The sequence below is a fragment of the Phyllobacterium sp. genome, assembly GCF_037994405.1.
Taxonomy (GTDB): domain Bacteria; phylum Pseudomonadota; class Alphaproteobacteria; order Rhizobiales; family Rhizobiaceae; genus Phyllobacterium.
Genome location: NZ_JBBNAN010000081.1, coordinates 1 through 44,851, shown reverse-complemented (window position 1 = coordinate 44,851; position 44,851 = coordinate 1). Strand labels below are relative to the sequence as shown.

Here is a 44,851-nt window from a genome sequence, read left to right as displayed (position 1 = left end):
ATCTCAAGCCGTTCAAATGCTTCAATGCCCTGGAGGGCTTGAACCCACGGCTCGAATATTTCGATGCGGCAGATCGGGCCATCATGCCTGCCCTGGCGTGGGCACGTAAGGCGCGATGTCCATGGGGTAAAAATTCGCCCGATGAACGTCAGAGCCGCATCATTGATGTCGGGCGTTGCAACAGCAACTTCGTTCTCACGCATTTCATTTTCGCGAACCATGCCTGTCCTCCGCACCGTTCAATATATTCCTACAAATATAACACTGGCTATCCGGCGTCTGGCGATATATTCAGAAAAATATTTTGAACGCCTGAACTGGAGAGTAAATATGGGAATTCATCCTCGCCAATGGACTAAAATGACTACTGCTGCGCTTGCTGCAGCGTGGCTTGGCACGTCGTTGGTCGTGACACCGGTACAGGCAGCAGAAAAGGTCACGGTCTTTGCGGCGGCCAGCCTCAAGAACGCGCTCGACGACACCACTGCCGCATGGCAGAAAGAGACCGGCAAGGAAGCGACGACCTCCTATGCAGCGAGCTCTGCTTTGGCGAAGCAGATCGAGTCGGGAGCGCCCGCCGATATCTTCATTTCTGCCGATCTCGACTGGATGGATTACGTTGCCAAGAAAAATTTGATCAAGGAGGACACGCGAAAGAATCTCCTCGGCAACCGGATTGTTCTCGTTGCTGCGAAAGACAAGGCAGAACCCGTGGAGATCAAAAAAGGCTTCGATCTTGCAAAGCTTCTCGGTGACGGCCGCCTCGCCATGGGGGCTGTGGATTCGGTTCCCGCAGGCAAGTACGGCAAGGCTGCGCTGGAATCACTTGGCACATGGTCCTCGGTGGAGAACAAGGTTGCCGGTGCCGAGAGCGTGCGCGCAGCTCTGCTGCTGGTGTCGCGCGGCGAAGCACCGTATGGGATTGTGTATCAGACCGACGCAGCGGCGGACAAAGAGGTCAAGATCGTCGGCACTTTCCCGGACGACAGCCACAAGCCGATCATCTATCCGATCGCAATTCTTGCCGAGAGCAAGAATGCCGATGCAGTGTCGCTGTTTGACTACATCAAATCAGACAAGGCCGTGCCATTCTTCGAAAAGCAAGGGTTCACTATACTCAAGTAATCATTTCGGCTCCCGGGGCCTGCGCCGCGGGAACCGCATCGATCAGGGCGGGGGCCTGACATTTTGGACTGGTTCTCACTGAGCAATGAAGAATGGACCGCCGTCCGTCTTACGCTGCGCATTGCATCTGTTGCGATGCTTGTCAGCCTGCCTTTCGGCATTCTCGCCGGCTGGGTGCTGGCGCGAGGGAAGTTCTGGGGCAAATCCATCCTCAATGGGCTGATCCATCTGCCACTCATCTTGCCGCCTGTCGTTACCGGTTTCATTCTTCTGCTTCTCTTCGGCAGGCGCGGTCCGATCGGCGCATTTCTCGCTGATTATCTTGGCATTGTCCTTTCGTTCCGCTGGACTGGTGCGGCACTTGCCTGCGGGGTAATGGGCTTTCCATTGATGGTCCGGAGCATAAGGCTTTCAATCGAGGCGGTGGACCGCAAACTCGAAGACGCTGCGGGTACTTTGGGTGCAAGCCCGCTGTGGGTCTTCGCCACGGTGACGCTTCCGTTGATCCTGCCTGGCATCATCGCCGGAATGATCCTTTCCTTTGCCAAGGCCATGGGAGAGTTTGGCGCGACCATTACATTCGTCTCCAATATCCCGGGAGAAACGCAGACATTGTCGGCGGCCATCTATACCTTTACGCAAGTGCCAGGTGGCGATGCGGCTGCGTTCAGGCTGACAATCATCTCAGTCATGATTTCCATGGTGGCCCTGACAGCATCGGAATTCATGGCCTATCTGGTCGGGCGCAGGGTGGATATCGAATGACGCTCGTTTTTGAATCGCGTCACACGCTCGGCAAATTTGTCCTCGACGCTGCCTTTACCTCCAATCGCGGAATCACGGCACTATTCGGCCGGTCTGGCTCCGGCAAGACCTCGATCATCCGCATCATCGCAGGTCTGACGCGGCCTGAGCAGGGGAAGGTCGTTTTCGACGGCGACGTGCTCGTGGATACGCAAAAGGGCATATTCGTGCCCAAGCACAGGCGCCGTTTTGCCACCGTGTTTCAGGAAGGGCGGTTGTTCCCGCACCTGACGGTGCAGCAAAATTTGAGTTATGGCCGTTGGTTCACGCCGAAGCCCGAGCGGTCGGACAATCTGTCGAAGATCGTCGACCTGCTTGGTATCGATGCGATTCTGGATCGGCGTCCAGACAAACTATCTGGCGGAGAAAAGCAGCGCGTTGCTATCGGCCGCGCCTTGTTGTCGTCACCGCGTCTGCTGCTCATGGACGAACCGCTCGCCGCGCTTGATGAAGCGCGCAAGATGGAAATACTTCCCTATCTCGAAGTCCTGCGCGACGAGTTTGATATTCCAATTATCTACGTCAGCCATTCGGTTGCGGAAGTAGCGCGGCTTGCGGATCGGGTCATCGTCATGAGTGATGGAACAGTAACGATGGCAGGATCTGCCGCGGACATTTTGAGCGCTCCCTTTCTCTCGATCACATCGGATCGAAGGGAGGCCGGCTCGCTGATCGAGGGCAGGGTAGAGAATTACGACGCTAGGTACCGCCTGGCGACCATCGGATTCAAGACATCGCGGATTTATGTTTCAGGTACCGAAATTGCCGCAGGCCGTGCGGTTCGCGTTCATATCCTTGCAAAGGATGTCATGTTGTCGACCGTTCGGCCCGAGCAGTTGAGCGCACTCAATGTTCTTGAGGGAACAATCAATGCCATCAGTTTTGACGAGACGGGAACGGTTGACGTACAGGTGGATTGCCAGGGAACACCGGTTCTGGCGCGCATCACCGAATTGTCCTACCACCGGCTTGGTCTCCAGCGCGCATTACCTGTCTTTGCTATCATCAAAACGGTTGCACTGGAGCCCTATTGATCGCCCGCGGCTGGTTTGTTGCGATTGGCGTGCAGCCATTCGATATCGTCTGCGACCGCTTCATTCAGCTTGTTTTCCATGGAGCGAAACCGGTTCAGCAGTTCTTCGCCGAATTCTGTCACGACCGCACCACCACCCAGCTTGCCGCCGCGTTGGGAGTCGACTACGGCATGCGAAAACATACTGTTCATAGCGCTGACCAGTAGCCATGCCCTACGATAAGACATGTCCATAGCGCGGCCGGCAGCTGAAATGGAACCCGTTGCACGGATATGTTCCAGCAGTTGCATCTTGCCGCGGCCTATCCTTGCCTTGTTCGGAAAATCAATGCGAAGAACCGTTTTCAAATCACTTCTTGCCGATGAACCCATTGTCATGACCGTACTATTGGAATGTCACACTCATCTATAGCAAGCCTGCTACTTATGTACATCGCAACAGTCTGCAGACGTCCGCTGCGAGTGCCTCGCGCGTAAATTCTCCGCTTGCAAGTTTTTCTTGGCACCTGTCAGGCTTTTTTTCGCAATGTGGCATGTCTATATTCGCACAATGCGGCAGGAAATATTTCTTGGGCAATAGGGGAAGAGTTAAATGGCCAGTCTGCAGAATTTTGATACCGAAATCGAAAAAACCCGGACGATGGTAAATGAGATGCGGACAAGAATCGATCAGTCCAGTGTTGTTCTTGATAAATTCGCCAAGACCGACGAGAAGATTGGCGCTTCGGATTTCGATATTGAGAATGCGCGCATCGAAGATGTGCTGCGCCAGCAAAAGGTGATGGAAGGCAATATTGCCGAATTGATCATCGGGCTCGAGGACGCCACCAATGTGTTCGGCTCGGAATTCGAAAGCATGAAGGGATTCTCCGGGTGGGAAAAGTTCGTCGGTGTCTTCTCGAAGCAAAAGGCGCAGCGCCTGCGTTCAGAGCGCGTACGCAACATGTCGCTTGCCGGCAACCTGCAGGAACTCCTTTCCAAATCGGATCGCATTGTCGGTATTTTGAAGGAACAGAAGGCCGTTCTCGACGAGCGGTATAAAACATCCGAGACAAGCCTTGCCACGGTGATCGAGCGCCGCAAGACGACCATCGCCAACCTCGAAGCCACGCAGAAGCGCATTGAAGAGCTCAATCCTTTGCTGCTTGATATCGAAAACCGCATAGCGGCCTCAACCGATCAGGGCACGCGCACTGAGCTTGAAGGGGAGCGGTCGAAACTTGCGACGGAATATAATGAGCGCCAGGCCAAGGAGCAGGAGCTTCTTGCCGAGAGCCAGACGCTGGAACGCTACACCTCCATGTTCCAGACATTCGTCGATTCACTCAACAATCAGATCGCGGCGCAAAGTACGCTGATCAACAAGCTTGCCATCGATACCGAACAGCGCATCGTGCTCTACAAGGCGCTGGAAGATTCGTTGAAGACTGCAGCGCAGCAGGATGTGGCGCACAAGATCAACACACTTGGCAGCAAGGTCGATACGGCGGCGGAAGAGACGATGGCCGGTGTCGGTGCGGCGGCGCAAAAGCACATTGGCGATCTTCTCGAAATGCATGAGAAGAATATGGTCAGTTCGCAGGATATCCAGCGCCGCAAGAAGCTGGCGGACGATGCCTTCTCGCGCCGGTTCTCCGAGGTGCTAAAAAAGCATAATTCCGCCAATTACGTTCAGGGCTAATCCATGAACAGCAATGCGGATATCGCAGCAGCGGAGCGCTATTTTGGCGCTATCCGCGCCGCGCTGGACGGGCTGGAAATCTTTCTGAACAACCAGGGATCACCGCTCTACAAGCATGATCTGGTTGCTCAGACCGTTTCGGAATATCTGCAGCGGCTCGATGCTTCGTTCGAGTGCTGGCGGAACCGGCTGGGTTTTGCCGAGCGCTTTCGTATATCGAAAGCGGAAAGCGGGTTCCCGGTTTTCCAGAATGTGCTTGAGCTTGAGAACGACAAAAGGGATGCGATGGAGGGGCTTGCCGCCATTCCGCCAGCGGAGGCGCTGCGAAGTGAAATGGCGGATTTCATTTTGCGCAACCGCGAATTTCCGCGTGACCTGCAAAGGTCGATGGCCGAGCGAATTTACCTCGAGACTGTCAATCAGGGCGAGGTTTTCTCGCCCTTCCTCCTGCCAACAACAATCCGGGTCTCTGTCAATCCAAAAACCATGCGGCCATTCTACGTGGTGCATTGGGGCGCATTCGACGGGGTGTCCAACCTGCCATTGATCTACATGGCGGTCATTGAGGATTCGTCCGAAGACATGGTGGAGACGCTGGTCGACAGGGATGGAAAGCTCAATTCGAAGGTGCGGATTCCACTTCCGGTCGGCGGACTGCTCAATCCGGATCTAGCGCGCCGCTTTGACGATTTTGCCGCGAAGAATTCCGCCTATTCGCTGTCGCCGGTTACGATCGCGACGAGCCTCGATCAAGATTTCCCAGAACTCCACCCGAAGCAGCTGCGCCGCGTTGTGCTTGGACCATTTTATACGGCCGGGATTACAGAACATAATCAGAAGGTCGCCGATGTGCTGCAACGTGTACGCAAGCAGGAGGATGCCTGGCTTTTGACCTGGACCTTGCAAGAGGTCTTCTCCAAGGCGGAAAAGCCGGGCAAGCGCGGCCTATGGTCGTCGGAACCCGCACGTGAGGAATTTCATATCAATACCGACGATCTCGAAGCGGCACGCCAAGGCGTCAGCCACTATGAGCGGCACGCGCTGGTGCCGCATGAGGCCTATCAGGCGCTCTATGCCTCCGGTGAGGCAGCGGGTATTTTTAAGGGCTTTGAGACGCATATCCTGTCCAATGGCCAGGTGATCAGCGGCATTTGAGGAGGAAACGAGTATGGATGTCGGTCTGACCACAATTGAGGAAAAGGACATTGCCAAACATCTCGCCGTTGCACAGGCATTGGTGACGCGTTTCGTTTCCCTGGATAGCGGCGAGACCAAGTCCGGCACCGAGATTGCCGGCACGGGCCGCCGATTTGTCTCGACGGTCTCCACTGGGGGATTGCGCAAGACGCGCGAGGTCGAGCTTGCCAAGACGATACAGTCGGTGCGGCCCGACGATCAAATGCTGTCGATCGCCCAGCATACATTGCTGTTCCGTGCCCGGCGCGGGATTACCATTGCGCTGGCTGTGGCAGATGTCTTCGGGCGTCAGAGCTATCTCGAGAGCTTGATGGTGCGCAATGCGTCGGCGCCGTTGCAGGGTGAAGACGCCAGCCATTTCAAACGGCTCCTGTCCGCGGCTTCCTATGTTAGCGCGTTTGCGCTCGCAGCCTACCTCGCACAATTGATCGAGACGGACTCCGAGCCAGCCAATGATATCTCGGCGCCGGAATTCGTCTTCGATACGGCGCAGGATGCGCTGAAATCCGTGATTGCCGGGCTCGACCGGGCGATTTCCGGTTCGAGTGACGAACAGGTGATGCTGTCACGTGCCAAGGCCTATTCGGCGCTGGCGATTGAAGGATTGTTGCAACGCAAGGGCAGATTCGATGGGCTCGGCAGTTTCGAGGACACGCATCTGCGCCTCGACAGCGACGACTTCACGCTGGACGGATTCGACGTTGCGCCCTCGAAGAAGCGCACACCACTGGTGATGACCTTCAAGAAGCCGAACGAAGTCGTCGGCAATCACATCGCCAAATTTCAGGCGCTGAAGCTTTCCAAAATGTTGATGGCCTATGATTTCGACCGGCAGCTCAACCCCTTTGTGGAGCTAGGCGGGTTCCTCTTCACATTTATCGGCGATGGTGCGCCGGGCACGGGTAAGACCACGCTGATCCAGATGATTGCGGGCCTGGTCAATGATTACTGCCAGGTGTCGGGCTATGCCTTCCACTATGAGAATTTCGGCGTGGATCAGATATCGTCCTACCAGGGCAAGTCAGGGCAAAACTGCAAGCAGTTCGTGACCAATGTGCTTAACCCGCGCGTGATCGGCTTCGGAACGGTCGACGACATCGATCAAGTGGCGGCAAAGCGTTCCGACGATCGTGCGTCATCGGGTCAGCATGAAATCACCGGCGTATTGATGGAGGCGTTTTCCGGCGCATCGACTGTCGTGCGCGGTAATTGCTCGTTCGGAATGTTCTCCAACTATCCGGAAAATGTCGATGACGCTCTGCGGCAACGGGCAGGCGCGCGCTGGCTGGTAAATGGCCCGCAGACACGCGACGATTACATCGATATTTTTGCCTTGCTGGCGGGCAAGAACCACAAAATCCCGCTCGGCGATCACAAGCTTTTCGAAGCTCAGCAAATTGAACGGGCGGTGGAGACCGCTTACGAGGAGTTGTCGAAGCCGCAGGAGGATGGGCTGAAAGCAGTCTATGACCGTTTCATCAAGGAGAATGGCGAACCGGAAACACTGGCCGATATCGGCGCCTATCTGCACATGATCAAGGAACGCGAGCCGCGCTTTACCGGCCGTGCCATCAAGAATGTCACCGATGCGATCAAGATGCGGGCCATGGATGTGGAACTGCCGGATGAATGGTTCGAAAACCCCGAAACCTTCATGCACAAGAGCTATGATGACAAGAAGGCGATGATCGAGGAGCTGCGCAAACCATTCACGATGGAGATGGTGCTGCAGGAGACCAACCGATACGCGGATTCGGAATTCCGTTATGCCGACAAATCCGATGATGCGGCGGTGGAGAAAATGATCCGCGATGCGCGGCTGCGGGAGCGGGCGGTGCGGGAAGTAGAGGCGCTGAAGGCCAAGGGGCAGTGGGACGTCTGATGGACCTTCTCTACGCGAACGAGCTGATCTATGGACGCTTGCTGACGGTGGACCAGCCGCATCTGATCGAGCGCTATAACCGGGCGCTGAAGTCCTTTGGTTTTCCGGCAACCAAGCTCAAGGAATTCAACATCGACAGGACCGGCTTTTCGCCGGAAATAGCCAAGGAGCTGAAGGACCCGTCCTATCTGGATCCGAACGGCGTCAACCGGCGGTTCATTATTCTTACACCGGCGCAGGCCGACCTGCCGGTTGTGCACACGCAATTCTCCAATACATCGCAGCTGATGTACGAGTTTTTCACCAGCAATTCGCGGGCCATCAATGCGCTGACAATCAAGGATGTGCTCTACGGCGAGATCGAGGATTCCGTCTCCGTCGTCAACGATATCGAGGATCTTTTGTCAATCAACCAGGTGGAATTCCGGGTTCTTTCGGCAGAGAACGTCATGGGGCAGGCGGCCGAATTGCGGCTGTTGGTCGACCGGCTGCAGGACGAGCCGGACGCCTGGCGCAACAATGAACTGCTCAACCGCATGGTGGAACTCGCCAAGGTCACCGGCGATATCCGCGAGAATTCCCTGGTGCCGGACAAGGTGGTGTTCCGGCATCGGGCCTTCTGGACCAGCCATTTTGGCGGTACCTTCATCTTCGTCGACGACAATACGACTACGGTCATCGGCGACCCGTCAGCACCTGGCTTCCGGCGCTCGCGTCCGTGGCAGGTCAACTATATCTCCATCAAAGATGCCGAACAGGTCTTCCAGTTCCTCGCCTCCACCGCGCGCATCGAATTGCCGCGCGCCTCATGGATCGAACAATCCGGCTATCTCGAAAATCGCGGCGAGATGATCATCCGCCATCTGATCCAGACATTGGAGCCTGAACGGGACCTGACCAATATCGACCGCATCTGGCTGCAGACATGGATCCATGCCAATGCGACGCTGATCAACCATGATGGCACTTGGCCATTCCTGAATGCGGTCAAGCGCGAGATCGGCCAGACCGGGCAGCTCAACATGGCCGAGATCGATCCAAAGCGCCGCTTCCTCGTCGTCCGCGCGCTGCCACGCCACCCGGATGCCTGGCTGGTCAATCATCTAATCAGCGATTTCGTGCCGTGGGATTTCCTATCGCGTTACGTCTTCAATAAGCCAGGGTTCTACACGGACTATCAGGGCTGGAGCCCTTCCTATCAACAACACGTTGTCGATATTCTCAAAACAACCTATCTGAGTGACAAGGAAGGGCTGCGCAATCGGCTCTATGGACTTGAACAATAACAAGGAAACAGAATGCTCGAGCCCGTGATCAATTTCTTCAGCCGAATTTTCTATTACATTGGACGCGGTATCGGCTTCGTCATCGGAATCCTGCTTTGGCCATTTATGTGGCTCGGAAGCTGGTACGGACAGCGCGGCATTGTCCTCAAGGCCGTGCTCGGTGTCGCTGTGCTGGTCTGGCTGGGCCTCTACGGGTATTTCTTCTACAACACGCAGGTCTGGAAAAATTTCAATCCCGACTATATTTCAACCTACGATTTCAAGGGCCGCAATGTCCCGGCGGGTGAGCCCGTGGCCGCGCAGGTATCCGGGACACCGGCGAAAAGCTGTGCGCGTTCGGCCATCGTCGAGGTCACGGCGGATCTGACGGACTTCAACGTCAATCAGAATGCGTGGATTTCCTCCATGCTCCTCTACAAGCTCGGCTTCTTCGGCATGTCGTGGGATGACACCCCCTTCCTCGACAACAAGGCTTCGTTCCAGCGCGGCATCAATTCCGCTGTAAGGCGTACGGCCGTGGAGCTTGTCGATACGCTAGGCCGTGTTCGCGGTACCTCACAGATCGATGGCGATCTGCAGAAGGCGCGCGGTAATCTGCAGTTCACCGAGGATGCCTGGTATTTCGGCCTCAACCCGTTTGGTCCGAAGACACCCACGCCAAGCTATTACCGCTCGGCTGTGAGAGATCTGCGGACGTTCAACTCCAAGCTTGAAAATTGCAACGCCATCTTCGATGCGCGCGCTGACAATCTCATCCAGTTCATCGACCGTATCGCCAATGATATCGGCGCGACCTCGGCCATTCTGAAAGATCGCTCCGAGAACAATAATTACGGCTGGTTCGATACCCGTGCGGATGACCGGTTCTGGTTCGCTTACGGCCAACTCTATGCCTATTACGGCCTGATGAACGCGGCGCAGGTCGATTTCAATCAGGTCCTGCAGGAAAAGCACCTGACACCACTTTGGGACGGTATGGACGGCCAGCTTCGCTCGGCGCTGAACATCAAGCCGTGGATCATCGCCAATGGCAGCGAGGGTGGCTGGCTGCTACCGAACCACCTGACAACGATGGGATTCTATATTTTGCGCGTGCGGTCGAACCTGATCGACATCAAGCAGGTCCTGCAGCAATAATGGACTTGGGTTCGCAAAATACTATATTCGGTCCTGGAGTAGGCCGAGCTTTGGCCCACCCTCTTTCCTGGAATGTGAGTTGGACCCGGAACACGACTTGCCAGCCTGTCCGGGTTTTTCTTGAAAACCATTCCAATTGCCTAGCGGGTGCCGCTTATCTCTCCCCTTGCGGGAGAGATAAGCGATTTCAGCATCTTGGCTTCTTAGCCAAGTGCTAGAAATCGCAAGACAGGGGATTTGCAACCAGTACTTTATCCCCTCTGTTGGATTTTCCAAGGATTTAGCAAAGGGCTAAATCCAGGAAAATCCTTTCTCCACCACAAGGGGGAGATGCGGGCTCAAACCGGCAGGGCGGAGGTTTCCTTCACCTCTTCCATGACCGCATAGGTGTGGGATTCGCGCACGCCGGGGAGGGACAGCAGCGCATCCGAGAGAAAGCGCCGGTAGTGCTCCATGTCGGCGACGCGTGCCTTGATAAGATAATCGAAACCACCAGCGACCATGTGACATTCCATCACGTCTGGATTCCGGCGCGTGGCGGCGGCAAAGGTCGCAAAAACGTCCGGCGTAGTGCGATCAAGCTTGATCTCGACAAACACCAGCATTGCACGATCGAGTTTTTTGGGCGACAATTTTGCCGTGTATCCGAGTATATAGCCATCACGGGTCAGGCGCTTGACGCGCTCAGTCGTGGCGGTCTGAGACAGGCTGATACGTTCGGAAAGTTCCGTGTTGGAGAGGCGTCCGTCCTTTTGCAGCTCGCGCAAAATCCTGCGATCGAGACTGTCCAGATTCTTCATCACTAAATTGTTTCCCATTTTTAGTTTTTTGCACCAATTCACTCACATTCATTGGTGAGAATAACCACGTGGAATAGATTATATGGGAAAAATCAATAAGGGGAAGCCTGATGACCGTTCAATTGCCAACGACCAATGATTTTTCTGCACCGTATGCCGTCGACGACCAGCAATTGGTGGCATCGCTGCTGAAGACGATTACGCTTGCGGAAGACGTGAACCGTCGTATCGATGCACGCGCCAGCAAGTATATTGCGACGATCCGCAAGGAAGCGAGCGGTATTGGCGGTGTTGAGGATTTCCTGCGTGAATATGGACTATCGACCCGCGAAGGCCTGGCGCTGATGGTACTGGCCGAAGCCCTCCTTCGGGTGCCGGATGCCGCAACGCAGGACAAGCTGATCGAGGACAAGCTGAAGCAGGGCCACTGGTCAGAGCATGAGCCGAGCGGCGACACATGGTTTGTATCCGCGTCCGCCTGGGCACTCGGCCTCTCGGCAAAGGTCATCAAGCCGGGCGAAACGCCGGAAGGTGTAATCTCCTCGCTGGTCAAGCGCATCGGGTTGCCGACCGTGCGAACAGCGACGAAGCAGGCCATGCGCTACCTCGGTCATCATTTCGTGCTTGGTGAGACGATCAAGGACGCGTTGAAACGCGCCAGCGCCAACGAGGCAAAAGGCTATCGTCACTCCTTCGATATGCTGGGCGAGGGCGCCCGGACGCGCAAGGATGCGCGCGGCTATTTCAAATCCTATTCGGATGCGATCGACGCTATCGGGCGTGCCACTGGTAACAAGAAGTTGCCGGATCGTATGGGCATTTCGGTCAAGCTCTCGGCATTGCACCCGCGCTACCTCGCGACCCACCACGACCAGGTCATGGCGGAACTGGTGCCGGACCTTCTGGCTCTGGCGCAGAAGGCGAAATCCTATGATCTCAATTTTACCGTCGATGCCGAAGAAGCCGACCGGCTGGAACTTTCCCTGGACGTGATCGACCGGGTGTTTGCTGATCCTTCGCTCGATGGCTGGGATGGGTTCGGCCTCGCGATCCAGGCCTATCAGAAGCGTGCGCTTGACGTTATCGATCACATCGACCGGCTGGCAGGACGCCACAACCGCAAAATGATGGTCCGCCTGGTCAAGGGCGCCTATTGGGACACTGAGGTGAAGCGCGCACAGGAACGCGGTTTGGCCGACTATCCGGTTTTCACCCGCAAGCCGGCAACCGATGCATCCTATCTTGCTTGCGCAAAGCGCATGCTCGACGCGCGGCCGCGGATTTTCCCGCAATTTGCCACACACAATGCGCTGACGGTTGCGATGATCCTGGAGATGGCGGGAGCCGACAAGAGCGGTTTCGAATTCCAGCGGCTGCATGGCATGGGCGAGAGCCTCTACAAGCAGATCACCGAGAAGGGCGACAAGATTGCCTGCCGCATCTATGCGCCGGTTGGCGGTTATCGCGATTTGCTAGCCTATCTGGTGCGCCGCCTCCTCGAAAACGGTGCGAATTCTTCCTTTGTTTCGGTTGTAGGCGATAACGATATCCCGATTGCCGACCTGTTGATCCGCCCAGCTGAAAAGTTGAACGATGGCAAGGGCTACCGGCATCCGCATATTCCGCTGCCCTCAAAGATCTACGGTAAGCGTACCAACTCTGCTGGTGTTGAGCTTGGCGACCGCAAGGAATTGGCTTCCCTGCTGAAGGGTATTGCCAAGGCCTCCCGCGGCGTCAATGCTCTTCCGTTGATAGAGGGTGTCAAGGCTGGAGGCAAAGCCCAGAATGTGATCTCACCAGTCAATGGGTCGACGACGGTCGGTACCGTTGTCTTTGCCACTGCCGATGAGGCCGCAAAGGCCGTCGGCATTGCCCGCAGCGGTTTCGCTTCATGGTCGCGGGTGCCGGTGGAAGCGCGGGCCAAGGCGCTGGAAAGGGCTGCCGACCTTCTGGAAGACAATCGCAATCAGCTTCTCGATCTCCTCTCGCGCGAGGCCGGCAAGACCATTGACGACGGTATTGCCGAAATCCGCGAGGCAGTGGATTTCTGCCGCTATTACGCCGCTGAAGCACGCCGCCAGTTTGGCGTCGACAAGGTCATGCCGGGGCCGACGGGTGAAGACAACAAGCTGCGGCATCGCGGGCGCGGCGCCTTCGTCTGCATCAGCCCATGGAACTTTCCCCTTGCGATCTTCCTGGGGCAGATAACGGCAGCCCTTGCCGCGGGCAATACAGTTGTTGCCAAGCCTGCAGAACAGACCCCGCTGATCGCCTATGAGGCAATCCGCATCCTGCACGAGGCGGGTGTGCCGAAAGACGCTGTGCTCTACGTTCCTGGTGATGGTTCTGTTGGCGCAGCGCTGACCTCGCATACGGAGATTGCGGGTGTTGCCTTTACCGGTTCGACGGATACGGCCTGGGCAATCAACCGCACGCTGGCGGCGAAGAAGGGTCCGATCGTTCCACTGATTGCCGAGACCGGTGGGCTCAACGCCATGATTGTCGACGCGACGGCGCTGTCAGAGCAGGTCGCGGACGACGTGGTCATGTCGGCGTTCCGCTCGGCCGGCCAGCGTTGCTCGGCTCTGCGTATTCTTTATCTGCAGGAGGATATCGCCGACAACATGCTCGAGATGATCGAGGGCGCGGCAAAGGAACTGACGCTTGGCGATCCGTCGCTGCCATCGACCGATATTGGGCCGATCATCGATCAGGCGCAGCGTGACATGCTGTCGAACCACATTGCGGCGATGCGCAAGAGCCAGAAAGTTCGTTACGCTGGCGTGGCGCCGAAGGATGGCTTGTTCTTTGCGCCGCACATCGTCGAGCTCGACCGCCCGGAAGAGCTGGAACGCGAAGTCTTTGGTCCCGTGCTGCATGTGGTCCGATGGAGGGCCAAGGATCTGGACAAGGTGCTCGACCAAATCGCTTCGACCGGATACGGCCTGACCTTCGGCCTGCATACGCGCATCGAAGCGACAGTCACCAAGGTCATCGACCGGCTCGATATTGGCAATGTCTACGTCAATCGCAATACGATCGGCGCGGTCGTTGGGACGCAACCTTTCGGTGGCTCTGGCCTTTCAGGCACCGGGCCAAAGGCAGGCGGTCCGGCTTATCTGGCGCGCTTTGCGCTGGAACAGGTGGTTTCTGTCAACACAGCCGCCGCTGGTGGTAATGCGAGCCTCATTGCAATGGGCGAGTGAGAGTTACTAGAGCTGCAATTGGGGATAGTCAGTTCGGGCTATCCTCATTTCGCTCATAGAATGCTATTTGACGTACTTCCGATATGAGGGGACTGTCGATGGCTGTCGTCAAATCCGATATTGAGATTGCGCGCTCTGCAGCGAAAAAACCTGTGCTCGAAATCGGCGCGAAGATCGGCATACCGCCCGAACACCTTGCCCCCTATGGATATGACAAAGCCAAGCTTTCAGCGGAGTTCATCCGTTCAAAGCGTGACGCTAGGGACGGCAAGCTTATCCTCGTGACCGCTGTCAGTCCGACGCCGGCTGGCGAGGGCAAGACCACTACGACAGTTGGGCTCGGGGACGGGCTCAACCGTATCGGCAAGAAGACAATCGTCTGCATACGTGAAGCTTCGCTCGGCCCCTGTTTCGGCACCAAGGGTGGCGCTGCGGGCGGCGGTTATGCGCAGGTCATTCCAATGGAAGATATCAACCTGCATTTCACCGGCGATTTCCATGCGGTCACCGCCGCGCACAATCTGCTCGCGGCGATGATCGACAATCATGTCTATTGGGGTAATGAGCTCAATCTCGACACACGCAGAGTAACGTGGCGGCGAGTTATGGACATGAATGACCGGGCCTTGCGCGACATTGCCTCATCGCTTGGTGGCGTCGCCAATGGATTCCCGCGGGAATCGGGCTTCGATATCACCGTCGCCTCGGAGGTTATGGCGATCCTGTGTTTGGCTATTGACCTCAAGGATCTGGAACAGCGGCTCGGTGAAATTATCATCGGCTACCGCTTCAACAAGACGCCCGTCTATGCCCGCGATCTGAAGGCAGACAAGGCAATGGCCGTGTTGCTCAAGGATGCGATGCAGCCCAATCTGGTACAGACGCTGGAAAACAATCCGGCCTTCGTCCACGGCGGTCCCTTCGCCAACATCGCGCATGGGTGCAATTCAGTCGTTGCCACAACGACAGCGCTGAAGCTGGGTGACTATGTCGTGACGGAAGCGGGCTTCGGTGCCGATCTTGGTGCTGAAAAATTCTTCGATATCAAATGCCGCAAGGCGGGGCTGAAGCCGGCAGCAGCTGTCATTGTTGCCACGGTGCGCGCCATGAAGATGCATGGTGGGGTAGCAAAGGAAGATCTCGGCCAGGAGAACATTGCCGCCGTTAAGGCGGGCTGCGCCAATCTTGGCCGGCATATGGAAAACGTCCGGCAGTTCGGCGTGCCGGTCGTCGTTGCGATCAATCATTTCACTGCAGATACAGAGGTAGAAATCGCAGCATTGAAGGCCTTTGTTGCGGCGCATGGTGCTGAAGCCATTCTTTGCAAGCATTGGGCGCAGGGTTCAGCGGGCATCGAAGAGCTAGCGCATAAGGTTGTTGCCCTGGCTGAAAGCGGCTCAGCGCAGTTTTCCCCGCTCTATGAAGATGAATTGTCGCTGTTCGACAAAATCGAGACGATCGTCAAGCGCATCTATCGCGGGGCAGAAGCAGACGCCGATGCAAGCGTGCGCGAGCAATTGCGGCAGTGGGAGGAGGCCGGATATGGCAATCTTCCCGTGTGCATGGCAAAGACCCAATATTCATTCTCGACCAACCCGCATTTGCGCGGTGCGCCGGTCAATCATGTCGTGCATGTACGGGAAGTGCGTCTGTCCGCCGGGGCAGGGTTCATCGTTGCAATCTGCGGTGAGATCATGACCATGCCTGGACTGCCGAAATCGCCGTCCGCCGAGCGAATTCACCTCAACGGCGATGGCTTGATCGAAGGCCTTTTCTGAGCGTAGAGCCGACGCTTCATTTTTGCTGTTGCAAGCGGCGTCGCATGCCGCTAACAATCACCGCCATGAACACGCGCATTCTTACAAATGGCTGGTGGTGGGCTCGCTGATAGCGGCCACGCAGCCTTTTGCATGTTTGTGAAAAGGGAACAGGGCCGCAACGGGTTTTCCGGGCGGCCTTTTTGTTTGACCGCCGGAAGCCCTCAAGGCCAGATGCAACGAATTGGAGATGAACATGCATAGAATTGAGGGCGACGTGGAAATATTCGACACCGCAGGTGGTGTCACGATTTCCCGGTCACGCATTGCGACGGCCTATGCCAGTGCGATTGATAGTTACGTGGATGCACTGGATGAGCGGCGCGGCGCGGTATTCTCGTCAAACTACGAGTATCCGGGCCGGTATACGCGCTGGGATACGGCGATCGTCGACCCGCCGGTTGTCATCACCTCCAATGGCCGTCACATGATCATCGAGGCACTGAACAAGCGCGGCGAGGTTTTGCTTGCACCCATCAAGAAGGCCATCGCCGCGCTTGACGAAGTGTCTGTTACCAATGCGAGCGCACTCAAGCTGGAACTCGAGATTGCCCTGCCGAGCCGCCCATTGACGGAAGAAGAACGCTCGCGCGTACCGTCGGTGTTTACGGTCCTCCGCGCCATTGTCGCTCTGTTCTTCACGGAGGATGATGCCAATCTCGGTCTTTACGGCGCGTTCGGTTATGACCTGGCGTTCCAGTTCGATCCAATCCAGTACAAATTGAAGCGGCCGGATGATCAGCGCGATATCGTGCTTTATTTGCCCGACGAAATTCTCGTCGTTGATCACCATGCGGCCAAGGCATGGCTCGATCGCTACGAATATGCTTTTGAAGGTGCTTCGACAGAAGGCCTGCCGCGTGACACGGCGGCGGAACCCTTCAAGCCGACGGACGCAATTCCCGGTCGTGGCGATCACAATCCCGGTGACTATGCAGAGCTGGTCAAGAAGGCAAAAGACAGCTTCAAGCGCGGTGATCTTTTCGAAGTGGTGCCCGGCCAGACATTTTATGAGCGCTGCGAAACCAAGCCATCGGTGATTTCGCGCCGCCTGAAGGCGATCAACCCGTCGCCTTACTCGTTCTACATCAATCTCGGCGAAAACGAATATCTGGTAGGCGCCTCACCGGAAATGTTCGTCCGCGTGGTTGGCCGCCGCATCGAAACATGCCCGATTTCCGGTACGATCAAGCGCGGCGAAGACGCGATCGCCGATAGTGAGCAGATCATCAAACTGCTGAATTCTAAGAAGGACGAGTCCGAACTCACCATGTGCTCGGATGTTGACCGCAACGACAAGAGCCGCGTTTGCGAGCCGGGTTCAGTCAGGGTTATCGGACGCCGCCAGATCGAGATGTATTCCCGCCTGATTCACACGGTCGACCACATCGAGGGACGCTTGCGCGAAGACATGGACGCATTCGATGGCTTCCTGTCGCATGCCTGGGCCGTAACGGTCACCGGCGCACCGAAACTATGGGCCATGCGCTTCATTGAAGAGAACGAGCGGAGCCCGCGCGCCTGGTATGGTGGCGCGATCGGCATGGTCAATTTCAACGGCGACATGAACACGGGCCTGACCTTGCGTACGATCCGCATCAAGGACGGCATTGCGCAGGTACGCGCCGGTGCCACCCTGCTTTATGATTCAGTGCCGGAGGAAGAAGAGGCCGAGACCGAGCTCAAGGCTTCGGCGATGATTGCTGCCGTGCGTGATGCACACAAGACCAATATACCTCTGGAAGAGCGTGCGGTTGCCCGTGTCGGCGAGGGGTTGTCCATCCTTCTCGTCGACCATGAAGATTCCTTCGTCCATACGCTGGCGAATTATTTCCGCCAGACCGGGGCGACAGTCACTACGGTGCGTACGCCAGTACCAGAGGAGATCTTTGACCGCCTCAAGCCGGATCTCATCGTGCTTTCTCCTGGACCGGGCACGCCAGAGGATTTCGACTGCAAGGCAACGATCAAGAAGGCACGCAAACGCGAGCTGCCAATCTTTGGCGTCTGCCTCGGTTTGCAGGCACTGGCTGAAGCCTATGGCGGAACGCTACGCCAATTGCATGTACCGATGCATGGCAAGCCTTCGCGCATCCGGGTCACCAAGCAAGGCAAGATATTCTCCGGTCTGCCGAAGGAAGTAACTGTTGGCCGTTATCATTCGATCTTTGCCGATCCTGTTCGCTTGCCAGACGATTTCATTGTTACGGCGGAGACCGAAGATGGTGTCATCATGGCCTTCGAGCACAAGAGCGAGCCGATTGCCGCTGTACAATTCCATCCGGAATCGATCATGACACTCGGGCACAATGCTGGTATGCGCATGATCGAGAATGTCGTGGCGCATTTGCCGCGACGGGCAAAGGAACGAGCGGCTTAAGATGGCAGGAAACCCACCGGTTCAGCGGCTGGCGTTCTGGTCGATTTTCATCGGAATGACCGTGCTCGCCCTGAAATATGGTGCTTATTACGTCACCGGATCCGTCGCGCTCTATTCCGATGCACTGGAATCGATCGTCAATGTGGTCGCCGCGATGGCGGCCTGGTGGGCAATCCGCGTGAGCTACAAGCCCGCCGACCAGAATCACCCCTTCGGTCATCACAAGGCCGAGTATTTCTCGGCGGTGCTCGAGGGGGTACTGATCGTTGTGGCTGCGCTTTTGATCTTGCGTGAAGTGTGGCTTGCCTGGCAGACGCCCCGGACGCTGGAACAGCCATGGCTGGGTCTTGCCATTAATGGCGGCGCATCGATCATCAATGCGTTCTGGGCGTATTTGTTGATCAGCCGTGGACGCAGGCACAAATCCCCGGCATTGCAGGCCGACGGCAAGCACATCATGACCGATGTGGTCACATCTGCTGGCGTGTTCGCTGGCCTTGTCGGCGCGGTCTTGACTGGCTGGACAATCCTTGATCCGATCCTTGCCGTCATCGTGGCGCTGAATATCCTTTGGCAGGGCTGGAATGTTATCGGTAGTTCGGTGCAAGGCCTGATGGACGTAGGCGTGGCAACCGAAGAGACCATGCGCATTCGCGACGTCATTTCTGCCAATGCTGGTGGCGCTCTGGAGGTGCACGATCTGAAGACGCGCATTGCAGGCCGTATGACCTTCATCGAGTTTCATCTGGTGGTCGAAGCAAATATGAGCGTCGGCGATGCTCACATCATTTGCGATCGCATTGAAGAAGCCTTGATGAATGAGATTCCCGATGCCAGCGTGGTTATCCATGTTGAACCCGAGGACGAGGCAAAATTGCCGCTTGGCACAGTCGCAGTTCCTTTCGCCTGAGCATCCCATTTTGCACTGGAGTTTCCCCACATGAGCGATAGTCCCGTCCGCATGAAATCAGTCGAGCTGCTCTCCGATAATTGGGGGACACTGAAGAAATACAGCTATGATTTCGTGCGGCGTGATGGACAGACGGAGCCGCACACCCGGGAAGTCTATGATCGCGGCAACGGCGCTGTTGTATTACCCTATGATCCAATCCGCGGCACAGTGCTGCTCACCAGACAGTTCCGCCTTCCAGCCTTTGTGACCGGGCACGATCCCATGCTGGTCGAGGCCTGTGCCGGTCTGCTCGACGACAATGACGCCGAAACCACCGCGCGCAAGGAAACTGAAGAAGAACTCGGCTACCGGCTACGTGACATCGAGCGCGTCTTCGATGTGTTCATGAGCCCTGGCAGTGTTACGGAGCGTCTTGTGTTTTTCGTTGCCGTTTACGATGCATCAGATCGCATATCCGACGGTGGTGGTCATGAAGAAGAAGGTGAAGACATCGAAGTTCTGGAGATGACGCTGGATGAGGCGTTGGCATTGGTCCGTCAGCACCAGATAGTCGATGCCAAGACGATCATGCTGCTGCAGCATATAAAGCTGAATGGGCTCATCTCCTGATATCCGCATTGAAATTCGATGCAGGTCTGCAACAATTTGTAACGGATTGTTTCAGCCCGTCATGATTTTGTTACAATTATGTTGACATAGATGCACCGCCGGGTCACATGTCACTCAGCAATGCAATTCTCCACTATTGATGCGACGCCGGGGGCGTACGTCAGGGGACCGTAAATTTGGCGATACGCATCAGTTCCCATTTACGAGGATCGAGCGCCAATGCGCATGGGATGACCGCGGCTGTTTACAATCTTAGTTAACCTTAGAGCAAAGGATATCCAGATAGAATCGTTCTGCCGGAGGGAATTCGCGGGCAAGGTCAAGGGATTTGGCGAGCCGATGTTTTGGCATCGGACGAAGCCGTAGCCCGGGCCACTGGTCGAACCGCATTTCTCTCGAAATGCAGATAATTCAACCAGCGGGTTTGAAAGCTGGTTGGTTTGCAAAGCAAACCAACGGCTGGGTTTCCAGCTGGCGGACACCCGCTTTGTCTGGCGGCTTCGTCCGATGGAAAGACATCGGCCTTGCCACCTTCCGCGTGGATTGCCTCGCCACACGATAAACAGAACTGGTTCTATCTGAATATCCCTTGCTCTAAAACTGCCAGGATTAATTTATGGGTAAACCATACTTTCATGCACTGATTGCGGGTCTTTCTCTCTTCACCGTGGCGCATACCGCAAGCGCTCGCGGCATCGCAGATTGCGACAAGCTCCAGACGTCGAAGGCGCAAGTTTTATCAAGCACGGTTGATCCACTCCCCAATGTCGACCTAAATAGAGTCGACGTTTGTGCCGATAAGGAACAGGCGGTATCGCAAGCGCCGGTAAAGGCGACACCCATCAATGTCGTTGCAACAGGCAGTGCAAGCATCTTGAAAAAAGCAGTCAAAGGCGAGTTGCAAACGGAAGGCGAGGGATCTCTCCATGAAGATCTTTCCTTCAAGTATCGGATCTATCGCCCGGAAGCACCAAATGGCGATACGATGGTTCTTCTGCATGGTTCCGGCCAGGACGAGACCAGTCTCGTCTCATTTGGCTCGAAGATAGCGCCCAATGCCATGCTGCTCGCCGTGCGCGGGCGTGTCGTGCAGGACGGCTCGAGCCGCTGGTACCGCCGTCTGACGCCGGTTAGTTTCGATCAGAAGGACATTCGTTCCGAAGCAAAGGCATTTGCCGAATTCCTGAAGCAGGTAACGCAACAATACAAGATCGATCCCAATCGCACGACGTTCCTCGGTTACTCCAACGGCGCCAATCTGGTTAACGCAGTTATGATGCTTTACCCCGACCTTGTGAAACAAGCCGTCCTCTTGCGCTCCATGCCAGTGCTGACAGGGACAATCGCAGCCAATCTCGCCAATGCGCGTGTATTGACGGTTTCGGGCGCGTCAGATCAGCTCTACGCGCCCTATGCGCCCGCACTTGAGGATATGCTCCGTTCACACGGCGCGCGGGTAGAGGCGCGTTCGATCAAGTCGGATCACGGTCTTGGCAAGGACGACGTAAAGGTCGTCAGCGAATGGCTGTCGGGAGCAACGGCCCAGCTCAAGAAGAATTGAGCCCGCGACCAAGTACCAAATGGCATTTGGCACCATTCCCCTTGCATCCGGCCAGACACTCGTTTATTTGTCTGGCCTATGAAAACGTGCCCGACACATCAGTCCTTCGCTCAGTCCGCCTTTGCGGGCCTGGCGAATCGCGCACTTCTCCTTCCGCTTCTTCTCGACCTTATCGGCGACCGCCGGGCTCGTTAAGAGGAGCGTCCGGCGGTCGAAATCGCCGCCAGGCTATCGCTCCTTATCCCTTTACAAGACGAATGTAACGCCTAAGAAGAGTGCCGAGATCGCGCGAGAACCTGTTCGCATCCGGCCGGAAATGAGAAGCAAATGACCGATATGATCGCCCCTCGACAAAAAACTGGCATGCCCGAGGCCAGCAAGAAGTATGAACCCTATCCCTTTGTCGACCTGAGAGACCGGCAGTGGCCGTCCAGGCGCATCGAGAAGGCACCGATCTGGTGTTCCGTCGATTTGCGCGATGGCAACCAGGCGCTCATCGATCCCATGGGTCATGACCGCAAGGTGCGTATGTTCGCGCTGTTGCTCGACATGGGGTTCAAGGAAATCGAAATCGGTTTCCCCTCTGCCTCGCAGACTGATTTTGATTTCGCACGCTGGTGCGTGGAAGAGGGCAATTCCTCTCCGGACGTTTCCCTGCAGGTGCTGGTTCAGTGCCGGCCGGAATTGATCACCCGCACTTTCGAGTCGCTGGAAGGCGCGAACAAGCCGATCGTGCATTTCTACAATTCCACCAGCGAATTGCAGCGCCGGGTCGTGTTCAACAAGGACGTGCATGGGATCAAGTCCATCGCTACCGATGCTGCCAAGATGATAACGGATATGGCCGCGAAAGCCGGCGGCGGCTATCGGTTTGAATATTCTCCGGAGAGCTTTACCGGCACGGAGCTGGAAGTCGCACTGGAGATCTGCAATGCGGTGACAGAGATCGTCAAACCGACGCCCGATAACAAGCTGATCATCAACCTGCCATCCACTGTCGAGATGTCGACCCCGAACATCTATGCGGATCGCATCGAATGGATGTGCCGTCAGCTCGACAATCGCGAAAATCTGATCATTTCACTGCATCCGCACAATGACCGCGGCACGGGCATTGCGGCAACCGAGCTTGGTTTGATGGCTGGCGCCGACCGCGTCGAGGGCACGCTGTTCGGCAATGGCGAGCGGACGGGCAATGTCGATATCGTCACGCTGGCGCTGAACATGTTCACGCAGGGCGTCGATCCCGAGATTGACTGCTCCGACATCAACCGGATGAAAGACGTCTACGAGTATTCCAACCAGTTGGTCATCCCGGAGCGCCATCCCTATGTCGGTGAACTGGTTTACACAGCCTTCTCCGGCTCGCATCAGGATGCGATCAACAAGGGCATGAAAGCGATCAAACAGGCGAACAAGACTCTGTGGGAAGTGCCTTATCTGCCGATCGATCCGCAGGACGTCGGACGCAGCTATGAAGCGATTATCCGCATCAATTCCCAATCGGGCAAAGGCGGCATTGCCTACATTCTCCAGGCCGATTATGGCCTGAACTTGCCGCGTGGCATGCAGGTCGAATTCCGCGAGGACATTCAGCAGATAACCGACGAGGAAGGCAAGGAGATGCCTTCCAAACGGATCCACGAACGTTTCCAGGAACTCTACGTCGATCAGCCCGATGCACGCCTGAAATTCGTCGATCACCACACCTATCCCGATACCGAACACAAGGGGATGCGCATTCTCTCGGCTGAAATCACCGATCGGGGGGTAACCAAGCGCATCGAGGGCAGGGGCACCGGACCGGTCGACGGATTTATCGATGCGCTTTCGCATTATCTCGGCATCAGACTGTCGGTGGTGAATTATTCTGAACATTCGCTCCAGCATGGTTCCGATGCTGCAGCCATCAGCTACATGGAAATCGAACATCCTGGTGGCAAAATCTTTGGCGCGGGTATCAACAAGAACATCGTGACTGCCTCACTTGAGGGCATTATCTCGGCGGCAAATCGCATTATTGGGAAGTAGCAAAAGGCCCTTCGGGGCCTTTCTTTTCCAGCGGAAGGAATTCGCTCGACAAGTTTCTGGTGCAATGACCGGGACATATGGTTAATGATGTCGTGAAAAATGCTGCCCTTGTGCCGGAAACGCTTATGAGTGAGATGCGAGAAAAGAAGTTCCCCGTTGATGACCGGCAAAAGCTTGCCGACGCCATTCGCGGTGCGCAGGTTGCTGCGGCTGATCGCAGCGATGTCGTCATCGACATGAAGGAAGCTGATCTTGCCCGGATCGAAATTCTCGCACAGGATTTGAAGCCTGTATTTGACGACGTACCCACCGATGATTTGCAGTGGGATTTCGCGATCTCGACCGGCCTGCAGCCGCGATTGTGGATTGACGCTACATCGCATGTGATGATGGGCAGGGATCGAAGGACATACCGCTTCGTCCGCGATACGAGGCTCGGGCGGATCGTGGTGGCGGAATCGACCGAAGTGGGGCCGGTTTCCGACGCGGTGACCAACTATATCGCGGAGCGCATTGTTGAGCGCCAGCGCATGATGGAAGGCGAAAGGATCAGCCTTCGCCCTCTAGGTATTTCGACAGGTTCAGAAATTGAAGAGACGTTCGGATCAGGCCAGTCAAGCGCGCCCTCCCATGCAATCGCGCAATCAGCTGTCACTCCGGGCCGATCTGCACTGAACGATGCCGTGACTGTCGTGACGTGGTTTCTGATTGGTGCGTTGGCAGGTGCCGGGGCTCTTCTTGCCTTCTTCTGGGATCGCCTGGCGCAGTTCTTTTGAACGTTACACCGGCGTAAGCGCGGCCCCCACCTTAAGATTATGTTCCCTGATTGTCTGGACCGTCATCTGCTCATCGACAATTCCGCGTTCGATCATTTGGCACGACCATCCGGCATTCGTCTTGGCGATCGAAAACAGATTGAAGGCTGCCGGTGGTCTGTGATTTCCACCAAAACCCTGGCTTGCGGAGGGAACGCATACGACCGGAATTGTCCAGTCTGGCCCGTTGATCTCATAGCGTGTCGCCAGATGCGTATGACCATGCAGGACCAGTTCGGCGCCGTGTTTGCGAACGGTTCGCTGGAAGAGCCCGATACCGAGGAGACGCTTGTGCGACGGTGCGGCGCCACGCACCGGCGGATGATGGATCATGATAACGCGAAACAGACCGCGTTCACCGGTTTCGTCAAGAATTTCACCGAGCTTGCGCGCTTGCCGCTCGCGAATATCGCCCGTCGCCATGAAGGGAGCGGTAGCGCGGGCCGAAGAGACGCCGATCAACGCAACATCGCCGCGAACGCGTAGATAGGGGAACTCGACTGCGCTGTTCGACGCCGCCTCGCGGTCGCCGCGCATCCATGGAGCCCACAAGCGCCGTGTCTTCTTCAGCGCACCCGGCACGTAGGCGTCGTGATTGCCGGGAACAACCGAAACATCAGCGGGATCGCCAAGCGTTTTCAGCCAGCGCTGTGCTGTCTGCAATTCTTCGTCAAGCGCGAGATTGACCAGATCACCCGTCACCGCGATATGATCAGGCGCCTGGGTCTTCAAATCGGCGACAAGAACGTCCAGGGTGCCTCCGGTCATCGAACCTTTGCGGTTGGAACGCCAGTTGATGTAGCCGGTGATGCGCTTGGAAATCAGCTCGCGCAAAGTCAACGCAGGAAGCGGCGACAGGTGAATGTCGGAGATGTGGGCGAGACGAAACATTAATTCAGCTTTATGAGAGTATGGATTCGAAATCCAGTGTTAGAACCGTCGCACGACAGCGCGGTTCCACTCAAGGTCAGGCGGAATGGCTGAAAAGCGATCAAAATGGCGTCATCGCCTGTTTCATACTTATTTTCTGTTTCGTCGCCCAATGACACTGGGCGCGCGGGGTGTTGTCATAGACGAAGCGACGAAGTCGGTGTTTCTTATTCGCCATACATACGTTCCGGGCTGGCAATTTCCGGGCGGAGGTGTTGAGACCGGTCACACGGTCGAAGAGACGCTGGCGAAGGAATTGATGGAAGAGGGCAATATCGAGCTGACGGGCCGGCCCGAACTTTTCGCCATCTACCACAATGCCCACGCATCAAAGCGAGATCATGTTGCTCTCTACATCTGCCGGTCATTCCGGCAAATCGCTCCGTTCCTGCCCAATCGCGAGATTGCCGAAGCCAGATTCTTTAATTTCGATGCCTTGCCGGATGACATCACGCCATCGACTCGGCGCCGGCTTGTCGAGATTTTGGATGGTGCGGAAGTTCCGCTCGCCTGGTAGGGAATGCCAGGCGGTCGCGATCGTGTGGCGCAGCGTAGTCGATATCGGGTCCCAGCGGAATTATTCCCGTTGGATTGATGGTCTTGTGACTACCATGGTAGTGCGCCTTGATGTGCTTCATGTTCACTGTTGGCGCTACGCCCGGCACCTGATAGAGGTCGCGCGTATAGTTGGACAGATTTGGATAATCGGCAATGCGCTGCCGATTGCATTTGAAGTGCCCGACATAGACCGGGTCAAAGCGCAGCAAGGTCGTGAACAATCGCCAATCAGCTTCTGTTATCTGGTCGCCAACGAGGTAGCGCTGCCGTGAAAGGCGCTCTTCGATCTCGTCCAGTGCATTGAATAGCTGCCCGAAGGCTTCCTCGTAGGCTTCCTGGGTGGTTGCAAAGCCGGCGCGATAAACGCCGTTGTTGATGTTGGGATAGACCAGCGCATTGATCTCGTCGATCTCGCCGCGCAGACCCTCTGGATAAAAATCAAGCGATGCACCGCCAAATTCATTGAACGCTAAATTGAGCATCCGAATGATTTCCGATGATTCATTGGAGACAATGGTGTTCAGCTGCTTGTCCCAGAGAACCGGCACTGTTACCCGGCCAGAATAGTTGGGATCGGCGCGCGTATAGATCTCGTGCAGGCGTTTATAGCCAAAGAGATGGTCTGGCGTCGCCCCGTCCTTCTCATAGAAGGTCCAGCCTTCGCTTCCCATATAATGGTCGACCACGGACACCGAAATCACGTCCTCCAATTGCTTGAGCGCGCGGAAGATAAGCGTGCGGTGAGCCCAGGGGCAGGCATAGGAGACGTAGAGATGGTAACGGCCGGATTCAGCCTTGAAACCAGCTTTGCCGGATGGTCCAGCACCGCCGTCGGCGGTTACCCAGTTACGAAATTGCGACTGTGTGCGGATAAAGCGTCCGCCGGTATCCTTTGTATCGTACCACTGGTTGTGCCAGACGCCATCAATTAGAAGGCCCATTGTATTCTCCTTGGCTGTGCGGGTGACTTTGACCTTATGGTCTTATCTAGACATTAATCTTCACACACCCAGTACCGGTGGGGTGAACACAGCGTCACTTTTTATTCGCAGATATCGAATTTCGGTTTACGTCTCGCCGGTTTGATGTTAGGCGAACGAAAAAGGAGACTTTTGTGGCAGGAATTCAGTTCATCCGACGATGAAATCCGAACCGGCGCTGACCAAGCGGCGGACGTTCCTGTTTTGGCCAAGGACCATTTAGTCCAAGGCGTTTGTCCACTCCTTTATGAAGATACCCAACATGCTGACCCATGTCGTGACCTACGCACCGGAGGAACCGGTGCATGATGCTGGCATCGAAGACATCAACAAAGAAGCGTTCGGACCTGGACGTTTCACGCGGGCCGCCTACAGGATTCGTGAGGGCGGACCGCACGACCGCGCGCTTTCGTTCGTCGCGCTGAATGGCGAGCATGTGGTGGCGTCGGTCAGGCTGACGCCAATCATGATTGGCGCCACGCCGGCTCTACTGCTGGGTCCTTTGGCGGTTCGCCCCGCCTGGAAGAACAAGGGGATCGGTCGTGCGCTGCTGCGCACCGGCATGGAAGCTGCCCGGATGGCCGGGCACAAGCTCGTCATCCTTGTGGGCGACGAGCCCTACTATGCGCCTTTTGGTTTCCGTCCAATCCCGGGGCATCAAATCGAGATGCCGGCGCCAGTCGATCCGGCCCGGTTTCTGGCCTGCGAACTCGTCCCGCGGTCGCTTCAGAATGTCGAGGGTAAAGTGCGTCACGCGGCCGTAAAGGATGACGCGTAGATTATTTTCCTTCGCGGTACCACATGCCGCCTAAAACCAGAATCAACGCGCCCAAGCCAAGGAAACCAGAGAACAACGGCAGTCGCGTAACACTTTTAAGCACAGTTTCGTTTGTCGGGCGTAGACCGATCCAATTGTCGCCGCTGGCGCTGGCCATGCCGCGCGATGCGACGATATTGGGAACCTCGATGGTGCTCTGATCGGCCGTGGCCCGCAATCGCCGCGTACCGCCGCCAGTCTGACGCGCAAGGGGATCGAGTTTGGCAGTCGTGGAGACATTGTCCGTGAATTCCGGAGCGTCGATCGGCCCGACATGGGCGAGGGTCGTCAAATCGCCATTAGCGACCTGATAGAGTCCAATTTCATCGGTCGGTACAGAAGCTGTGAACACGCCAGGCTCGGTTTCGGCCAAGGGGATGGATTTCGTCTTTCCCGATGGCGTAATGACATTCGCAGGGTCGGCAGCTTTCTTCATGGTCTGACGGCGGATTTCCAGATTGCGGCCGCTGCCGGAGGCTGTAAGCGCCTCCTCTTCCAGTTCTGGTTCTTTCATCAACCAGTGAGCGATGCGGCGATAAAGTGCCGCATGTGGACCACCTCCTTCAAATCCGCGTGCCCAGAGCCAACCCTGATCGGAGAGGAACATGCCAACGCGGCCTTCCCCCATGCGATTGAGAACAAGAAGCGGCCGGTCGCCAGCGTTCATGATGACCGACCCCTCCGGCGGATTGACGTCGATCACACGGAACCAGCGGCTCCAGCCGGGCGGCTCCTGCGTGCTGCCCTCAAGACCTCGTGTCACCGGATGACGTTTGCCTTGCTCGCTCAGACGCGGATAGAAGGCTTTCTCTTCTATGTTGCCGGTTGGCGTTGCAGGAAGGACAGACAGGAGGGGCGTATTGGCAATCGACATATTGCCCGCATATTCCGGCCCTGCCGCGATGAGTAACGCGCCGCCTTTCTGTACATAGTCATTGATGTAGTCATAGTAGAGCAACGACATCACGTCGCGATGCTGATAGCGGTCGAAAATAATCAGATCAAATTGTTCGATCTTGTCGACGAAGAGCTCACGCGTCGGGAACGCGATGAGCGAGAGCTCGTTGATCGGCGTCGAATCCTGCTTTTCTGGTGGACGCAAGATCGTGAAGTGGACAAGATCGACAGAAGCGTCTGATTTGAGCAGATTGCGCCACGTGCGCTCGCCGTTATGCGGCTCGCCTGATACGAGCAGGACTCGCAGGTTTTCGCGAATGCCATCCACCATCGCCACGGCCCGATTATTGACCTCGGTGAGTTCGCCAGGAATGGAATCGACGATGATCTCGACGATATTGACGCCTGCACGGGTCAGAGTGACCTCTACCGGCATTTCTTCCCCGATGATTGCTTCTTCGCTTGCCGTCTCAGTGCCATTAACCCGCACCCGAACGCGGGCGCGGCTACCCGGCGGCTCGCTCGACGCAGTAACCTTGTATGTCATAGCCTGCGGTTTGCCGGTCAGCCCGAAACGTGGCGCGCGCACGAATTGTACGCGCCGGTCGATTTCACCCGGCACGCCGGTAATGAGACCGTGAACAGGCGCATTGAAACCCAGAGCAGAAGGATTGGCAGGAATGTCGTGGACCTCACCGTCGGTGATCATGATCGCACCGCCGATGCGCGATGGCGGAACATCGCGAAAAGCTCCGTTAAGCGCCTGAAAGAGGCGCGTTGACGTTGCATCGTCATTTTCGGTGGCGCGACCAGCCTCGACAGTCCGAACTTCAAACTGCGGTAGCCGGGTAAGCGCTGTTTGCACTTGCCTGAGCGCCGCATCGGTATCGGCGGAGCGATTGCCAAGGTCCTGACTTTGGCTGCGGTCGGCTATGATCGCAACGACGCTCTTTAACGGCTCGCGCTCTTCATTGACGACAATCGGATTAAACAGGGCCATCCCAAATGCGGCAATCGCCAGCAATCGGAGCAGGCTGCCACGCTGGCGTAAATAGATCCCGGCCAGTGTCAGGGCTATCAGCGGCACAAGCAGCAAAGCAAGCAGCGCGTTCGAAACGAGGGGCTGGAAATCCAGTGACAAGTACATGGACTAATTCCCCAACCGTTCCAGAATGTCGGGCACGTGTACCTGATCGGATTTGTAATTTCCTGTCAGCATGTACATGACGATATTGATGCCGGTACGATAGGCATAGGTCCGCTGCATTGGATCATTCGGTACTGTTGGCAGCAAGGGCGCGCCATTGGCATCGATGGCCCATGCACCGGCGAAATCATTGCCCGTAATCATGATTGGCGTGACACCGTCACCAGCACGGACAGGGCGGTCAGCACGGGTTTCGGTTGACAACGAGGCCTGGACCCAGAGCGGGCTGCCGCGATAACGACCGGGAAAATCCTGCAGGATGTAGAATGATTTGGTCAGAACATGATCACTCGGCACCGGCTCAAGTGGCGGAATGTTCAGCCCTGCCAGAATATCGCGCAGCCGCTGGTTTGACGGCGTGGTTGCGTTGTCAAAGCTGATCGCGGCAGCGTCCTGGTCACGCGTATCGAACAGTACCGTTCCACCTTGCTGCATATAGGCATCAATTTTGGCAATCGCTTCGGGGGAGGGCATCGGCGCAGCCGGATCGATGGGCCAATAGATGAGCGGGTAGAAAGCGAGTTCATCTGTCTCTGGATTCACGCCAACAGGCTCGCCGGGCTCAAGTGCGGTGCTGTCCGAGAGTGCCTTTGAAAGGCCAGACAGACCTGTCTTGCTGATATCGTCGACGGACCGGTCGCCAGTGATAACATAGGCAAGATGGGTGACATTGACTGCGTCGAGGATGGCTTGATCGCCAGGCTTGCTGTCATTTTGCTGGGCATGCGCCGGGAAGGGCCCGAAAGCAAGAATGGCAGGAAGTAACAGGATCGCCAGTGATGCGGCGGCTGCTGGGCGCAGTCGCCGGCGCAGATGGCCGCCGAGCCAAAGGACTGCCAAAGCGTCCAGCACCAGCAGGAAGGCGGCAAGGGCAAGGAGCGGTCCACGCAGGGGGACGGATTCATCAACGGCATAGCGCGCTGTCACCACCGGAATCGTCAGATCTGGCCTTGTCAGTGGTTTAATCTCGCCATCCGGCCTGAAAAGATTGAGCGCCGACATGGCGTCTTCGACACCATAAAAACCGGGCGGATTATCGAAACTTACCTGTGGGGTTGCGCCGGCTTTGACGATCAATGGCCTCGCATCGCCGTTCGGCGGTGTAAGCGAGCCTTCTGCGTTCAATGTGAGATAGGGAGGTAGCGCGCGGGAGGTCATCGCACCGTTCGATCCGGCAGCCGGCCCGGCATTGTGCGAAAGCGCTACAAGACGATGCAGCATATCGACGAAGCTGCCGCTGATGGGAAGGTTTGACCAGGTGGCTTCGGGCGTTACGTGGAAGAGTACGAGCTGCCCTCGCTTGCGTGTCTCGCCGGTTACGAGCGGCGTGCCGTCGGCCAGATTGGCCCAGCTCTTGTCGTAAAGATCAGAGGAGGGTTCAGCCAGAACCTGCCGTGTCACCGTCACATCTTGAGGCGTTGGCAGACCCGCAAAGGGACCGTTCTCGGGGAACGCGGCAACTGGCTGGGATTCCTTCCACGACAACGCGCCGCCCAACGAACGTTCGCCCTTGCGCAGCGTCACGGGGAGAAGAGGATCCGATTCGTTGCTGCCCGCCAGCCGCGGCCCGGCAAACCGGATCAGCGTACCACCATTGCTCACCCAGTCGGACAATGTCAGCTCGGTTTCCGCGGGCAGTCTGCCGATGTCTGCCATGATGACGACAGAGGGCTTCTGTTCAAGAAGCTCAGGCACCGCCCGGACCAGCTCGGCATTGCGCGGTCGTAGCAGATCGGCAAAGGGCTCGAGTGCCCGCGATATATAGTAGAGCGGCGAAAGAAGGGGTTGCGACAGATCGGCTTCCGAACCGGAAAGCAGCGCGACGCGCCTGCGTTTGTTGTTGTCATCAACGAGATAGGTAGCGCCCGCTTGCGCCGCGCCATCAATGCGCAGTGTATGGAAATCGTTGCGTAACTCGTATGGGGCCTTGATGATGGCTTGGCCAATGGCTTCACCGGCGTTGAAGACCAGACCTGTTTCGGCGATGCGGCGGCCCTTTTCATCAAACGCACCGATAGTGATAGCGCCTTGTCCTCGGTCGCTGCTGGCGCGAACCGCATGAACGGTCAAGCCGTCTGCGTTATTCTCAGCCTGGCGAATGGCTGCGAGCGAGGTGATCGAGGGCTGATACCAGATCATGGACGCAATCCCTGTGCCATCCAGGGATTTCAGTGCCTCGGTGGCCTGAGGCGTATCGACACCGTCATTGAGGTAGGCAACGCGGGTTCCCGTTACATCATCCAGCGCCGTTTTCAACCTGGCGAATGCAGCCGTACGATCAACCGGAATTGGCCGCACGCCAAGGGCGCGCACACGTTCCAGAGCAGTGTTGGCGTCAAATGGACCAATATCGGTATTGGCTTTTTCCGCTGTGCCGAGAATATAGATCAGTGCGCCAGAATTCTCGGCATCGGCAATCAGCCGCTCGGCGGTTTCCTTCCGCGCATTCCATTCTTCGTTTGAGGACCACCCATTATCGAGCACGATGGCAACAGGTTCCTTGCCTGCCAGCGTTTCCGGTCGCGGATTCCAGACGGGCTCAGACAGGGCGAGGATAACAAAGGCAGCAAGCAGCAGACGCAGCAGGGTAAGCCACCACGGGGTCTTGTTCGGTGTTTCTTCCTTCTTCAGGAGCTGCGCCAGGATTTTAAGTGGCGGGAATATTTCCCTGATTGGACGTGGCGGCGTTACCCGGAGCAACCACCAGATAATCGGAAGGACTACCAGACCTGCAAGAATTGCAGGAGCGCCAAAGGCGAGGGGAAGCGCATTCATGAGCCGCCCCTTTGATAGCCGATACTGGCTGTCATGTTCATGTGTACCGACACCAAGGCATCTGACGCGAGGCGATCGGTGCGGTTGATCGTGTAACTCCAACCGATCCGCTTGCAATAATCGCTCAGTGTATGCCGGCGGGCAAAGAACAGTCGGCGATAGTCCTCGGCATAATCCTGCGCACGGCCGAAGGTTATGGACGCTCCTGTTTCCGGATCGATGAACTCTGTGCGTCGCCTGTAGGGGAAGTCTTCTTCGGCTGGATCAAAGACCTCGATCAGATGCGCGCGGGCACCGGCATGTGCCAATTGCTGTAGCAGCGCGACGGTCTCCTCGACTGGTTCAAGAAAATCGCTGACGAGGACAACGTCAGAAAACCGCCGCACCTTGCTGAGATCCGGCTTGGCGGGGAGCTTTGTCGTATGGGAAAGCAAGGTCGCCAGGCGCTCCGCGCCGTTGCGCGAGGATGATGGGTCTGCCACATCCGGGTACCCGATGCGCTCTCCGCTACGCGACAACAGCTCGTCCAACGCAAGGATAAGGACCAGCGCCCTCGACTCTTTCGACACATGTGCCTGCTCGGATTTGAAAAGCATGGAAGGCGAAGGATCGGCCCACAGCCAAACCGTATGAGCGGCTTCCCACTCCTGGTCACGGATATAGGTGCGGTCATCGCGGGCTGACCTGCGCCAGTCGATGCGTGAAACGGCTTCACCCTCTGTGTAGGGACGAAACTGCCAGAAGCTTTCACCGACGCCGCTCTTGCGCCGCCCGTGCCAGCCGGTATTGACGGTGTTCATTATACGGCGCGCCTCCACCAGGAGGTCAGGCAGCAGGGCGGCACGCTGACGGGCACGCGCCAGCGCGTCGCCCGTGTCGGCCCTTTGAACCTGCGCGCCAATTGCTGCCATCAGAACGCAACCTTGGTGATATTGCCGATGACGTCCCGCACGTTCATTCCGTCAGCGCGCGCGGCAAAAGTCAGCGCCATACGATGCTGCAGGACCGGTTCGGCGAGCGCCTTCACGTCGTCGACCGATGGAGCGAGCCGCCCGTCATAAAGCGCACGGGCGCGGGAACATAGCATCAAGGCCTGGCTGGCCCGTGGACCCGGGCCCCAAGAGATGAATTTCTGTGCGATTTCGTTGTCGGCGCCGGGACGGGCAGACCGGACGAGCTTGAGAATGGCATCGACGACACCTTCGGGCACCGGCATGCGCCGGATGAGTTGCTGCATGTCACGCAGTCGCTCCGCATCAATGGTCTTTTCGGCCTTCGCCTCAGAGATGCCGGTGGTTTCGAGAAGCACCCGGCGTTCCGCGTCCAGGTCCGGATAGAGAATATCGATCTGCATCAAAAACCGGTCGAGTTGTGCTTCTGGCAAGGGATAGGTGCCTTCCTGCTCCAGCGGATTCTGCGTTGCAAGCACGTGAAATGGTTGTGGCAGATCGTGACGTTCGCCAGCGATGGTGACGTGATATTCCTGCATTGCCTGCAGAAGAGCCGACTGCGTGCGCGGCGATGCGCGATTTATTTCATCAGCCATGAGCAGTTGGGCAAACACCGGACCTTTGACATAGCGGAAATAACGCTTGCCATTGTCGTCCTGCTCCATGATTTCGGAGCCGAGAATATCCGATGGCATCAGGTCGGGAGTAAACTGGATGCGGCGGTCTTCAAGCCCAAGAACTGTCCCGAGCGTTTCCACCAGTTTTGTCTTTGCCAGGCCCGGGACACCCACGAGGAGGGCATGCCCTCCGGCCAATAGCGCCACGAGTGTCCGTTCTATGACACTTTCCTGACCAAAGATGACGGTGCCGATTCCTTGTTTTACCTTCGCAATATCGGCCAGGGCTTTTTCGGCCTCAGCGATCATTGCCTTGGGATCGGTCGGTACCTCAGGTTTAATCATGGTCATCGGTTCACCTCACCGCTGGTATCTGCTCTGAGTCTTTCTTAAATGACTCCAAGTCACTATGACATGCTCAATGACTCTAAATCACTATGACATGCTGACAAGCGGTCCAACGGTGACTATTTCGTGACGTATGCAGAAAAAGGTCAAGCCATGGCTGAGGGAGATAGCACTTTGCGCGACGCTGCTGGACTTGAAGCGCTGATCTCGCGGGCGGCCGCGCAAGGCAAGGGACTGCCGCCGGTTGATAAGTGGAATCCGGATTTTTGCGGTGATCTCGACATGGAGATCAAGGCTGACGGGACCTGGTTTTACATGGGGACGCCGATCGGCCGCCAGCCGCTGGTGCGCTTGTTTTCGACAGTTCTACGCAAGGATGCGGATGAAAAGACTTATCTCGTGACGCCTGTCGAGAAAGTGGGCATCCGAGTGGAGGACGCACCTTTCCTTGCGGTTGAACTCAATGTGTCCGGAGATGGCGACGACCAGATAATGACGTTCAGAACCAATGTTGGTGATGTTGTCGAGGCCGGCGCCGATAATCCGCTGCGTTTTGTGATCGACAAAGCCAATGGCGGTCTGAAACCCTATCTTCTCGTCCGGGGACGTCTCGAAGCATTGCTCGCTCGCCCGGTCATGTACGAATTGGTCAGCTACGGCGAGGAAATTCCTATCGATGGCAGGGCCATGTTTGCCGTCCGGTCGAAAGGGGCGGCGTTTCCGGTCATGGCGTCGGGCGAATTGGAAAAGCAAAGCCTATGAGTGAGGCCAAACCACGCGAAGAGGGCTTTTCCGCTCGCGCTTTTGCGCGGCGGGTAGCTCTCAAGGGCAATGAAACATTGGGCGAGGATCACGGCGATCATCGGCTTAATCCTGATCTCGATGCCATAATTGCGGCAAATCCGTTGCGTGATGCAGCCGTTCTGGTGCCGATTGTCGATCGCGGTGATGAGGCGAGTGTGATTCTAACGCTGCGCACCGCCAATATGCGCAAGCATTCGGGCCAGGTGGCCTTTCCTGGTGGTGCGATCGACCCCGAGGATGATTACGAACCCGAGAAGGCAGCGCTGCGCGAGGCGCATGAGGAAATCGGGCTTGAGGGTCGCCATGTCGAACTCATCGGCCGGCTGCCGCGCTATCTGACGACAACGGGTTATTCGATTACGCCGGTGCTCGGCCTGGTGCATCCCCCGTTTGATCTGACACCGAACCCGGACGAGGTCGCCGATGTCTTCGAGGTGCCGCTGTCGTTCCTAATGAACCCGGACAATCATCGCCGCGAAAGCCGGATATGGCAGGATAGGGAGCGGTTTTATTATACGATGCCGTTTGGTGATCGCTTCATCTGGGGCGTGACGGCCGGGATTATCCGCACACTTTATGAAAGGCTCTATTCTTGAGCACAATTGCCGACAAAGCCCCATGGCTCAAAGATCATTCCCTGCAGAAGCTGCTGGCGGTGCTTTCCACTAAAGGCGAGGAGGCGCGCGTTGTCGGCGGCGCAATACGCAATACGCTGTTGGGACAGCCGGTCAGCGATCTCGACATTGCAACCACCTGCCTGCCGGAACAGACGTTGCGGCGTGCAAAGGAGGCCGGCTTCAAGGTCGTACCGACCGGCATCGACCACGGCACGATTACAGTTATTGCCGAAGGCCGGCCCTACGAAGTAACAACGTTGCGCGCCGATGTGGAAACCGATGGCCGGCACGCTGAGGTCGCCTTCGGTCGTGATTGGAAGGTGGATGCGGAACGACGCGATTTCACGATCAATGCGCTCTATGTCGAGGCTGACGGTACGATCGTCGATCTCGTTGGCGGGCTTGCCGACATTGAGAGCCATACGCTGCGTTTCATCGGCGATGCGGAGCAGCGCATCGGCGAGGATTATCTGCGTATCCTGAGATTTTTTCGGTTTTTTGCCTGGTATGGAAAGGGCCGTCCCGAAAGCGAAGGGCTGAAGGCATGTGCCCGGCTGAAGAGCGGGCTTGGCAGGCTTTCAGCCGAGCGGATCTGGTCCGAATTGAAGAAACTGCTGGCGGCGCCAGATCCGTCACGTGCGCTTTTGTGGATGCGACAGGCTGGCGTGCTTACAGCGGTTCTGCCGGAGAGCGAGAAGTGGGGGATCGACTCGATCCACGGTCTTGTGAAAACAGAGCAGGGTCTTGGTTGGGATATCGATCCATTGTTGCGCCTGGAGAGCATTGTGCCGCCAAATGCCGAACGCATGACCGAACTTGCTTTGAGGCTAAAACTCTCCAACAGCGAGCTCGCGCGGCTAGAAAGCTGGGCCAATACCATGCCGCCACAACCGGAGATTTCCGAATCTGGATTTGCGAAGAAACTCTATCGCGGCGATAAGCAAGGCATGCGCGATCGTCTTCGCCTCGCTTTGGCTTCTGCACGCGCAGACGCTTTGAATGACAACGCGGCAATCATGCGAGCCGGGCACCTGTCAAAGCTCCTGGATTTCCTGGACCGGTATGAGAAGCCGAAATTTCCGCTATCGGGCGGTGATCTGGTAGCAGCCGGTCTCCATAAGGGCCCAGAGGTCGGCAAAGTGCAGCGGGCGCTTGAGGATGAATGGATCGAGTCCGGGTTCACCCTCAACCGCGACGCGCTGCTTGCAAAAATTCCCGATCATGCAGGGAAAATCTAGTCAGGCGGCCCTACCTTTTTCAGGTTGAATGTTCGCCTTGATCGTTTCGAGCATATGCTCGCGGATGACGGTCTCGCCGTGAGTTTCGCGAAGGTGCTCGGTGGCGCGGCGGACGATTTCAGCTTCGGTGTCGTGACGTGTATGCCACTGGCAACCGGGAACAATGCAATGAAGTTCTTTCATGGCTTTCTCTCCCTGTTGTGAGCCCGCAAACATTAGCCTGACGCGCTCGATCCGGAAGCATCATAACGCATCAAGGCGAAGATTGATCCCAAAAATCTCGGATCAAGGCCATTTAACTGTTGGCGGCATGGACGAAAGAATGGAATCGACATTCCCTCCTGTCTTCAAGCCGAAAATCGTTCCGCGATCGTAGAGAAGGTTAAACTCGACATAGCGGCCTCGGCGAACCAGTTGCTCCTGGCGATCGGCATCGGTCCAGTCTTGGTTGAAGTTTTGACGCACGAGATAGGGATAGACGACGGAAAAAGCCCGCCCGACATCGCGCGTAAAATTGAAATCGGCGTCCCATCCGCCGGTCTCTTCGGAGGAGTGCAGCCAATCGTAGAAGATGCCGCCCGTGCCGCGTGGCTCCTTCCGGTGGGGAAGATAAAAGTACTCGTCGCACCAGGCTTTGAATTTGTCATAGCTAGCAACGGCGGAATGCTTGTCGCACACGAACTTCATCGCCTTGTGAAACGCCATCGTATCGGGGTCTTCCTCAGTCCGCTTGCGGTCCAGTACGGGGGTGAGGTCTGCACCGCCGCCAAACCACTGACGCGTCGTCACGACCATGCGTGTATTCATATGCACGGCGGGAACAAAAGGACTTTGGGGATGGGCGATCAATGAAATGCCAGACGCCCAAAAACGTGGATCCTCGTCAGCGCCGGGTATCTGCTTGCGAAATTCCTGGCTAAATTCGCCATGGACGGTCGAGATGTGGACGCCGACTTTCTCGAAGACACGGCCATGCATGATGGACATGATGCCTCCACCGCCTTTGCCTTCGTCGCGCTGCCAGGGGGTTTGTTTGAACCGGCCGGGCGTCCGGTCGGAGAGCGGTCCATTCAGTTCGTCTTCCAACTGCTCGAAGGCTGCGCAAATCTTGTCACGCAGTTCGGTAAACCAGGCCGTCGCCATGGCTTTCTTGTCATCAAGTGCTTCGGGAAGAGTGGCGGGAATATCCGGACGGTCCATGAGAAAGAATCCTTTTCGAGGCGGATAATATCACATCAACCAAAAGACAAAGGGAAGAGGTCGTTTACTCATTCAAATACATGAATAAAAAAATGACTCGTTTTCCGGCGGCACACTCCCTAATCTCCATTGGTGTAGGGTTCAGTGAGGGATACGAGATGGTCTCCAAAGCGCCCCGGTCGCATTTTCCCAAGCCGCCGCTCGACGGCTTGCGCAAGAGATTGAAGGAAAGCCGCGACAGCACCAGCCAACAGCGGGGTGCCTTCATTCGCGAGAGTTTCAGACTGCCACGCCTCGCCGCGCGCGAAAAGGCGCGCGAATGGTTCGAGCAATATCCGAAGGCCGCTTATTGGACTGAAATTGAAAGCTGGTATGAGCGCCCCGGCGACATCATCGAGTTCACCATGCGCCGCCTGCCGAACGCAGATTAAAAAATGCGAAAAACCGAAGATTCAACAATAAAATTGATGATTTTCTTCAAAAAATTGATCGACTTGCGAAGATCGGGCATGTTTTTTGAAAATTCATCAGATTTTCTTCCGCTTCAGCGGAATTTCAAGCAATGGCTGCTGACAGCCTTTTGCAAAGCCAGTAGAACTCTGCCAGCACCGGAGAATCGTCCGGACGCACAAAAAAATCAGGAGGATACTATGCGCTTATCGTTGATATCGGGCGTGGCGTTGGCCGCCGTCGTGGCGATGACGTCGTTTGCCAAGGCCGACATCGTGGTCGGCATTATCGCGCCTGTCACCGGCCCGGTTGCGGCTTATGGCTTGCAGGTGAAAAATGGCGTGGAAAGCGCCGCCGAGGCCATCAATGCTGCAGGCGGCATCAAGGGCGAAAAAATCGTCACCAAGATTTTTGATGACGCTGGCGAGCCGAAGCAAGGTGTATCGGTTGCGAACCAGGTGGTTGGAGAAGGCATCAAGTTCGTGGTCGGTCCGGTAACTTCCGGCGTTGCCATGCCGGTTTCCGATGTACTGGCCGAAAACGGGATCGTGATGGTCACGCCGACGGCGACCACTCCAGACCTGACGACACGCGGTCTTGAGACCGTTTTCCGCACGTGCGGACGCGACGACCAGCAGGCCGATGTTGCCGGCAAGTACATTCTCGACAACTTCAAGGACAAGCGCATAGCCATCGTCTATGACAAAACACCTTATGGCACCGGCATTGGCAATGGCCTTAAGGCGGTGCTTAACAAGGGTGGTGTCACCGAAGTCGTTTTCGAAGGCATCAATGCCGGCGAGAAAGACTACAGCGCGCTTGTAACGCGTCTGAAATCGGAAAAGGCGGATGTGATCTACTTCGGTGGTTACCACGCGGAAGGCGGTCTGATCGCGCGTCAGTTGAGTGACCAGGGCATTAAGGCGCAGATCATTGGTCCTGATGGCCTGTCCAATACCGAATATTGGGCAATCGGTGGTGAGGCTGCTGCCGGCACATTGTTCACCAACAGCGCAGATCCCACAAAGAACCCGGCGGCAACAAAGGTGGTGGAAGCGCTTCAGGCCAAGAACATTCCGGCTGAGGCTTTCACACTCAACGCTTATGCCGCATTGCAGGTGATCGCAGGCGGCATCGAGAAAGCAGGTTCGGCTGAACCCACCGAAGTCGCGGCAAAGATCAAGTCGGGCGAAGCGATCCCCACTGTTGTGGGTGACCTGGCATATTCGAGCACGGGCGATCTGACGACACCAGCATTCGTCTTCTACAAGTGGGAAGGCGGCAAGGCGGCCCAGATCAACTAAGACGCCCAGATATGAGCCAATAATCCGCCGGTCAGGTACGGCCGGCGGATTTACCCTTAAACCTGGAATTGCCGAAGAGCTTCACCCGTTGCGATTGCAGCTGAGAGTGCCAGGTTCAGTGAGCGTGCTCCTGGAACCATCGGAATGATCAGTCTTGCATCAGCGGCAAGGTGCACCTCATCAGGTGCGCCTGCCGACTCGCGGCCGAGCAGAAGAATATCTCCTCGTCGAAAGCTGAATTGCGTATACGGTTCGGCTGCCTTGGTTGAGAACAAGAGTAAACGGCGTTTCTCAGAGAGGCGCCATTCCTGGAATTGTTCCCAATTTGCATGCCGTGTCAGGGCCGCCTGTTCGAGATAGTCCATCCCGGCGCGCTTCAACGCACGGTCGGAAATGTCGAATCCAGCGGGCTCGATGACGTCAACGCCGATACCGAAGCACGCTGCCATGCGCAGGATTGTCCCGGTATTACCGGGAATATCGGGCTGGTAGAGCGCAATGCGCAAGTCAGGTCGCGTGCCAGTCAATGATACCGTGCTCCGTCCGCAACACCTTCGCAACGGAAGGGTGAACGTGTGAGTTTGGGCTCTCGCCTTTTGTGTTCATAATCGGTATAGGGGATGTACCGCAACGCTAACTTTGGAGGTGTCGATGACACAATTTTTCCGACTTCTTCCAGGCCGGATGGTCTCCGGTGTCGTTGGCGGTTTTGTGTCCCTTTTCCACGCATAGTTTCTCCATCTCCAGACACAAGCCGCAATCGTTCGTATTCGCGTTTGCAGGTCTGTTCCATGGGCGTTTTGACCAAGCTCCAGCAACCCGATTTTGCGGTTATTGCCTATGATCAATGCGCGCCCCATATGAGGTTTCACGATGTTTCGCTGGTTTGAAGAAAAACTCGAGCCATTTCCGTCCGCTGAGCCAAGTGAACCGCCCAGGACGCTGGTGGCGTTCTGTCTGCACTACACCAGCGGTGTGTGGCCGTGGATCATCGTTATGGCCGTCTTCACCGCGTTGATTGCTGTGCTCGAAGTCTCGATGTTTGCCTTCATGGGCAGTGTCGTCGATTGGCTTTCCAACCAGTCACGTGAGACATTTCTGGCCAGCGAAGGCCGGAAGCTGGCCCTGATTTCGGGCGTGGTGCTCATAGTGATGCCCGGCATCGTGCTGATCGATTCGCTGGTCATTCACCAGACCTTGCTTGGCAACTATCCAATGCGGATCCGCTGGATGGTGCATCGCTACCTCATCCGTCAATCGATGACCTTCTTCCAGGATGAGTTCGCCGGCCGTGTCTCGACCAAACTGATGCAGACGTCGCTAGCGGTGCGCGAAACCGTGATGAAGCTCCTTGATGTACTCAATTACGTCATCGTCTATTTCAGCGGAACGCTGATCATTGCCGCCTCAGCAGATCTGCGCCTGATGCTGCCGTTCGTAGTATGGCTCATCACCTATATCGGCCTGTTACGGCATTTCATTCCGAAAATACGCGTCATCTCCGAACGGCAAGCGGATGCTCGCTCGACGATGACCGGAAGAATTGTCGACAGCTACACGAATATTGCAACTGTAAAGCTCTTCTCACACTCAAAACGCGAGGAGCGTTATGCCCGTGAGGGGCTGGAAGATTTCCTGCAAACGGTCCACCAGCAGATGCGCATGGTCACAACCTTCCATGTATCGCTCTATGCCATGAACTGCCTCTTGCTGTTTTCAGTCGGCGCCATTGCGATCTGGTTGTGGCTCGGCTCTGCGATCTCGGTTGGCGCGGTCGCAGTCGGGATCGGTCTTGTCTTGCGGCTCAATGGCATGTCGCAGTGGATCATGTGGGAAATGTCGGCACTGTTCGAGAATATCGGCACAGTAGAAGACGGCATTACCTCCATTTCTCTGCCCCGGCTGGTACCGGATGTTCCGAATGCGCCGGAGCTGAAGGTCAGTGCCGGCGCGATCACTTTCGATTCGATCGGCTTTCACTATGGAAAGGGTGCCGGGATCATTGATCGGCTATCACTGGATATTCGTCCCGGCGAAAAGATTGGCCTGGTTGGGCGATCAGGTGCCGGCAAGTCAACGCTCGTCAACCTGCTGCTGCGGTTCTACGACCTCGAAAGCGGACGCATTCTCATCGACGGACAGGATATTTCGCAGGTCTCGCAGGATTCGTTGCGCGCGCATATCGGGATGGTGACACAGGATACGTCACTTCTGCATCGGTCAGTACGAGACAATGTGCTGTATGGCCGGCCCGATGCTTCGGACGAGATGATGCGGCAGGCTGTGAAGAATGCGCAAGCGGATGGCTTCATCGAAGATTTGAGCGATCCGAAGGGCAGGCGCGGTTTTGAAGCGCACGTCGGTGAACGGGGCGTGAAACTTTCCGGCGGGCAACGCCAGCGTATCGCGATTGCGCGTGTCATGCTCAAAGACGCACCAATCCTGATCATGGATGAGGCGACCTCAGCGCTTGATTCGGAGGTAGAGGCAGCGATCCAGGACAATCTCTACCGGTTGATGCAAGGGAAGACGGTTATTGCCATCGCACACCGGCTTTCAACCATTGCCGCGCTGGATCGGCTCGTGGTGATGGACAAGGGTAGGATTGTCGAAAGCGGAAGTCACGAGGAACTCATTGCTGCTAATGGCATTTACGCCGCGCTTTGGGCAAGACAGTCTGGCGGGTTCCTTGGTCTCGACGACGAGCAAGAGGCCGCCGAGTAGCCTGGGTTAAATCAAGTTTAATTTGACGGCGGATGGGACTCGTTTGAAGGTGTTCCGTCGGTCGTCGAAGCGTTGCAGGGGGCACTCGGCAATTCGAGGACTTTCGATTGGAGGACGACGGAATGCCTGGTGAAACCGACCTGACCAAGCTTCTGGCAACGATGAAGCCGAAGTTGCATGAGCAAACCTATGTGTTTGCCACTCTGCCTGCCACGCGCGTGTCTCCAGCTGATCTGGATGTCGTGATGACATTCCGCGAGGTGGAGGGCCTCACGCTTATCGTGGAAGAAGAGGCAGCCAATCGTGCCAATCTCGCAGGAATATTTCGCTGTCGCATGATAACGCTCGAGGTCCATTCTTCGCTTGAAGCGGTGGGCTTCCTGGCGGCAATAACAGCTCGCCTTGCAGCCGCGGGAATGGGCGTAAATCCCGTATCGGCATTCTATCATGATCACCTGTTTGTCCCGGTCAATCACGTGGGTGATGCGATGCGAATTCTCGAACTGATGACCGAAGAGGCGAGAGGCTAGCATGGCGAGACACGAACATTGATGTGGGCTGCATGACGCGTCTTTTCCGCCTGTTCGAGAGCTGGATCGATCCCTACGCCAACCCACCGGCGGACCGGGTGCCAGACCAGTCCTTAGCTTTCATGTGGTTTTACGTCAGGCAGGAAAAATACGTATTCCTCGCGATGCTGGTTTGCGGCGGTCTGATTGCGCTGTTCGAGGCTGGTCTGTTCTGGTTTGTAGGAAAGGTCATAGACATACTGTCGTCAACCGACCGTGCCGAGGGCTGGCAAGGTCTGATCGATAGGCATGGCGTCGCGCTTCTTCTCATGCTCCTCGCAGTGTTTATTGGGCGCACGATTGTGCTTTCGATGGCAGCGCTGGTCGAGGAACAGGCAATTGTTCCGGGCTTCAACAACCTTGTACGATGGCAGGCACACAGCGTCGTGTATCGGCAGAGCCTGTCATTCTTCCAGAATGATTTCTCCGGCCGGATCGTCACAAAAGTCTGGGCTGCAGGTCAGGCGCTTGGCGATTTCATGGTGACGCTGCTTCAGGCCGTGTGGTTCAGTCTGGTCTACTGCGCGACGACATTGTTTCTGATCGGCCGACTCGATTGGCGTCTCGCATCGGTTGTGGCGCTATGGCTGGTCATATTTGGATTCACGGCGCGTTACTTTCTGCCGCGCGTCCGCCGTGCCGCAAGGGAAACAGCCGAAACGAGCTCCCTCGTTATGGGACGGCTTGTGGATGGTTACAGCAATATCCAGACGCTGAAACTGTTTGGAACGACTCAACGCGATGACGCCTACATGCGACGTGGAATGGACAGATGGCTCGCTGCCATCATGGCTTTGACACGAGGTTTAAGTGGCATTCGTATTTCGTTGGCGACAACCAGCGGCGTAATGATCTGTGCTGTTGCCTCGCTTTCCATCGATCTTTGGCTAGCGGGGGAGATCACCTCCGGAGAGGTCGCTTTTACACTGGGTCTCGTGCTTCGATTGAGCATGCTGCTGACCCGTATGATGGCTAATCTCAATGGCTTGCTGCGCAACTACGGAACCATTCAGAACTCTATGGAACTCCTGGCAAGACCGGTCACCGTTTTCGATCACCCTGATGCTTCAGAATTGGTTGTAACTCATGGCGCGATCAGGTTCGAGAACGTGCGTTTTCACTATGACGGTTCCAGAAATGTCATTGAAGACTTGTCTCTTGATATCCGTCCGGGCGAAAAAATCGGTCTTGTCGGGCGTTCGGGTGCTGGAAAGTCGACGCTCGTCAATTTGCTGCTTAGGTTCTTCGACCTGGAGCGTGGACGTATACTTATCGATGGCCAGGATATTTCAAAAGTTACGCAAAACTCACTGCGTGCATATATCGGCATGGTGACACAGGATACATCGCTGCTCCACCGTTCAGTTCGCGATAACATCCTCTATGGACGACCTGATGCTTCGGACGGGATGATCGAGCAGGCTGTGAGAAATGCACAAGCTGATGTTTTCATCGACAGTTTGACAGATCCAAAGGGGCGGCGTGGTTTTGATGCGCATGTCGGCGAACGCGGCGTCAAGCTTTCTGGTGGCCAGCGCCAACGTATCGCGATTGCCCGCGTGATGTTGAAGGATGCGCCGATCCTGATT

Annotated in this window: 37 protein-coding genes and 1 pseudogene; 26 read left to right on the top strand and 12 right to left on the bottom strand. The window is 56.4% G+C overall.

Features of this window, described 5'->3' with window-relative positions:
- Positions 1-221: pseudogene (locus tag AAAC48_RS04870) on the bottom strand (tRNA (N6-threonylcarbamoyladenosine(37)-N6)-methyltransferase TrmO); the annotation flags it as partial.
- Positions 222-330: 109 nt separating this feature from the next.
- On the opposite strand from AAAC48_RS04870, the gene modA reads away from it, so the two are divergent.
- The 3 genes from modA to modC all read left to right on the top strand — a co-directional run bounded on the left by modA (position 331) and on the right by modC (position 2,963).
- Positions 331-1,125 carry a molybdate ABC transporter substrate-binding protein gene (gene modA / locus AAAC48_RS04865; protein ID WP_340653090.1) on the top strand — a complete coding sequence of 265 codons (795 nt, stop codon included), beginning with the start codon at positions 331-333 and terminating at the stop codon, positions 1,123-1,125.
- A 63-nt stretch (positions 1,126-1,188) separates the two neighbouring features.
- Complete coding sequence (gene modB, locus AAAC48_RS04860; RefSeq protein ID WP_340653089.1) at positions 1,189-1,890, top strand: molybdate ABC transporter permease subunit; 702 nt, start codon at positions 1,189-1,191, stop codon at positions 1,888-1,890.
- Positions 1,887-2,963: a molybdenum ABC transporter ATP-binding protein gene (gene modC / locus AAAC48_RS04855; protein WP_340653088.1), complete on the top strand. Its 1,077-nt coding sequence runs from the start codon at positions 1,887-1,889 to the stop codon at positions 2,961-2,963. The genes modB and modC overlap by 4 nt, the downstream gene beginning before the upstream one ends.
- Here modC and AAAC48_RS04850 read toward each other — a convergent pair.
- A complete protein-coding gene (locus tag AAAC48_RS04850; RefSeq protein ID WP_340653087.1) occupies positions 2,957-3,334 on the bottom strand; it encodes a winged helix-turn-helix domain-containing protein in 378 nt (125 codons plus the stop codon). The two genes, modC and AAAC48_RS04850, sit on opposite strands and share 7 nt — an antisense overlap.
- Before the next feature lie 220 nt (positions 3,335-3,554).
- Between AAAC48_RS04850 and AAAC48_RS04845 the strand changes: the two genes are divergently transcribed.
- From AAAC48_RS04845 to AAAC48_RS04825, 5 genes are read left to right on the top strand one after another with little or no spacing between them, the layout of a single operon-like run.
- Entirely contained in the window at positions 3,555-4,643 is a 1,089-nt protein-coding gene (locus AAAC48_RS04845; RefSeq protein WP_340653086.1) for a hypothetical protein, read from the top strand.
- Between the two features lie 3 nt (positions 4,644-4,646).
- On the top strand, positions 4,647-5,798 hold the full coding sequence (locus AAAC48_RS04840; RefSeq protein WP_340653085.1) for a hypothetical protein: 1,152 nt from the start codon (positions 4,647-4,649) through the stop codon (positions 5,796-5,798).
- Positions 5,799-5,811: 13 nt separating this feature from the next.
- A complete protein-coding gene (locus AAAC48_RS04835) occupies positions 5,812-7,722 on the top strand; it encodes an AAA family ATPase (protein WP_340653084.1) in 1,911 nt (636 codons plus the stop codon).
- Entirely contained in the window at positions 7,722-9,008 is a 1,287-nt protein-coding gene (locus AAAC48_RS04830; RefSeq protein WP_340653083.1) for a DUF6638 family protein, read from the top strand. The genes AAAC48_RS04835 and AAAC48_RS04830 overlap by 1 nt, the downstream gene beginning before the upstream one ends.
- A gap of 12 nt (positions 9,009-9,020) precedes the next feature.
- On the top strand, positions 9,021-10,145 hold the full coding sequence (locus AAAC48_RS04825; protein WP_340653082.1) for a DUF2333 family protein: 1,125 nt from the start codon (positions 9,021-9,023) through the stop codon (positions 10,143-10,145).
- 338 nt (positions 10,146-10,483) lie between these two features.
- Here the strand turns inward: AAAC48_RS04825 and AAAC48_RS04820 are convergent, their stop codons facing one another.
- Positions 10,484-10,945, bottom strand: a complete 462-nt coding sequence (locus tag AAAC48_RS04820; protein WP_340653094.1) for an Lrp/AsnC ligand binding domain-containing protein — start codon at positions 10,943-10,945, stop codon at positions 10,484-10,486.
- A 110-nt stretch (positions 10,946-11,055) separates the two neighbouring features.
- On the opposite strand from AAAC48_RS04820, the gene putA reads away from it, so the two are divergent.
- From putA to AAAC48_RS04780, 8 genes are all read left to right on the top strand, one after another.
- Positions 11,056-14,151, top strand: a complete 3,096-nt coding sequence (putA, locus tag AAAC48_RS04815) for a bifunctional proline dehydrogenase/L-glutamate gamma-semialdehyde dehydrogenase PutA (protein ID WP_340653081.1) — start codon at positions 11,056-11,058, stop codon at positions 14,149-14,151.
- Between the two features lie 98 nt (positions 14,152-14,249).
- A complete protein-coding gene (locus AAAC48_RS04810) occupies positions 14,250-15,929 on the top strand; it encodes a formate--tetrahydrofolate ligase (protein WP_340653080.1) in 1,680 nt (559 codons plus the stop codon).
- Positions 15,930-16,164: 235 nt separating this feature from the next.
- Positions 16,165-18,348 carry an anthranilate synthase gene (locus AAAC48_RS04805; RefSeq protein ID WP_340653079.1) on the top strand — a complete coding sequence of 728 codons (2,184 nt, stop codon included), beginning with the start codon at positions 16,165-16,167 and terminating at the stop codon, positions 18,346-18,348.
- Position 18,349: 1 nt separating this feature from the next.
- On the top strand, positions 18,350-19,258 hold the full coding sequence (locus AAAC48_RS04800) for a cation diffusion facilitator family transporter (protein ID WP_340653078.1): 909 nt from the start codon (positions 18,350-18,352) through the stop codon (positions 19,256-19,258).
- A 30-nt stretch (positions 19,259-19,288) separates the two neighbouring features.
- Positions 19,289-19,870, top strand: coding sequence for an NUDIX domain-containing protein (locus tag AAAC48_RS04795; RefSeq protein ID WP_340653077.1), 582 nt, complete (start codon positions 19,289-19,291; stop codon positions 19,868-19,870).
- A 616-nt stretch (positions 19,871-20,486) separates the two neighbouring features.
- Positions 20,487-21,431, top strand: a complete 945-nt coding sequence (locus AAAC48_RS04790) for an alpha/beta hydrolase (protein ID WP_340653076.1) — start codon at positions 20,487-20,489, stop codon at positions 21,429-21,431.
- 327 nt (positions 21,432-21,758) lie between these two features.
- Positions 21,759-23,462, top strand: a complete 1,704-nt coding sequence (leuA, locus tag AAAC48_RS04785) for a 2-isopropylmalate synthase (protein ID WP_340653075.1) — start codon at positions 21,759-21,761, stop codon at positions 23,460-23,462.
- A gap of 134 nt (positions 23,463-23,596) precedes the next feature.
- Positions 23,597-24,238: a hypothetical protein gene (locus AAAC48_RS04780; RefSeq protein ID WP_340653093.1), complete on the top strand. Its 642-nt coding sequence runs from the start codon at positions 23,597-23,599 to the stop codon at positions 24,236-24,238.
- A gap of 3 nt (positions 24,239-24,241) precedes the next feature.
- Here the strand turns inward: AAAC48_RS04780 and AAAC48_RS04775 are convergent, their stop codons facing one another.
- The gene (locus AAAC48_RS04775) at positions 24,242-25,168 is read right to left on the bottom strand and encodes a metallophosphoesterase (RefSeq protein WP_340653074.1); all 927 of its coding nucleotides are present in this window, start codon (positions 25,166-25,168) and stop codon (positions 24,242-24,244) included.
- An 85-nt stretch (positions 25,169-25,253) separates the two neighbouring features.
- Between AAAC48_RS04775 and AAAC48_RS04770 the strand changes: the two genes are divergently transcribed.
- Positions 25,254-25,724 (top strand): NUDIX domain-containing protein, encoded by a 471-nt coding sequence (locus AAAC48_RS04770; protein WP_340653073.1) that lies wholly within the window; start codon positions 25,254-25,256, stop codon positions 25,722-25,724.
- Here AAAC48_RS04770 and AAAC48_RS04765 read toward each other — a convergent pair.
- Entirely contained in the window at positions 25,657-26,706 is a 1,050-nt protein-coding gene (locus AAAC48_RS04765) for a glutathione S-transferase family protein (RefSeq protein WP_340653072.1), read from the bottom strand. The two genes, AAAC48_RS04770 and AAAC48_RS04765, sit on opposite strands and share 68 nt — an antisense overlap.
- A 301-nt stretch (positions 26,707-27,007) precedes the next feature.
- Between AAAC48_RS04765 and AAAC48_RS04760 the strand changes: the two genes are divergently transcribed.
- The gene (locus tag AAAC48_RS04760; RefSeq protein WP_340653071.1) at positions 27,008-27,523 is read left to right on the top strand and encodes an N-acetyltransferase; all 516 of its coding nucleotides are present in this window, start codon (positions 27,008-27,010) and stop codon (positions 27,521-27,523) included.
- 1 nt (position 27,524) lies between these two features.
- On the opposite strand, the gene AAAC48_RS04755 is transcribed toward AAAC48_RS04760, so the two are convergent.
- From AAAC48_RS04755 to AAAC48_RS04740, 4 genes are read right to left on the bottom strand one after another with little or no spacing between them, the layout of a single operon-like run.
- Entirely contained in the window at positions 27,525-29,600 is a 2,076-nt protein-coding gene (locus tag AAAC48_RS04755; protein ID WP_340653092.1) for a hypothetical protein, read from the bottom strand.
- A gap of 9 nt (positions 29,601-29,609) precedes the next feature.
- On the bottom strand, positions 29,610-32,441 hold the full coding sequence (locus AAAC48_RS04750; protein WP_340653070.1) for a DUF4159 domain-containing protein: 2,832 nt from the start codon (positions 32,439-32,441) through the stop codon (positions 29,610-29,612).
- Positions 32,438-33,352, bottom strand: coding sequence for a DUF58 domain-containing protein (locus AAAC48_RS04745; RefSeq protein WP_340653069.1), 915 nt, complete (start codon positions 33,350-33,352; stop codon positions 32,438-32,440). Before AAAC48_RS04745 ends, AAAC48_RS04750 begins: the two co-directional genes overlap by 4 nt.
- Complete coding sequence (locus AAAC48_RS04740) at positions 33,352-34,359, bottom strand: MoxR family ATPase (protein ID WP_340653068.1); 1,008 nt, start codon at positions 34,357-34,359, stop codon at positions 33,352-33,354. Before AAAC48_RS04740 ends, AAAC48_RS04745 begins: the two co-directional genes overlap by 1 nt.
- A 150-nt stretch (positions 34,360-34,509) precedes the next feature.
- On the opposite strand from AAAC48_RS04740, the gene AAAC48_RS04735 reads away from it, so the two are divergent.
- The 3 genes from AAAC48_RS04735 to AAAC48_RS04725 are packed head-to-tail and all read left to right on the top strand — an operon-like array spanning position 34,510 to position 37,015.
- Positions 34,510-35,118 carry a DUF1285 domain-containing protein gene (locus tag AAAC48_RS04735; RefSeq protein ID WP_340653067.1) on the top strand — a complete coding sequence of 203 codons (609 nt, stop codon included), beginning with the start codon at positions 34,510-34,512 and terminating at the stop codon, positions 35,116-35,118.
- Positions 35,115-35,756, top strand: a complete 642-nt coding sequence (locus AAAC48_RS04730; protein ID WP_340653066.1) for a CoA pyrophosphatase — start codon at positions 35,115-35,117, stop codon at positions 35,754-35,756. Before AAAC48_RS04735 ends, AAAC48_RS04730 begins: the two co-directional genes overlap by 4 nt.
- A complete protein-coding gene (locus AAAC48_RS04725) occupies positions 35,753-37,015 on the top strand; it encodes a CCA tRNA nucleotidyltransferase (RefSeq protein ID WP_340653065.1) in 1,263 nt (420 codons plus the stop codon). Before AAAC48_RS04730 ends, AAAC48_RS04725 begins: the two co-directional genes overlap by 4 nt.
- On the opposite strand, the gene AAAC48_RS04720 is transcribed toward AAAC48_RS04725, so the two are convergent.
- Both AAAC48_RS04720 and hemF read right to left on the bottom strand, forming a co-directional pair.
- On the bottom strand, positions 37,016-37,198 hold the full coding sequence (locus AAAC48_RS04720) for a DUF1059 domain-containing protein (RefSeq protein WP_340653064.1): 183 nt from the start codon (positions 37,196-37,198) through the stop codon (positions 37,016-37,018).
- A 102-nt stretch (positions 37,199-37,300) separates the two neighbouring features.
- The gene (gene hemF, locus AAAC48_RS04715) at positions 37,301-38,215 is read right to left on the bottom strand and encodes an oxygen-dependent coproporphyrinogen oxidase (protein WP_340653063.1); all 915 of its coding nucleotides are present in this window, start codon (positions 38,213-38,215) and stop codon (positions 37,301-37,303) included.
- 158 nt (positions 38,216-38,373) lie between these two features.
- On the opposite strand from hemF, the gene AAAC48_RS04710 reads away from it, so the two are divergent.
- Together AAAC48_RS04710 and AAAC48_RS04705 are read left to right on the top strand one after the other, a co-directional pair.
- Positions 38,374-38,646: a hypothetical protein gene (locus AAAC48_RS04710; protein ID WP_340653091.1), complete on the top strand. Its 273-nt coding sequence runs from the start codon at positions 38,374-38,376 to the stop codon at positions 38,644-38,646.
- A 219-nt stretch (positions 38,647-38,865) separates the two neighbouring features.
- Positions 38,866-39,969: an ABC transporter substrate-binding protein gene (locus tag AAAC48_RS04705; protein ID WP_340653062.1), complete on the top strand. Its 1,104-nt coding sequence runs from the start codon at positions 38,866-38,868 to the stop codon at positions 39,967-39,969.
- Positions 39,970-40,025: 56 nt separating this feature from the next.
- On the opposite strand, the gene AAAC48_RS04700 is transcribed toward AAAC48_RS04705, so the two are convergent.
- Positions 40,026-40,496 (bottom strand): tRNA (cytidine(34)-2'-O)-methyltransferase, encoded by a 471-nt coding sequence (locus tag AAAC48_RS04700; protein WP_340653061.1) that lies wholly within the window; start codon positions 40,494-40,496, stop codon positions 40,026-40,028.
- A gap of 346 nt (positions 40,497-40,842) precedes the next feature.
- Here AAAC48_RS04700 and AAAC48_RS04695 point away from each other — a divergent pair, with 346 nt between their 5' ends.
- From AAAC48_RS04695 to AAAC48_RS04685, 3 genes are all read left to right on the top strand, one after another.
- Positions 40,843-42,693 (top strand): ABC transporter ATP-binding protein, encoded by a 1,851-nt coding sequence (locus tag AAAC48_RS04695; protein WP_340653060.1) that lies wholly within the window; start codon positions 40,843-40,845, stop codon positions 42,691-42,693.
- 122 nt (positions 42,694-42,815) lie between these two features.
- A complete protein-coding gene (locus tag AAAC48_RS04690; protein ID WP_340653059.1) occupies positions 42,816-43,223 on the top strand; it encodes an ACT domain-containing protein in 408 nt (135 codons plus the stop codon).
- Between the two features lie 32 nt (positions 43,224-43,255).
- Positions 43,256-44,851 (top strand): ABC transporter ATP-binding protein (locus tag AAAC48_RS04685; protein ID WP_340653058.1); only part of this gene is annotated, 1,596 nt, incomplete at its 3' end.

Coding starts and splice junctions, on each gene's coding strand:
- modA (WP_340653090.1), top strand. CDS start 331: ATGGGAATTCATCCTCGCCAATGGACTAAAATGACTACTGCTGCGCTT.
- modC (WP_340653088.1), top strand. CDS start 1,887: ATGACGCTCGTTTTTGAATCGCGTCACACGCTCGGCAAATTTGTCCTC.
- AAAC48_RS04850 (WP_340653087.1), bottom strand. CDS start 3,334: ATGGGTTCATCGGCAAGAAGTGATTTGAAAACGGTTCTTCGCATTGAT.
- AAAC48_RS04845 (WP_340653086.1), top strand. CDS start 3,555: ATGGCCAGTCTGCAGAATTTTGATACCGAAATCGAAAAAACCCGGACG.
- AAAC48_RS04840 (WP_340653085.1), top strand. CDS start 4,647: ATGAACAGCAATGCGGATATCGCAGCAGCGGAGCGCTATTTTGGCGCT.
- AAAC48_RS04835 (WP_340653084.1), top strand. CDS start 5,812: ATGGATGTCGGTCTGACCACAATTGAGGAAAAGGACATTGCCAAACAT.
- AAAC48_RS04830 (WP_340653083.1), top strand. CDS start 7,722: ATGGACCTTCTCTACGCGAACGAGCTGATCTATGGACGCTTGCTGACG.
- AAAC48_RS04825 (WP_340653082.1), top strand. CDS start 9,021: ATGCTCGAGCCCGTGATCAATTTCTTCAGCCGAATTTTCTATTACATT.
- AAAC48_RS04820 (WP_340653094.1), bottom strand. CDS start 10,945: ATGAAGAATCTGGACAGTCTCGATCGCAGGATTTTGCGCGAGCTGCAA.
- putA (WP_340653081.1), top strand. CDS start 11,056: ATGACCGTTCAATTGCCAACGACCAATGATTTTTCTGCACCGTATGCC.
- AAAC48_RS04810 (WP_340653080.1), top strand. CDS start 14,250: ATGGCTGTCGTCAAATCCGATATTGAGATTGCGCGCTCTGCAGCGAAA.
- AAAC48_RS04805 (WP_340653079.1), top strand. CDS start 16,165: ATGCATAGAATTGAGGGCGACGTGGAAATATTCGACACCGCAGGTGGT.
- AAAC48_RS04800 (WP_340653078.1), top strand. CDS start 18,350: ATGGCAGGAAACCCACCGGTTCAGCGGCTGGCGTTCTGGTCGATTTTC.
- AAAC48_RS04795 (WP_340653077.1), top strand. CDS start 19,289: ATGAGCGATAGTCCCGTCCGCATGAAATCAGTCGAGCTGCTCTCCGAT.
- AAAC48_RS04790 (WP_340653076.1), top strand. CDS start 20,487: ATGGGTAAACCATACTTTCATGCACTGATTGCGGGTCTTTCTCTCTTC.
- leuA (WP_340653075.1), top strand. CDS start 21,759: ATGACCGATATGATCGCCCCTCGACAAAAAACTGGCATGCCCGAGGCC.
- AAAC48_RS04780 (WP_340653093.1), top strand. CDS start 23,597: ATGCGAGAAAAGAAGTTCCCCGTTGATGACCGGCAAAAGCTTGCCGAC.
- AAAC48_RS04775 (WP_340653074.1), bottom strand. CDS start 25,168: ATGTTTCGTCTCGCCCACATCTCCGACATTCACCTGTCGCCGCTTCCT.
- AAAC48_RS04770 (WP_340653073.1), top strand. CDS start 25,254: ATGGCTGAAAAGCGATCAAAATGGCGTCATCGCCTGTTTCATACTTAT.
- AAAC48_RS04765 (WP_340653072.1), bottom strand. CDS start 26,706: ATGGGCCTTCTAATTGATGGCGTCTGGCACAACCAGTGGTACGATACA.
- AAAC48_RS04760 (WP_340653071.1), top strand. CDS start 27,008: ATGCTGACCCATGTCGTGACCTACGCACCGGAGGAACCGGTGCATGAT.
- AAAC48_RS04750 (WP_340653070.1), bottom strand. CDS start 32,441: ATGAATGCGCTTCCCCTCGCCTTTGGCGCTCCTGCAATTCTTGCAGGT.
- AAAC48_RS04745 (WP_340653069.1), bottom strand. CDS start 33,352: ATGGCAGCAATTGGCGCGCAGGTTCAAAGGGCCGACACGGGCGACGCG.
- AAAC48_RS04740 (WP_340653068.1), bottom strand. CDS start 34,359: ATGACCATGATTAAACCTGAGGTACCGACCGATCCCAAGGCAATGATC.
- AAAC48_RS04735 (WP_340653067.1), top strand. CDS start 34,510: ATGGCTGAGGGAGATAGCACTTTGCGCGACGCTGCTGGACTTGAAGCG.
- AAAC48_RS04730 (WP_340653066.1), top strand. CDS start 35,115: ATGAGTGAGGCCAAACCACGCGAAGAGGGCTTTTCCGCTCGCGCTTTT.
- AAAC48_RS04720 (WP_340653064.1), bottom strand. CDS start 37,198: ATGAAAGAACTTCATTGCATTGTTCCCGGTTGCCAGTGGCATACACGT.
- hemF (WP_340653063.1), bottom strand. CDS start 38,215: ATGGACCGTCCGGATATTCCCGCCACTCTTCCCGAAGCACTTGATGAC.
- AAAC48_RS04710 (WP_340653091.1), top strand. CDS start 38,374: ATGGTCTCCAAAGCGCCCCGGTCGCATTTTCCCAAGCCGCCGCTCGAC.
- AAAC48_RS04705 (WP_340653062.1), top strand. CDS start 38,866: ATGCGCTTATCGTTGATATCGGGCGTGGCGTTGGCCGCCGTCGTGGCG.
- AAAC48_RS04695 (WP_340653060.1), top strand. CDS start 40,843: ATGTTTCGCTGGTTTGAAGAAAAACTCGAGCCATTTCCGTCCGCTGAG.
- AAAC48_RS04690 (WP_340653059.1), top strand. CDS start 42,816: ATGCCTGGTGAAACCGACCTGACCAAGCTTCTGGCAACGATGAAGCCG.